This window comes from Lentibacillus saliphilus, assembly GCF_019093865.1.
In the GTDB taxonomy this organism is placed as follows: Bacteria; Bacillota; Bacilli; order Bacillales; family Amphibacillaceae; genus Lentibacillus_B; species Lentibacillus_B saliphilus.
The window spans coordinates 230,687-288,357 of the sequence record NZ_JABJXD010000001.1 but is presented as its reverse complement, the minus strand read 5'-3'; the positions used below and the strand labels follow the sequence as shown (position 1 = coordinate 288,357).

At 40.3% G+C, this 57,671-nt stretch carries 62 protein-coding genes (2 of these 62 running past the window's edge); 59 read left to right on the top strand and 3 right to left on the bottom strand.

Annotated elements, in window-relative coordinates:
• The 16 genes from HPC67_RS01525 to HPC67_RS01450 all read left to right on the top strand — a co-directional run.
• Window positions 1-143, top strand: the 3' portion of a protein-coding gene (locus tag HPC67_RS01525; protein WP_281417486.1) for a YggS family pyridoxal phosphate-dependent enzyme. 535 nt of this gene lie to the left of the window's left edge; only the last 143 of its 678 coding nucleotides appear in the window; its start codon lies beyond the left edge, outside the window; its stop codon occupies window positions 141-143.
• Between the two features lie 20 nt (window positions 144-163).
• Window positions 164-595 (top strand): cell division protein SepF, encoded by a 432-nt coding sequence (locus HPC67_RS01520; protein ID WP_217585675.1) that lies wholly within the window; start codon window positions 164-166, stop codon window positions 593-595.
• Complete coding sequence (locus HPC67_RS01515) at window positions 596-877, top strand: YggT family protein (protein ID WP_217585674.1); 282 nt, start codon at window positions 596-598, stop codon at window positions 875-877.
• An 8-nt stretch (window positions 878-885) separates the two neighbouring features.
• Window positions 886-1,659: a YlmH family RNA-binding protein gene (locus HPC67_RS01510; RefSeq protein ID WP_343327784.1), complete on the top strand. Its 774-nt coding sequence runs from the start codon at window positions 886-888 to the stop codon at window positions 1,657-1,659.
• Between the two features lie 99 nt (window positions 1,660-1,758).
• The gene (locus tag HPC67_RS01505; RefSeq protein ID WP_217585672.1) at window positions 1,759-2,277 is read left to right on the top strand and encodes a DivIVA domain-containing protein; all 519 of its coding nucleotides are present in this window, start codon (window positions 1,759-1,761) and stop codon (window positions 2,275-2,277) included.
• Between the two features lie 310 nt (window positions 2,278-2,587).
• The gene (gene lspA / locus HPC67_RS01500; protein WP_217585671.1) at window positions 2,588-3,058 is read left to right on the top strand and encodes a signal peptidase II; all 471 of its coding nucleotides are present in this window, start codon (window positions 2,588-2,590) and stop codon (window positions 3,056-3,058) included.
• Window positions 3,055-3,969, top strand: coding sequence for an RluA family pseudouridine synthase (locus HPC67_RS01495; protein ID WP_217585670.1), 915 nt, complete (start codon window positions 3,055-3,057; stop codon window positions 3,967-3,969). Before lspA ends, HPC67_RS01495 begins: the two co-directional genes overlap by 4 nt.
• Window positions 3,970-4,149: 180 nt before the next feature.
• Window positions 4,150-4,692, top strand: coding sequence for a bifunctional pyr operon transcriptional regulator/uracil phosphoribosyltransferase PyrR (gene pyrR / locus HPC67_RS01490; RefSeq protein WP_217585669.1), 543 nt, complete (start codon window positions 4,150-4,152; stop codon window positions 4,690-4,692).
• Between the two features lie 160 nt (window positions 4,693-4,852).
• Window positions 4,853-6,253: a uracil-xanthine permease family protein gene (locus tag HPC67_RS01485; RefSeq protein WP_217585668.1), complete on the top strand. Its 1,401-nt coding sequence runs from the start codon at window positions 4,853-4,855 to the stop codon at window positions 6,251-6,253.
• 2 nt (window positions 6,254-6,255) lie between these two features.
• Entirely contained in the window at window positions 6,256-7,197 is a 942-nt protein-coding gene (locus tag HPC67_RS01480; protein WP_217585667.1) for an aspartate carbamoyltransferase catalytic subunit, read from the top strand.
• The gene (locus HPC67_RS01475; protein ID WP_217585666.1) at window positions 7,136-8,431 is read left to right on the top strand and encodes a dihydroorotase; all 1,296 of its coding nucleotides are present in this window, start codon (window positions 7,136-7,138) and stop codon (window positions 8,429-8,431) included. Before HPC67_RS01480 ends, HPC67_RS01475 begins: the two co-directional genes overlap by 62 nt.
• Window positions 8,412-9,194, top strand: coding sequence for a dihydroorotate dehydrogenase electron transfer subunit (locus tag HPC67_RS01470; protein ID WP_246569572.1), 783 nt, complete (start codon window positions 8,412-8,414; stop codon window positions 9,192-9,194). The genes HPC67_RS01475 and HPC67_RS01470 overlap by 20 nt, the downstream gene beginning before the upstream one ends.
• Window positions 9,194-10,129 (top strand): dihydroorotate dehydrogenase, encoded by a 936-nt coding sequence (locus HPC67_RS01465; protein WP_217585665.1) that lies wholly within the window; start codon window positions 9,194-9,196, stop codon window positions 10,127-10,129. Before HPC67_RS01470 ends, HPC67_RS01465 begins: the two co-directional genes overlap by 1 nt.
• Window positions 10,104-10,817, top strand: a complete 714-nt coding sequence (pyrF, locus tag HPC67_RS01460; RefSeq protein WP_217585664.1) for an orotidine-5'-phosphate decarboxylase — start codon at window positions 10,104-10,106, stop codon at window positions 10,815-10,817. Before HPC67_RS01465 ends, pyrF begins: the two co-directional genes overlap by 26 nt.
• A complete protein-coding gene (pyrE, locus tag HPC67_RS01455; protein WP_217585663.1) occupies window positions 10,801-11,415 on the top strand; it encodes an orotate phosphoribosyltransferase in 615 nt (204 codons plus the stop codon). The genes pyrF and pyrE overlap by 17 nt, the downstream gene beginning before the upstream one ends.
• An 85-nt stretch (window positions 11,416-11,500) precedes the next feature.
• Window positions 11,501-12,364: a LysR family transcriptional regulator gene (locus HPC67_RS01450; RefSeq protein ID WP_217585662.1), complete on the top strand. Its 864-nt coding sequence runs from the start codon at window positions 11,501-11,503 to the stop codon at window positions 12,362-12,364.
• A 23-nt stretch (window positions 12,365-12,387) separates the two neighbouring features.
• Here HPC67_RS01450 and HPC67_RS01445 read toward each other — a convergent pair whose 3' ends face one another.
• The gene (locus HPC67_RS01445) at window positions 12,388-14,106 is read right to left on the bottom strand and encodes an Rqc2 family fibronectin-binding protein (RefSeq protein ID WP_217585661.1); all 1,719 of its coding nucleotides are present in this window, start codon (window positions 14,104-14,106) and stop codon (window positions 12,388-12,390) included.
• A gap of 139 nt (window positions 14,107-14,245) precedes the next feature.
• Between HPC67_RS01445 and HPC67_RS01440 the strand changes: the two genes are divergently transcribed.
• The 14 genes from HPC67_RS01440 to spoVM all read left to right on the top strand — a co-directional run bounded on the left by HPC67_RS01440 (window position 14,246) and on the right by spoVM (window position 29,504).
• Window positions 14,246-16,900, top strand: coding sequence for a calcium-translocating P-type ATPase, SERCA-type (locus HPC67_RS01440; protein ID WP_217585660.1), 2,655 nt, complete (start codon window positions 14,246-14,248; stop codon window positions 16,898-16,900).
• Window positions 16,901-17,237: 337 nt separating this feature from the next.
• Window positions 17,238-17,498, top strand: coding sequence for an extracellular matrix/biofilm regulator RemA (remA, locus tag HPC67_RS01435; RefSeq protein ID WP_217585659.1), 261 nt, complete (start codon window positions 17,238-17,240; stop codon window positions 17,496-17,498).
• A gap of 32 nt (window positions 17,499-17,530) precedes the next feature.
• Entirely contained in the window at window positions 17,531-18,151 is a 621-nt protein-coding gene (gene gmk, locus HPC67_RS01430; RefSeq protein ID WP_217585658.1) for a guanylate kinase, read from the top strand.
• Window positions 18,148-18,345, top strand: a complete 198-nt coding sequence (gene rpoZ, locus HPC67_RS01425; RefSeq protein WP_217585657.1) for a DNA-directed RNA polymerase subunit omega — start codon at window positions 18,148-18,150, stop codon at window positions 18,343-18,345. The genes gmk and rpoZ overlap by 4 nt, the downstream gene beginning before the upstream one ends.
• Before the next feature lie 156 nt (window positions 18,346-18,501).
• Entirely contained in the window at window positions 18,502-19,719 is a 1,218-nt protein-coding gene (gene coaBC / locus HPC67_RS01420; protein ID WP_217585656.1) for a bifunctional phosphopantothenoylcysteine decarboxylase/phosphopantothenate--cysteine ligase CoaBC, read from the top strand.
• Window positions 19,706-22,114: a primosomal protein N' gene (gene priA, locus HPC67_RS01415; RefSeq protein ID WP_217585655.1), complete on the top strand. Its 2,409-nt coding sequence runs from the start codon at window positions 19,706-19,708 to the stop codon at window positions 22,112-22,114. The genes coaBC and priA overlap by 14 nt, the downstream gene beginning before the upstream one ends.
• A gap of 14 nt (window positions 22,115-22,128) precedes the next feature.
• Entirely contained in the window at window positions 22,129-23,064 is a 936-nt protein-coding gene (fmt, locus tag HPC67_RS01410) for a methionyl-tRNA formyltransferase (RefSeq protein WP_217585654.1), read from the top strand.
• Window positions 23,065-24,408, top strand: a complete 1,344-nt coding sequence (rsmB, locus tag HPC67_RS01405) for a 16S rRNA (cytosine(967)-C(5))-methyltransferase RsmB (RefSeq protein WP_217585653.1) — start codon at window positions 23,065-23,067, stop codon at window positions 24,406-24,408. It begins immediately after the preceding gene.
• Between the two features lie 37 nt (window positions 24,409-24,445).
• Entirely contained in the window at window positions 24,446-25,201 is a 756-nt protein-coding gene (locus HPC67_RS01400; protein ID WP_217585652.1) for a Stp1/IreP family PP2C-type Ser/Thr phosphatase, read from the top strand.
• Complete coding sequence (pknB, locus tag HPC67_RS01395; RefSeq protein WP_217585651.1) at window positions 25,198-27,186, top strand: Stk1 family PASTA domain-containing Ser/Thr kinase; 1,989 nt, start codon at window positions 25,198-25,200, stop codon at window positions 27,184-27,186. Before HPC67_RS01400 ends, pknB begins: the two co-directional genes overlap by 4 nt.
• On the top strand, window positions 27,187-28,068 hold the full coding sequence (gene rsgA / locus HPC67_RS01390) for a ribosome small subunit-dependent GTPase A (protein ID WP_217585650.1): 882 nt from the start codon (window positions 27,187-27,189) through the stop codon (window positions 28,066-28,068). It abuts the gene before it with no gap.
• A 1-nt stretch (window position 28,069) separates the two neighbouring features.
• Window positions 28,070-28,732, top strand: a complete 663-nt coding sequence (rpe, locus tag HPC67_RS01385) for a ribulose-phosphate 3-epimerase (RefSeq protein ID WP_217585649.1) — start codon at window positions 28,070-28,072, stop codon at window positions 28,730-28,732.
• Between the two features lies 1 nt (window position 28,733).
• Window positions 28,734-29,390 (top strand): thiamine diphosphokinase, encoded by a 657-nt coding sequence (locus tag HPC67_RS01380; RefSeq protein ID WP_217585648.1) that lies wholly within the window; start codon window positions 28,734-28,736, stop codon window positions 29,388-29,390.
• A gap of 30 nt (window positions 29,391-29,420) precedes the next feature.
• A complete protein-coding gene (gene spoVM, locus HPC67_RS01375) occupies window positions 29,421-29,504 on the top strand; it encodes a stage V sporulation protein SpoVM (protein WP_217586220.1) in 84 nt (27 codons plus the stop codon).
• Between the two features lie 245 nt (window positions 29,505-29,749).
• Here spoVM and rpmB read toward each other — a convergent pair whose 3' ends face one another.
• Window positions 29,750-29,938 (bottom strand): 50S ribosomal protein L28, encoded by a 189-nt coding sequence (gene rpmB, locus HPC67_RS01370; RefSeq protein WP_217585647.1) that lies wholly within the window; start codon window positions 29,936-29,938, stop codon window positions 29,750-29,752.
• 216 nt (window positions 29,939-30,154) lie between these two features.
• On the opposite strand from rpmB, the gene HPC67_RS01365 reads away from it, so the two are divergent.
• The 11 genes from HPC67_RS01365 (at window position 30,155) to rnc (ending at window position 40,349) form a co-directional block, all read left to right on the top strand.
• Complete coding sequence (locus tag HPC67_RS01365; RefSeq protein WP_217585646.1) at window positions 30,155-30,517, top strand: Asp23/Gls24 family envelope stress response protein; 363 nt, start codon at window positions 30,155-30,157, stop codon at window positions 30,515-30,517.
• A 29-nt stretch (window positions 30,518-30,546) separates the two neighbouring features.
• Complete coding sequence (locus HPC67_RS01360) at window positions 30,547-32,205, top strand: DAK2 domain-containing protein (protein ID WP_217585645.1); 1,659 nt, start codon at window positions 30,547-30,549, stop codon at window positions 32,203-32,205.
• A 132-nt stretch (window positions 32,206-32,337) separates the two neighbouring features.
• Complete coding sequence (gene sdaAB, locus HPC67_RS01355; RefSeq protein WP_217585644.1) at window positions 32,338-33,000, top strand: L-serine ammonia-lyase, iron-sulfur-dependent subunit beta; 663 nt, start codon at window positions 32,338-32,340, stop codon at window positions 32,998-33,000.
• Window positions 33,001-33,016: 16 nt separating this feature from the next.
• On the top strand, window positions 33,017-33,892 hold the full coding sequence (gene sdaAA / locus HPC67_RS01350; protein ID WP_217585643.1) for an L-serine ammonia-lyase, iron-sulfur-dependent, subunit alpha: 876 nt from the start codon (window positions 33,017-33,019) through the stop codon (window positions 33,890-33,892).
• A 14-nt stretch (window positions 33,893-33,906) separates the two neighbouring features.
• Window positions 33,907-35,940, top strand: a complete 2,034-nt coding sequence (recG, locus tag HPC67_RS01345) for an ATP-dependent DNA helicase RecG (protein WP_217585642.1) — start codon at window positions 33,907-33,909, stop codon at window positions 35,938-35,940.
• Window positions 35,941-36,053: 113 nt separating this feature from the next.
• Window positions 36,054-36,647, top strand: a complete 594-nt coding sequence (fapR, locus tag HPC67_RS01340; RefSeq protein WP_217585641.1) for a transcription factor FapR — start codon at window positions 36,054-36,056, stop codon at window positions 36,645-36,647.
• Window positions 36,631-37,641: a phosphate acyltransferase PlsX gene (plsX, locus tag HPC67_RS01335; RefSeq protein ID WP_217585640.1), complete on the top strand. Its 1,011-nt coding sequence runs from the start codon at window positions 36,631-36,633 to the stop codon at window positions 37,639-37,641. The genes fapR and plsX overlap by 17 nt, the downstream gene beginning before the upstream one ends.
• A complete protein-coding gene (fabD, locus tag HPC67_RS01330) occupies window positions 37,638-38,573 on the top strand; it encodes an ACP S-malonyltransferase (RefSeq protein ID WP_217585639.1) in 936 nt (311 codons plus the stop codon). The genes plsX and fabD overlap by 4 nt, the downstream gene beginning before the upstream one ends.
• 2 nt (window positions 38,574-38,575) lie before the next feature.
• Window positions 38,576-39,316: a 3-oxoacyl-[acyl-carrier-protein] reductase gene (fabG, locus tag HPC67_RS01325; RefSeq protein ID WP_217585638.1), complete on the top strand. Its 741-nt coding sequence runs from the start codon at window positions 38,576-38,578 to the stop codon at window positions 39,314-39,316.
• Window positions 39,317-39,368: 52 nt separating this feature from the next.
• Window positions 39,369-39,602: an acyl carrier protein gene (gene acpP, locus HPC67_RS01320; protein WP_217585637.1), complete on the top strand. Its 234-nt coding sequence runs from the start codon at window positions 39,369-39,371 to the stop codon at window positions 39,600-39,602.
• Window positions 39,603-39,668: 66 nt separating this feature from the next.
• Complete coding sequence (gene rnc, locus HPC67_RS01315; RefSeq protein ID WP_217585636.1) at window positions 39,669-40,349, top strand: ribonuclease III; 681 nt, start codon at window positions 39,669-39,671, stop codon at window positions 40,347-40,349.
• 167 nt (window positions 40,350-40,516) lie between these two features.
• Here rnc and HPC67_RS01310 read toward each other — a convergent pair whose 3' ends face one another.
• Window positions 40,517-40,738: a DUF1128 domain-containing protein gene (locus HPC67_RS01310; protein ID WP_217585635.1), complete on the bottom strand. Its 222-nt coding sequence runs from the start codon at window positions 40,736-40,738 to the stop codon at window positions 40,517-40,519.
• A 159-nt stretch (window positions 40,739-40,897) separates the two neighbouring features.
• Between HPC67_RS01310 and smc the strand changes: the two genes are divergently transcribed.
• The 18 genes from smc to dprA all read left to right on the top strand — a co-directional run.
• The gene (gene smc, locus HPC67_RS01305; RefSeq protein ID WP_217585634.1) at window positions 40,898-44,464 is read left to right on the top strand and encodes a chromosome segregation protein SMC; all 3,567 of its coding nucleotides are present in this window, start codon (window positions 40,898-40,900) and stop codon (window positions 44,462-44,464) included.
• 13 nt (window positions 44,465-44,477) lie between these two features.
• Window positions 44,478-45,470 carry a signal recognition particle-docking protein FtsY gene (ftsY, locus tag HPC67_RS01300; RefSeq protein WP_217585633.1) on the top strand — a complete coding sequence of 331 codons (993 nt, stop codon included), beginning with the start codon at window positions 44,478-44,480 and terminating at the stop codon, window positions 45,468-45,470.
• Window positions 45,471-45,519: 49 nt separating this feature from the next.
• Window positions 45,520-45,837: a putative DNA-binding protein gene (locus HPC67_RS01295; protein WP_217585632.1), complete on the top strand. Its 318-nt coding sequence runs from the start codon at window positions 45,520-45,522 to the stop codon at window positions 45,835-45,837.
• Between the two features lie 13 nt (window positions 45,838-45,850).
• Complete coding sequence (gene ffh / locus HPC67_RS01290; RefSeq protein WP_217585631.1) at window positions 45,851-47,194, top strand: signal recognition particle protein; 1,344 nt, start codon at window positions 45,851-45,853, stop codon at window positions 47,192-47,194.
• Between the two features lie 80 nt (window positions 47,195-47,274).
• A complete protein-coding gene (gene rpsP, locus HPC67_RS01285) occupies window positions 47,275-47,541 on the top strand; it encodes a 30S ribosomal protein S16 (RefSeq protein WP_217585630.1) in 267 nt (88 codons plus the stop codon).
• A gap of 19 nt (window positions 47,542-47,560) precedes the next feature.
• Window positions 47,561-47,788, top strand: a complete 228-nt coding sequence (locus tag HPC67_RS01280) for a KH domain-containing protein (RefSeq protein WP_217585629.1) — start codon at window positions 47,561-47,563, stop codon at window positions 47,786-47,788.
• Between the two features lie 97 nt (window positions 47,789-47,885).
• The gene (locus HPC67_RS01275) at window positions 47,886-48,275 is read left to right on the top strand and encodes a YlqD family protein (protein WP_217585628.1); all 390 of its coding nucleotides are present in this window, start codon (window positions 47,886-47,888) and stop codon (window positions 48,273-48,275) included.
• A gap of 11 nt (window positions 48,276-48,286) precedes the next feature.
• Window positions 48,287-48,802 carry a ribosome maturation factor RimM gene (gene rimM / locus HPC67_RS01270; RefSeq protein WP_425514291.1) on the top strand — a complete coding sequence of 172 codons (516 nt, stop codon included), beginning with the start codon at window positions 48,287-48,289 and terminating at the stop codon, window positions 48,800-48,802.
• Window positions 48,802-49,545 carry a tRNA (guanosine(37)-N1)-methyltransferase TrmD gene (gene trmD, locus HPC67_RS01265; protein ID WP_217585627.1) on the top strand — a complete coding sequence of 248 codons (744 nt, stop codon included), beginning with the start codon at window positions 48,802-48,804 and terminating at the stop codon, window positions 49,543-49,545. Before rimM ends, trmD begins: the two co-directional genes overlap by 1 nt.
• 147 nt (window positions 49,546-49,692) lie before the next feature.
• Window positions 49,693-50,037, top strand: a complete 345-nt coding sequence (gene rplS, locus HPC67_RS01260) for a 50S ribosomal protein L19 (RefSeq protein ID WP_217585626.1) — start codon at window positions 49,693-49,695, stop codon at window positions 50,035-50,037.
• A 167-nt stretch (window positions 50,038-50,204) separates the two neighbouring features.
• On the top strand, window positions 50,205-50,759 hold the full coding sequence (gene lepB, locus HPC67_RS01255) for a signal peptidase I (RefSeq protein ID WP_217585625.1): 555 nt from the start codon (window positions 50,205-50,207) through the stop codon (window positions 50,757-50,759).
• Between the two features lie 6 nt (window positions 50,760-50,765).
• A complete protein-coding gene (gene ylqF, locus HPC67_RS01250) occupies window positions 50,766-51,614 on the top strand; it encodes a ribosome biogenesis GTPase YlqF (RefSeq protein ID WP_217585624.1) in 849 nt (282 codons plus the stop codon).
• Between the two features lie 71 nt (window positions 51,615-51,685).
• On the top strand, window positions 51,686-52,471 hold the full coding sequence (locus HPC67_RS01245) for a ribonuclease HII (protein WP_425514290.1): 786 nt from the start codon (window positions 51,686-51,688) through the stop codon (window positions 52,469-52,471).
• A gap of 18 nt (window positions 52,472-52,489) precedes the next feature.
• Window positions 52,490-54,259: a hypothetical protein gene (locus HPC67_RS01240; RefSeq protein ID WP_217585622.1), complete on the top strand. Its 1,770-nt coding sequence runs from the start codon at window positions 52,490-52,492 to the stop codon at window positions 54,257-54,259.
• Window positions 54,256-54,540: an EscU/YscU/HrcU family type III secretion system export apparatus switch protein gene (locus HPC67_RS01235; RefSeq protein WP_217585621.1), complete on the top strand. Its 285-nt coding sequence runs from the start codon at window positions 54,256-54,258 to the stop codon at window positions 54,538-54,540. Before HPC67_RS01240 ends, HPC67_RS01235 begins: the two co-directional genes overlap by 4 nt.
• A 162-nt stretch (window positions 54,541-54,702) precedes the next feature.
• Window positions 54,703-55,863, top strand: coding sequence for an ADP-forming succinate--CoA ligase subunit beta (gene sucC / locus HPC67_RS01230; RefSeq protein WP_217585620.1), 1,161 nt, complete (start codon window positions 54,703-54,705; stop codon window positions 55,861-55,863).
• A gap of 49 nt (window positions 55,864-55,912) precedes the next feature.
• Window positions 55,913-56,815 (top strand): succinate--CoA ligase subunit alpha, encoded by a 903-nt coding sequence (sucD, locus tag HPC67_RS01225; protein WP_217585619.1) that lies wholly within the window; start codon window positions 55,913-55,915, stop codon window positions 56,813-56,815.
• A gap of 408 nt (window positions 56,816-57,223) precedes the next feature.
• A protein-coding gene (dprA, locus tag HPC67_RS01220) for a DNA-processing protein DprA (RefSeq protein WP_217585618.1) crosses the window boundary here: on the top strand, window positions 57,224-57,671 show its start. 452 nt of this gene lie beyond the right edge of the window; only the first 448 of its 900 coding nucleotides appear in the window; it begins with the start codon at window positions 57,224-57,226; the stop codon falls past the right edge of the window.

The window sequence follows — 57,671 nt, the reverse complement described above, 5'->3', positions numbered from 1 at the left end:
TTAAAAGAACGATCGAAGCAAAACAATGGTCACATGCACCGTGTCATAATTTATCAATGGGAATGAGCAATGATTATGATATTGCAATCGAAGAAGGGGCAACGCATATTAGACTCGGTACGTGTTTGTTAGGCCCTTCGTAAAAGAAAGCAGGTGAAAGAATATGAGCTTAAAAACTAAATTTAAAAGCTTGTTTACAGTCGATGATGAATATGAATATGTTGAAGGCGACGAGGAATTAGATACATATGGCTCACAAGATGACGGAAGACCTGATAATGTCGTTAATTTAAAGAGCATGCAACAACCAACTTCGAAAGTTGTTCTGTGTGAACCTCGGACATATAGTGAGGTTCAGGAAATCGCAGATCACGTTGTTAATAGACGCGCTGTTGTGGTAAACCTTCAACGCGTTAATCACGATGAGGCGAAGCGTATTGTCGATTTTTTGAGTGGGACAGTTTATGCAGTTAATGGCGTTATTCAAAAGCTCGGTACAGAAACATTTCTTTGTACACCAAATAATATTAATGTTTCTGGCACAATCTCTCAATCTTTCCAGAATAATGACGATAATATAAAAGGATGGTCATAAATGTTTTTATTAGATACGATTTTTAGTTTATTGGACACGGCAATGGGGCTTTATAGCTTTGCCATTATCATTTATGTGTTTATGTCGTGGATTCCAGGTTCTCGCGAAACATCAATTGGTGTTTTCTTTGCGAAAATTGTTGAGCCTTACATGGAAATTTTTAGAAAGTTCATCCCACCGCTCGGTATGATTGACCTTTCACCAATCGTGGCGATTTTTGTTTTAGTTTTAGCGAGACAAGGACTCCATAATTTATCTTACATGTTTGTTGTTGTGATGTAAGGATGGATATGTACCAGCATTTTCGAAAGGATGAGCATCCTTTTATCGATCAGGTTATGTCATGGCGTACGAAGGTGGAAAAGCAATTTCAACTTAAGCTAACGGACTTTCTTGATCCAAGAGAGCAGGATATCATTAAGACGCTTGTTGGGACAGACTATGATGATCTTCAGTTGGAGCTTTATGGTGGCCATCGTTATGCTGAACAAAAGCGGGCCATTATTGCACCATTTTATGAAACGATATCGAATGAGGATTTTGAGGTTGTTTTATTACAAGCCTCTTTTCCTGAACAATTCGTGTCCCTCTCACATCGTGATGTCTTGGGCGCTTTTTTATCACTTGGACTCAAACGACATAAACTTGGTGACATTATCGTTGGCGATGGTCAGTTTCAAATGGTCGTAACAGCTGATATTAGTCCTTTTGTCACAGCGCAGCTCACGAAAGTCAAGCATGCTAAAATTCAACTTCACGAAAAGCCATTTGCAGATGTTTTACAAAAACAGCAGGATTGGATTGAGCATCATCATGTTGTCTCTTCTCTACGGCTTGATGTCGTTTTAAAGGAAATCTACAATTTATCACGATCTAAATCAGCCGATTATATTAAAAGTGGTCTCGTGAAAGTTAATTTTAAACAGGTCGATCATGTAGCCTTTTTATTGCAGGAGGGAGATATGATTTCCGTGCGTGGAAAAGGTCGAAGTAAACTAATGACTGTTAATGGCCAAACCAAAAAAGAAAAATGGAAAATAAACACAGCACTATTACAGTCATGATATGAAACAAGATGTTTTTCCCAGAAACATAATGATTTTAGTCGAATGTACGTTATAATATAATTGTATGTTTGAAAATTTGTACGAGGAGGGTTCTGAATGCCACTATCACCGTTGGATATTCATAATAAAGAGTTTGCAAGAGGGTTTAGAGGGTATGATGAGGATGAGGTTAATGAGTTTCTCGATCAAATCATAAAAGACTACGAAATCGTTATTAGAGAAAAGAAAGAGCTTCAAGAACGAGTGGATCAAATGAAAGAAAAGCTTGGTCATTTTACGAACATTGAGGAAACGCTTAACAAATCAATATTAATTGCCCAAGAAACGGCTGAAGAACTTAGAGGCAATGCTCAAAAAGAATCCAAGCTCATCATTAAAGAAGCTGAAAAGAACGCAGATCGAATTATAAACGAATCATTAAATAAATCTCGTCGAATTGAAATAGAAGTAGAAGAACTCAAAAAACAAGCAAAGGTGTTCAGGACACGTCTTAAGATGCTTGTAGAAGCACAACTAGATATGATCGATACAAATGACTGGGATCATTTATTTGGGGAAGTAATGGGTGAAGATCACGAGACGTCAGAGGAAGATACTGAATCACCTGCATATTAAAATATACATATATGCCTTGTTGGATTCCTAAGCATTCTGGTGAAGGATAAAGTCGTTGTATTTTAGAAAAACAATTGTTCTAATGCGTTGTAGTAGATCTAACATGTAAAAAACCTCTCATTCCCATCAAGGGTGAGAGGTTTTTTTGTTCATCATGTAATGGTCCGATAGGGTTGGTAATCAATTTGTGTTGTAAGTCAAAATCGTGTGTGTAAGCGAATTGAGCATTGAAAAACAACTGATAAAAGTATAATATGGATAAAGGCCCATTCGAATAAAACTGGGCAAAGATGCTAACGGAGGACAAAACATGTATTGGTATTATCTATTAGCAATCATTATGGTTGGTTTTGACCAATTGACGAAATGGATTATCGTTAAAGAGATGGAACTGTATGAACAGATTACTGTCATTGATCAATTCTTTTTTATTACATCACATCGAAATAAAGGTGCAGCTTGGGGTATACTAGAAGGACAAATGTGGTTCTTTTATATTATAACGGCGATCGTTATCGTTGCCATTGTATATTATATGCAAAAATATGGTCGTGACAGTAAGCTGTTATCCGTCGCACTGAGTTTAATTCTTGGTGGTGCGATAGGGAATTTTATTGATCGTCTCTTTCGTAAAGAGGTTGTAGACTTTTTAGATTTTATTATTTTTAACTATGATTATCCTATTTTTAATGTGGCAGATTCCTCTTTAGTTGTTGGGGTTATTCTCGTAATTATTGCTACATTTATTGACGAAAAGAAGAAAGGAAAGACACAAAATTGACTTCTTCCTATGAACATATCGTGACAGAGGCTGACGTACATATACGAATTGATAAGCTTCTTGTCAACATTCTGCCTGAACTTTCACGATCACAAATACAATCCTGGATTCAAGATGGGCATGTAACTGTTAATGAAAACAGTGTCAAGGTAAATTATAAGTGTAAAATCGGTGATGTCATAAAATGGACTGAACCGAAAGAAGATGTTTTGATCATTGAACCAGAACCAATACCGTTAAACATCGTATATGAGGATGATGACTTACTTGTTGTCAATAAGCCGCGTGGTATGGTTGTACATCCTTCTGCAGGACATATGAGTGGGACTTTGCTCCATGCGCTTCTTCACCATACATCAAAGCTGTCCACAATAAATGGTGAGCATCGCCAAGGCATCGTTCATCGAATTGATAAAGATACGAGTGGCTTGCTCCTTGTTGCTAAAAATGATGAAACTCATATGGGCTTGGCTCAGCAGTTAGCAGACAAAACAGTCAATAGACGTTATGAAGCGATTGTACATGGTATCATCGATCATGAAACAGGCTTAATTGATGCCCCAATTGCCCGTGATCCGAAGAACCGACAAAATATGGCCGTTGTAGATGATGGTAAACATGCAATAACGCATTTTCATGTGCTGGAACGTTTTAATACGTTTACACATATTGAAGCCCGGCTTGAAACAGGTCGAACACATCAAATTAGAGTTCATATGAAATATATCGGGCACCCTGTTGCGGGTGATCCAAAATATGGTCCACGTAAAACATTGCAAATTGGTGGACAAGCACTTCACGCTAAGATTATTGGCTTTACACACCCTAAAACAGGGGAGTGGCTACAGTTTGAAGCTGATGTTCCCGAATACTTTAAAGAATTACTGGAGAAACTGCCGAATATGTATTGACATATGTGACGACGTTTGGCATAATAAGTGCAATCAAATAAAGCTCCTTTAATTAAGTCCAGAGAGGCTCATAAGGAACGGATGTCATGACGATGATATAATCCCAACCCTTTTATGCCTTTATGGCGAAAAGGGTTTTTATGTTCTACGAATGTGCGACTTTAAAAGTGGGGTGAAAGCTTGCGTAAAAAAACAGAGATTCTTGATGAACCTGCTATTAATAGGGCGTTAACTCGGATGGCACATGAAATCTTAGAAAAAAATGAAGGTGGCGAGTCAATTGTGCTCGTCGGTGTCAAGACGAGAGGGGCTCCATTAGCCCGCAGATTGCAAAACAAGATTAAACAGATTGAAGGCATCGACGTGCCAATTGGTGAACTCGATATTACGCTTTACCGCGATGACCTAGAAAAGGTTGTTGAAAGTGGCGAACCGGAGCTTAAGGAGACACAAGTACCTGTCGACATTACGGACAAGCGCGTCATATTAATTGATGACGTCCTTTACACAGGCCGTACAGTTCGAGCTGCAATGGACGCTGTTATGGATTTGGGCCGACCAGCATGGATTCAGTTAGGTGTCTTGATTGACCGGGGGCACCGTGAGCTTCCCATTCGAGCAGATTATGTCGGTAAAAACATTCCGACCTCTGACAAGGAAGTGATCGTCGTTCACTTAAATGAAATCGACGATCGAGAACATGTCTCTATATATGAAAAATAAAATATCATAAAGACTTTTAATTAAATCCAGAGAGGTTTAAAAAGTCGTTCGAGCAAGCGCACAAGCATGATCTATGCCTGTTGCGTCTACCTCTTTGCGACTTTTTGCAAAGAGGTTTTTTGTTTGGCGGCAAACACTAATTGACTAAGGGGAAATCGATATGAAACAAACACAGATGGTTATGGATGTCCGTGACATCCCAAATATTAGACAATGGATTTTGCTTAGCATTCAACATTTGTTTGCTATGTTTGGCTCGACAATACTCGTTCCTTATTTGACGGGCTTATCACCAGCAGTTGCGCTCGTATCAAGTGGAACTGGGACACTCGCTTATCTTCTCATTACAAAAGGGAGAATTCCAGCATACCTCGGTTCTAGCTTTGCATTTATTGCACCGATTCAAAGTGCAATGCTCGCAACTGGACCAGGAGGTGTCATGGTTGGAAGCTTTCTAGCTGGTCTTGTATATGGTTTTGTTGCGTTATTCATTCGCTTCCTAGGGCTCAAATGGTTAATGCGCGTATTACCTCCGATTGTAGTAGGACCTGTTATCATGGTCATCGGTCTTGGGCTCGCAACGACAGCTGTTGACATGGCGATGTACATTCCAGGCTTAGATGAACACGTATATAGCAGTACACATTTTAGTGTTGCGCTTGTGACGTTGGCAATTGCGGTTATTGCAACGATCTTCTTTAAAGGTTTTTTTGGACTCATCCCAATTTTAATTGGCATCATTGGTGGTTATGTGTATGGTCTCATGCGAGGAATTGTGGACACATCAGGAATCGTTGCACAATGGCATAATCTCACATCAGCAGACTCAGTCGGGAGCTTTTTTGGAGCATTGTTCCAAATGCCAGACTTCATTATTCCGTTTGTTGATTACTCACCATTCGATGTTTTTAATACAGGCATTGTCATTTTAATGGTGCCTGTTGCACTTGTGACGATTGCCGAACATATTGGTGATCAGATGGTTTTATCTAAAATTGCCGGTCGCAACTTCCTAGAGAAACCAGGTCTACACCGTTCCATTCTAGGAGACGGGGTTGCAACGATCGTTGCATCTATGCTAGGAGGACCACCGAATACAACGTATGGTGAAAATATTGGTGTTCTATCCATTACGAGAGTGTTTAGTGTATTTGTTGTTGGAGGCGCAGCTGTTATCGCAATTATGTTTGGATTCGTCGGTATTTTTACGGAGCTCATTAGCTCTATTCCAACTGCTGTAATGGGCGGTGTATCTATCCTGTTATTTGGTATTATCGCATCAAACGGATTACGGATGCTCGTTGACAACCAAGTGGATTTAAACGATAACCGGAACCTGATTATTGCATCTGTTATCCTCATCATCGGAATTGGAGGTGCCTTTATTAACATTAAAATTCAAGATACGAGCATCATGGTTGAAGGTATGGCTTTAGCTGCCATCATTGGTGTTATGTTGAATCTGCTGCTGCCTGGTAAGGAAAGTGGTTATGGTAATGGCTTGATGTTTGGTCAAAGTGATTCGGATTGTGAGAACAATCCAATGGGGGAGCGTGAATAACAATGAAGCATTTTATGTCTGTGGAACAATTGTCAATGGTAGATATTCAGTCAATTTTGGAGAAATCGCATGATTTGAGACAAACAACATGCCATATAAACCAACGAGTATTTGCTGCGAATTTATTTTTCGAGCCAAGTACACGGACAAAAATGAGCTTTGTCGTTGCTCAGAAAAAATTAGGAATGGACGTGCTCGATTTTAATGAAGGCCATTCAAGCGCACAAAAAGGTGAATCACTTTATGACACAATGAAAACTTTTGAAGCAATCGGAACCAATCTTCTTGTTGTTCGCCATCCTGATAGTGCATGGTTCAATGCATTTACTCATAATATGTCAATTCCGATTATTAATGGGGGTGCTGGGAAATCCGAGCACCCAACACAGTCGATGCTCGATCTGGATACGATTTACCAAGAATTTGGTCGCTTCGATAATTTAGATGTCGCGATCATTGGTGACATTAAACATAGTCGTGTCGCACGAAGTAATGCAAAAGTGCTTGATAAGCTAGGTGCTCATGTATATTTATGTGCGCCTCCAGGGTTAGCTGACGACACTTTAGATTTTCCTTATATTCCGATCGATGAAGCGGTAGAAAATTGTGACGTCGTGATGCTGTTGCGTATCCAGCATGAACGACATCATGAGTTAAGTCATACAAATCAGTACCTAGAGCAATATGGTTTAACAAAGAGCCGTGAACAAAAGATGAAGCCTCATGCAATTATTATGCATCCAGCACCTGTTAATCGAGGTGTGGAGATCGACTCAGACTTAATTGAATGTCGACGATCAAGAATTTTTCAGCAAATGTCTAACGGGGTGCCAATCAGAATGGCCATTATGATAAAACTATTACAGGAATGGGGAATGATCTATGACAATACGATTGAAAAACGCCAGCATTTTATCGGCGGACAACGACTTGGTGCAGTCTGATTTATGGATTAAAGACGGTGAAATTATAGATATAAGCACGCAGAAAACTGCCTCAGTTGATCAAACGATAGATTGTCATGGGAAATTATTATTACCAGGCCTGATAGATGTCCATGTCCATTTGAGAGAACCAGGTGGTGAGCATAAGGAGACGATTGAAACCGGAACTCGAGCTGCTGCTAGAGGTGGCTTTACGACAATATGTGCCATGCCGAATACTCAGCCTGTACCAGACCATGTTGAACACGTTAAAAACTTACAAGCGTCTATTGATCAAAATGCAATTGTACGTGTATTTCCATATTGCGCCATAACGAAAGATCTTAAAGGTGAACAACTAACAGATATGACGGCATTAAAAGAGCAGGGCGCATTCGCCTTTACAGATGACGGTGTTGGCATTCAGACTTCTGATATGATGCTACAAGCGATGAAAAATGCAGCTGCACTCGACATGCCAATCGTTGCCCACTGTGAGGACAACTCGATTGTTTATGGCGGAGTTGTCCATGATGGGGAAGTAGCCCAACGACTCCAGCTGCCAGGCTTACCAGCTTTAAGTGAAGCTGTACAAATTGCACGAGATGTTCTTTTAGCTGAAAAAACAGGCTGTCACTATCATGTGTGCCATGTAAGTTCTAAAGAATCGGTTAGAGTGATTCGTGACGCTAAAAAAGCTGGAATCCATGTAACAGCTGAAGTCACGCCACATCATCTATTGCTTAATGAAACAGACATTCAAACGGATGATCCCAATTTTAAAATGAATCCGCCATTAAGAAGTCAAGCTGATCAAGCCGCACTCCTTGAAGGACTTCGTGATGGCACAATTGACTTTATTGCAACTGACCATGCGCCACACGCTGCAAATGAAAAAGAACGTGGATTTATAAAAGCGCCATTTGGAATCGTTGGTTTAGAAACAGCATTTCCATTGCTGTATACGCATCTTGTGAAAAGGAACTTATTAACATTAAGAGAGTTAGTGGATGCCATGACGATTAAGCCTGCACACGTGTTTCAATTGCCGTACGGTAAAATTGAAAAAAATAGTGTTGCTGACCTGGTGTTAATTGATCTTGACGATACATATGACATCGATAGAGACGAATTTGCATCTCTTGCAAAGAACACCCCATTCCAGAAATGGGCGGTATTTGGCCGGACGTTGTGGACGATGGTTGGAGGAGAAATTGTATATGAGGGGATACATCATGGTACAACAACAAAATGATTCATCTCATAAGCTGGTACAAAATAAAATGCTCCAGGTTTGTTCTGTTCGATCAATTGCTATGGATACGTTCGAAATGATCCTTTCACACCCTTCTGTAAAAGACGTGCATCCTGGCCAGTTTTTAAATCTTGTGATAGATGGTCATATGCTGCCAAGACCGATTTCTATTGCAGATGTTGATATTGAAAAAGGTACGCTAACGATTTTATTTAAAGTCATTGGAGCTGGGACGCGAAAACTATCTTATTGTCCTTCTGGTTCTTTAATTGAAGCATTTGGTCCCATTGGAAATGGATTTACGCTTGATGCGCGCCCAAACGCACACATATTACTTATAGGTGGAGGAATTGGTGTACCACCGCTCTATTATTTAGGAAAAACATTAAAGGCCGAGGGGCATACAATTACGTCAATCCTCGGTTTTCAATCAAAGGACTATGTATTTTATGAAGCGGAATTTTCTGAGTTGGGTCGAACGATTGTTGTAACCGATGATGGCTCTCAAGGACAGAAAGGTTATGTTACAAGTGTACTAGATGATATTCCTGCTTTTGATCGTTATTATTCATGCGGCCCAACTGCTATGCTACGTTCGGTATCTGATGCATTAGCTGAAACTGAAGGCTATTTGTCACTTGAAGAACGAATGGCCTGTGGTGTAGGCGCTTGTATGGCATGCATTATTTCTAGTCAAGATGGTCGTTATAAAAAAATATGTTCAGACGGACCAGTTTTTTCGGCTAAGGAGGTCATTCTATAATGGATCGATTAGCAGTAGAACTACCTGGCCTACATCTTAAAAATCCTGTCATGCCTGCTTCAGGTTGTTTCGGTTTTGGTAGAGAATATAGTCAATTTTATGATCTGTCTATTTTAGGAGGCATCATGATCAAATCAGCAACGGGCAGTGAACGGATCGGAAATCCAACACCGCGTGTGGCAGAGACGCCGATGGGGATGCTTAACGCGATTGGACTGCAAAATCCTGGTGTTGAGGAGATTATTGCAAACGAGTTACCTTTTCTTGCTAACTATGATACAGAAATCATTGCCAATGTCGCAGGGGGAACGATAGATGAGTATGAAGCCGTAGCTCGGGCGTTTAATGAAACAGACGTTGTATCAGCACTAGAATTAAACATTTCCTGTCCGAATGTTAAAGAAGGTGGCATCCAATTCGGGACAGATCCCTTTATGGCTGCCAAGGTGACTGAAATTGTTAAAAAAGCCAGTAATAAACCCGTTTATGTCAAGCTTTCTCCGAATGTAACAGATATCGTTCAAATGGCAACAGCTGTAGAAGCTGCTGGTGCTGATGGTTTGTCAATGATTAATACACTTACAGGGATGCACATTAATTTAGAGACAAGACGACCGCTATTAGCCAATCAAATCGGTGGTTTATCAGGTCCTGCCATTAAGCCTGTAGCAATAAAAATGATCTATGAAGTGAGTCAGCATGTAGCTATTCCGATTATCGGAATGGGAGGCATTATGACGGCTGACGATGTACTTGAATTTCTTCTAGCAGGTGCAAGTGCGGTAGCTGTTGGTACAGCAAACTTTGCGAATCCTGTCGTTTGCCCGGAAATTATAGTTGATTTACCTAATGTTTTGGATCGCTATCACTTTACAACAGTTCGAGAGGCGATTGGAAAGGGGCTTCCTAATGGAAAACATTTACTTAGCACTTGATTTCGCAAGCTGGAGAGAGGCGTCAGCATTTCTTGATACAAACCAAATGAATAACATTCCTGTTAAGGTCGGTATGGAGCTTTTTTATCGCGAAGGGCCATCTGTCGTAAATCATTTAAAAGATAGAGGTCATCCGGTTTTTTTGGACTTAAAACTCCACGATATTCCAACAACCGTTAAAAAAGCTATGAAAAACATTGCTCAGCTAGGAGTAGATTTAGTGACAATTCACGCCTCAGGTGGTAGTGACATGATAAAGCAAGCAAAAGAAGGGCTCATTCTCGGCTCGGACATGACATCTATTCCTAAATTAATTGCCGTAACAGTGCTCACATCGATAGACGAGGACATGATGAAAGACGAATTCGCGATCGATCAATCTATTGAGCAACGCGTCAATACTTTGGCGACATTAGCCTATGGGAATGGGGCAGATGGGGTCGTTTGCTCTGTAAACGAAGCAAAGGTCATTAAATCGTCTGTCACATCTGAATTGCTTACAGTGACTCCGGGGATTAGGTTGATTGAGAATGACAATGATGATCAAGTTAGAGTCGCAACACCAGGGGACGCTCGTGCAAACGGTGCTGATATCTTAGTCGTAGGGCGTACAATTACACAAGCCCAAGATCCCCGTGCAGCTTATGAACGTGTAATGGAGGAATGGTCAAATGGAAAAACATATTGAGATTGCAAAAGAATTACTTAACATACAAGCCGTACAAATTAACCCCGAACACTATTTTACGTGGACATCTGGTATTAAGTCCCCAATTTATTGCGATAATCGTCTAATTATGGCTTATCCCGAACTCAGACAAAAAGTTGTCGATGCTTGGATAGATCAAATACGTCAGATGGATATCGGACCTGATGTTATAGCAGGATGTGCGACAGCCGGCATACCTCACGCAGCATGGCTTGCGGATAAATTGAATTTGCCAATGGTTTATGTGAGGTCTGAAGCGAAAAAGCATGGGAAAGGCAATCAAATCGAAGGTCTTATCTCAGAAGGACAGCGTGTTATCCTCATAGAGGACTTGATATCGACGGGGAAATCGTCAATCAATGCGGCGAAAGCACTTGAGCATGCTGGTGCAAACGTGATTGGCGTTCAAGCAATCTTTAGTTATGGTTTACAATCAGCTCAAGACAATTTTTCTAAAGCGCCTCTTACGTATCAATCAATTACGGGATTCAATGCGTTAGTTGATCTTTTAGAAAAAGAAGGTCAAATAGATACAAAGCAAAAAGAGGCATTGATGGACTGGCAACGCACATTATAACGTGTAAACACGGGCAACAGAATAACCTGGATATATATGGTATACTAGATTAAGTATGGAAACATGATATAAAAAGGGTGCCTTCATGAAGATTGATGATTATTATTTACTACTAAAATTAAATGAAGTTGGGACGATAAGGGGAACAGCTAAAGCCATTCTTATTTCCCAACCAGCGGTAACGCAGAGGCTTAAATGGATTGAAGCTTATTTTGATGAAATGATTTTCATTCGCACTCAGAAAAAGCTTCAGCCTACACCAGCAGGAGAACTGATTTTACAGCATGCCAAGGAAGTTGTTCAGCGTGAGCAAATGCTTGAAGCAAAGCTGTCGCAATCACGTGAAAAGATTCAAGGTACGCTGTCAATTGCATGTTCGTCACTTGTGAGTCAACGGTTCCTCCCTGCGATTTTGGGAGAATTTACGGTGCAGTACCCTAAAGTAACAATTGATCTTGTTACTGGAATTAGTGAGGATATCAAACGAAATTATAGAGACTATCATGTTTGTATGATTCGCGGTGAGCCTTTAAAAGAAACGACATGTCAACATTTATTTGCAGATAAGCTTTATATTTTTGATACTGAACCGTTTCCTGACGAAGGTATAAAAGAACGACCACTCATATCCTTTAACAGTGATGACAGCATGCATGATCTTGTTGATGATTGGTTATACCGTTACGGACATAACATCAAACCACAACGGATGATTACAGTCGATCAAATAGAAACATGTAAGCAACTCATGAAGCAGGGGATCGGTATGGCTGTACTCCCGGAAAGTGTCTCTGCCGACATGATGGATGACTACCCACATATGCCGCTTATGCTTAACGGTGAAAATGTCACTCGAGATACGTGGGTATGCTACCACGAAGGCGTCGTGCAGCTGCCACAGGTCGATGCGTTTATTTCTGCACTACATAACCATGTATTTTCGCATTAATACTTAAGGAGCTAACCGATTGGTTAGCTCCTTAAGTATTTTTGACGCATGCTTTTAACGACTTCTTCACTTGGGGTCACGAAAAGTGTCTTTTGTTGATCATAGGTTACAAAGCCAGGCTTAGCACCGCTTGGCTTTTTCACGTGTTTAATCGCAGTATAGTCAACAGGAACGGAAGATGATTGTCGCGATTTACTGTAATATGCAGCAAGTATGGCAGCTTCTTCAAGTGTTTGAGTACTCGGTGTGCTTGATTTGATAATCACATGTGAGCCCGGTATGTCTTTCGTGTGAAGCCAAATATCATTACGATGGGCGACCTTTGTCGTTGCATAGTCATTTTGTTTATTGTTTTTGCCGACAAGTATGAGTGTTCCATCAGACGCGAGGTATTGGTCTAGCTTTGGTTTAGTCGGTTTGTTTTTTTGCTTGCCTCGTTTTTGCTTTTTTAAATAGCCTTCTTCTCTTAGTTCCTCTCTAATTTCTTCAATATCATTTTCGCCGGCAGACTCAATTTGCTGGAGAAGTTGATCAAGATAAGCCAATTCATCATTTGTTTTTTGAATTTCTTTCTCAACCATAATTTTTGACGTTTTGAGTTTTTGATACCGTTTAAAAAATTTTTGTGCGTTTTCACTTGGTGTTTTCACAGGGTCTAGTTGAATGTCAATTTGGGTTTGGTCAGGATCATAGTAATCTGTTACAGTTATCGATTGATCTCCTTGTTGGACGAGATGCATATGTGCTGTGAGCAATTCCCCCATTTTTTGATAATGATCAGCTTTTTCAGCCTTTTGAAGCGTTTGAGCGTGAATTTTAAGCTTGCGTTCATTTTTGTTGAATTCATTTTTAATAAAGCGATAAAGATCTTTTGCTTTCTGTTTCACACGATCACGTTCAGCTTTACCTGAGTAAAAGGCATCGAGCATTTGACTAACCGTAGAGAAGACATGTCTTGGCTCTCCTGTATATGTCATAGTGATAACGTGAAAGTCAGTTTTATTTTGTTCGTATATCGCAGGCTTATAGTCACGATCTTTTATAGTATTAAACAAGTGATCAAGTGCTTCTTGGTATGCCTTTTGTCCTCCTAGGCCAGCTTGAGTTACGACCTCCTTGGCAATAAAAGGTGAAAACCCGGAAATATGATGAACGATTTGTTGATCCATACGACCAGCATTAAAGTCCAACTGTTTGATACATGTTTCCCCATCTGCTTCAAGTGGATTCAACTTGTTCTGCTGTGGTGGTAAAACATACTGATGTCCAGGTTGGATGGTCCGAAAGCGGTTTTGTGACATTGGTACATGTTTAAGACTATCGATGATATGTTCATGATCGCGGTCAACAAGCATGACGTTACTATGCTTCCCCATGAGCTCAATCATAAGTATTTTATAGGCGTCATCACCAATTTCATTACGTGCTTTAAGCGTGATTGTTAAGACGCGTTCTATTTCATGCTGATTAACCGATTCGATCGTCGCGCCTAATAGGTGTTTTCGGAGCAGCATACAAAACATCGGTGGTTCTGTTGGGTTTGTGTATTGATCCTTCGTTAAATGAATTCTTGCGTAAGAAGGGTGTATTGATATGAGCAACGTGTGGTTGGCACCTTTTGCTCTAATCGTAAATACAAGTTCAGTTGCTGTCGGCTGATAAATTTTATTGATTTTTCCCTGTGTTATTGTATCTTGCAATTCTTCAGTGACAGCTTTAGTAACGATTCCATCAAATGGCATATTCTTTCACCTCTGTACGTCATTATAGCATTTTTCTGGACAAGTCTGCATATGATTCTTTGAGAGCAATTCAAAATACCAATGTCAAACAGCGTTTAATCTCATAATTATTATGTCATGACATGTGGAGGAATGCAGAGTGAAGTGGTACCAACTTGATATTGAACAAATTGAGCAAAAGCTGCAGGTGATATCTAATAGAGGATTAAGTCAGAAGCAAAGCGATCGTCGTCTTGAACAAGCTGGCCCTAATATGTTGATATCAAAAAAACAGACATCAAGGCTGTTACTTTTCCTTAAACAGTTTCAAGATTTTATGGTGTTGGTCCTTTTAGCAGCTACACTGATCGCAGGATTGTTAGGTGAGTTTATTGATGCGATAGCTATTATGGTTATTGTATTAATTAATGGATTTATGGGCTATTTTCAAGAACAGAAGGCTGAGAAATCTCTGGAAAAGCTAAAGGAGCTTTCAGCGCCAATGTCATACGTTTTAAGAGATGGACAATGGAAGCATATATCATCTCAACAACTCGTACCAGGCGACGTTGTAAAGGTCTCTTCGGGTGATCGAATTCCCGCAGATATAAGGATTATTCAGTCAAAGGGTTTGGAAACCGAGGAATCTGCTCTTACAGGAGAATCATTACCGGTTGTAAAGCATGCATCAGCACTAAAACAGGACAACCTAGACCCACAAGATCAAGTCAACATGGGTTTTATGGGAACGATGGTTACGAGAGGATCTGGAAAAGGAATTGTCATTGGAACAGGGATGAATACCGTTATGGGTCAAATAGCTTCCCTTATGGCAAAAACTAAAAAAATGATTACGCCTCTTGAACACAAACTTGCAGAATTAGGTAAAATTTTAATCGTTGTTGCCCTGTTGCTAACAGCTATGGTTGTCGTGGTCGGAATTTATCAAGGTCAACCAGCTTATAATATGTTTTTAGCAGGTGTATCACTAGCAGTTGCGGCGATTCCTGAGGGTTTGCCAGCTATTGTAACAGTCGCTTTATCGTTAGGTGTTCAACGCATGATCAAGAAAAAGGCCATCGTCCGCAAACTTTCTGCAGTTGAAACATTAGGCTGTGCCTCTGTGATCTGTTCTGATAAAACAGGTACAATGACAGAGAACAAAATGACGGTAAAAGAGATCTATGTGAATGGCCGTTCGATACAGGTAACAGGAGACGGCTATGATATCGATGGTGCTTTTTATATGAATGACCAGAAAATAGACAGGGACGATTCGCAGCTGGAAACGATGCTTTTGTACGGCATGCTGTGTAATAATGCGTCTTTACGCGTAGAAAAAGGTCAATACAAATTAGAAGGAGACCCAACGGATGGTGCCTTGCTCGTCGCAGCACGTAAAATAGGGCTGATGCAAGCATTAGAGCAACAGTACACAGTTCTTCATGAGATTCCCTTTGATTCAGATCGTAAACGAATGAGCGTTATCGTTGAGGACGAGAATCAGATGCGTTTTATGATTACAAAAGGCGCTTCGGAGGTTATCTTACCGCGAACTTCCTTTTTCATTGGTGAAAATGGACGACAGCTTATGAAGCCTAATGATCAAAAAGTCATTGAACAGTCTGTTGATCGGATGGGGGAAAAAGCACTTCGAACGATCGCAATTGCGATAAAGCCACTTTCTAGTGATGAATCACTAGATCATCCATTTTTGGAAAAAGATCTTACATTTATTGGCCTTTATGGCTTAATGGATCCACCAAGAAAAGAGGTTAAACGAGCGGTCAAAGCATGTCAAGAGGCAGGTATTAAGACGGTCATGATTACGGGTGATCATGAAAAGACAGCCCGTGCGATTGCAGAGCAGATCAATATGTTACCTCGTGATGGTGTTGTTTTGACCGGTGCCCAGCTGAACCACATGTCCGTTTCTGATTTGGAGTCTATGATTGATAACGTATATGTGTTTGCCCGGGTGACGCCAGAGCATAAACTAAAAATTGTTGAGGCGTTTCAGGCGAGAGGGCATATTGTCGCAATGACAGGAGATGGTGTCAACGATGCGCCCGCAATTAAAGCAAGTGATATTGGAATTAGTATGGGACAAAGCGGAACGGATGTAACGAAGGAAGCGTCATCCCTTATACTGATGGATGATAATTTCGCAACGATAAAAGCAGCGATACATGAAGGACGCAATATTTATGAGAATATACGTAAATTCATTCGGTATTTACTAGCCTCTAACGTTGGAGAAATTCTTGTAATGCTTTTTGCAATGATGATGGCGCTCCCTTTACCACTCGTTCCAGTACAAATCTTATGGGTTAATTTGGTCACGGATGGCTTGCCGGCGATGGCACTCGGTTTAGATAAACCAGAGGATGATGTCATGAAGCGCGGGCCGCGTCATCCGCGAGAAGGTATTTTTGCTAGGGGGTTGGGGTTTAAAATTGTGAGTCGTGGTTTTTTGATCGGAATTGTGACATTGATCGCCTTTATATCAATTTACCAAAATGACTCTAGCAATCTCGTACATGCACAGACAGCTGCCTTTGCAACGCTTGTTATGGCACAGCTTATTCACGTATTTGATTGTCGCAGTGAGCATTCTATATTTGCTCGAAACCCGATTGGGAATCCATATTTAGTATTGGCCGTATTGTCATCGGTATTACTTTTAATGATCGTTATTTACTGGCCACCACTACAGCCGATTTTTAGTACGACGCATCTAAGCGTAATGGACTGGATGTTAATTGGTCCACTCAGTGCATTACCGACACTTTTATTCGGTTTCACAAAAAAATAACTGGATCGTCCACCAGATCAATAATGACAACTGCGTCATAAGTGATCTGGTGTTTTTTTCGCTATAACAAACGCCTTATTTTATAAAAGTTTGTAGTTTTACCGATAATATTGCTATAATATAGAGATCATCTAGAAATGTCGAGGAAATGAATACTTTATGCATCACCGTTGACGTCCGCTCTAACCCGTCATTCGTTCTGCTAAACCTAATAGAACAGAGCTCATAAATTACGTGAATGGTTGTGCTTTGTCGTTTGGTTTATTTATAATGAATTTAATACATGACTTGGGACTGATCAACGTAGCGCGTATTATTTATTAAGGGGGCCATTTAGATGGGATTAAGTTTAATTAATATAGGGTTTGGAAATGTTGTGTCAGCAGAACGCATTATTTCTATTGTATCGCCTGAGTCTGCACCTATCAAACGCATTATATCCGTCGCAAGAGACACTAATAAATTAGTGGATGCCACGTATGGAAGACGGACAAGAGCGGTTATCATTACAGATAGTGATCACGTCGTTTTATCAGCAGTACAACCAGAAACGGTTGGACAGCGTGTTATTACGAGTGATGATTCTCAGGAAGAATAAATGGTACATATATTTGACGAGGAGGAAAGGCATTGATCGATCAGAGAGGCATATTATTCGTTCTCTCCGGCCCATCAGGTGTTGGGAAAGGTACGGTTAGAAAAGAATTATTTAGTCGAGACACGAATTTAAAATATTCAATTTCGATGACAACAAGACCAATGCGTCCGGGTGAAGAAGAGGGAAAAGATTATTTTTATAAATCAAAAGATGAGTTTGAACAACTTATTGAGCAAAATGCACTACTAGAATATGCGCAATATGTTGATAATTATTATGGAACACCTCGAAAGTATGTAGAACAGATGTTGGCTAATGGCCATGATGTTTTTTTAGAGATTGAAGTGCAAGGCGCACTTCAAGTTAAAGAAAACTTCCCAGAAGGTGTGTTTATATTTCTGTTCCCTCCAAGCTTAGCAGCATTGAAGGATCGAATTGTAAACCGTGGAACAGAGGCTGAAGATCTCGTTCTAAATCGACTTAAAGAAGCAAAAAAAGAAATCGATATGATGGATGCTTATGATTATGTCGTTGTTAATGATCAAGTTGATCAAGCTGCGACTAAAATTCAGGCGATCATTCAAGGTGAACATTGCAGACGCGCGCGTATTGCAAATCAATATAAAAAAATACTGGAGGATGACACATTATGATGTTAGAACCATCAATAGATGTTTTACAAGAAAAAATTAAATCTAAGTACACACTGGTGACGTTGTCTGCAAAACGAGCACGGCAGCTTCTTGAAACAGAAAACATTTTGATTGAAAAACCAAAGTCACATAAATTTGTTGGTGTTGCTTTAGAAGAGGTCAAAGCTGGTAAAATTTACATTAAACAAGATTAAATTAAAAAGACAAACCCCTCGGACAACAGACGAGGGGTTTCTTATTTTAGCTTGTTCAGCAAGTAATGGATTTTGATGGCGGTATGTACGTTCGTAATATGATATATTGAGAATAGACATAAAATGCGATTAGGAGTAGAAAGGGAGTTTGGTTATATGATACGGGATAAAAACATCATGGTAGGGGTAACGGGCGGTATCGCAGCTTACAAAGCCTGTTCACTCGTTAGCAGTTTAATTCAACAAGGTGCACATGTGAAAGTCGTAATGACAGAGCACGCGACTCAATTCGTCACCCCTTTGACGTTCCAAGCATTATCGCGTCAGCCGGTTTACATCGATACATTTGATGAAAAAGATCCCGAAAAAATTGCTCATATCGATGTTGCCGATTGGGCCGATATCGTGATTCTAGCTCCTGCAACAGCGAATATTATCGCTAAATTGGCAAACGGATTGGCAGATGACATGCTCACAACAACACTTCTTGCTACCCAAGCGGATGTGTACATTGCACCAGCGATGAATGTTCATATGTATGCCCATCCATCTGTTGTAGACAATATGAAAACGCTTGTTGAAAGAGGCTGTTATTTTATTGAACCTGGTGCCGGATACCTTGCTTGTGGTTATGTTGGTAAAGGGCGTCTGGAAGAGCCTGATCGGATCATTGAAGCCATTGAGCATCACCAAAAGCAACAGTCTCTGTTGTCTGGCAAAATTGTATTGGTTAGTGCAGGTCCAACACGAGAAGCCATTGATCCAGTGAGGTTTTTCTCCAATCGATCATCAGGCAAAATGGGGTTCGCTTTAGCTGAGGCTGCAGCCGAGATGGGGGCAAAAGTCATTTTAGTAAGTGGTCCGGTGACATTGAAGGCCGCTCATCCTAATATTGAGCGGATCAATGTTACAACAGCAGCGGAAATGTATGAAGCGATGCATGTACATTATGCCTCTGCAGACATTGTTATTAAAGCAGCCGCAGTTGCTGATTACCGACCTAAACAGACATTTGAACAAAAACTCAAAAAACAGCCTGGTGATTGGACGATTACATTAGAGCGTACACAAGATATTTTAGCTTCACTTGGTGAGCAAAAGAAAGGGCAATTCCTCGTTGGTTTTGCTGCGGAAACGTCAAATGTTATACAAAATGGTTTAGCTAAATTGAAACGTAAAAATTTAGACGCCATCGTTATTAATGACGTGACAAAAGCCGGAGCGGGATTTGCTGGAGATACGAATAAAGCTGTTTATGTCAATCGCTCAAACAGTCAAATTGATATGCCCTTGAGCACCAAAAAAAATATGGCACAAGACATTATGACGTTCATTGCAAAAGATATGAAGGGTGACTTAAATGACGGTCGTTAAGGTCATCGTGGATGTGCCAGCAAATGCCATTAATCAGACATTTGATTATTCTGTTCCAGAGCATTTACAAGACGTCGTTAAGCCAGGCATGCGCGTGATCGTTCCATTTGGTCCACGTAAAATCAGCGGTTTTATCGTTAAGGTAACGAATGAATCAGAGTTTGATAACTTAAAGCCAATACAAGAAGTGCTCGATTTAACCCCCGTATTAACGACAGAATTGATTAGTCTTGGTAAGTGGTTAGCAGAACAAACCTTAAGTCTGTATATAACAGTTTTTCAAGCGATGCTACCACAAGTATTTAAAGCGACCTATAATAAAGAGTTGGTTAAGCTGACCGATAGCCATCTCCCTCCAAGTATCGCAAGCGTATTCGCTGAACGCTCTGTTATTCCATTTGAGGAAATAGAGCAAACACAGCTATCCTATCGTGACATTCAAAAATGTATACAGGAAGGGTATCTCTACGTCAATTATGTCGTTAAATCTCGGGTGACCAAGAAATATAAAACAATCGTTAAACCATTAAAGCCGTCTCATCTTCTGGAGGAAGCAGGTCTTGATTTAGCTGCTTCTGCTCGTAAACAGCGAGACGTACTCAATCATTTCATTCAAAATCCTGAGCCAATTGAACAAAAGGTATTAATTGAACAACTGAAAACGACGATTAGTCCGCTAAAGGCTCTTGTTGATAAAGGGTTGATTACCATTTATCGTCAGGAGGTTTATCGTAATCCGGTCAACGATGATCAGTATTCGAGGACTTTTCCACTGATATTGACAGATGAACAAAGAAAGGCAATTGAACCCATTCAAACTGACATTGCTGAGCATAAGCATGCTGTTCATCTCGTGCATGGTGTGACTGGAAGCGGCAAAACAGAAATATATTTACAGGCAATTCAAGATGTGGTCGATAATGGAAAAGAAGCGATCGTCTTGGTGCCAGAAATTTCTTTAACACCTCAAATGGTTAAACGCTTTAAAGGGCGATTCGGTAAAAATGTAGCTGTTTTGCACAGCGCTTTATCTGTTGGTGAAAAATACGATGAGTGGCGCCGCATTCATCAAAAGGAAGTACAAGTCGTTGTAGGGGCAAGGTCAGCTGTCTTTGCACCGTTTGAGCGGCTTGGAATAATCATTATCGATGAGGAACATGAAACAACGTATAAACAAGAGGAGCAGCCAAGATACCATGCACGAGATGTCGCGATTTATCGGGGACAATACCATCAGTGCCCTGTCATTCTTGGAAGTGCTACACCGTCTTTAGAATCGTATGCTAGAGCACAAAAAGAACGCTATAAACTGGCCGTGTTAAAAAAACGAACGAATGAGCAATCAATGCCTCAAGTTACGACCGTCGATATGCGTCAAGAACTGCATGCTGGAAATCGGACGATGTTTTCTCGAATGTTATTAGACAATATACATAGCCGTCTAGACAAAAATGAACAAATTGTTTTGCTTTTGAACAGACGGGGCTACTCCACATTTGTGATGTGTCGCGATTGTGGCCATGTGAATGAATGTCCGCATTGTGATATTGCACTGACGTTTCATAAACATACAAATCGGTTAAAATGTCATTATTGCGGGTATGAAGAAGCGGTACCAGTTACGTGTCCAAGTTGTGATAGTGATATGATCCGGTATTTTGGAACGGGTACGCAAAAGGTTGAGGAAGAACTTGTTAAATTACTACCAGAAGCACGCATCATTCGTATGGATGTGGACACGACGCGACGCAAAGGTGCGCATGAACGATTACTTGAACGCTTTGCTCGTAAAGAAGCTGATATATTACTCGGTACTCAAATGATTGCAAAAGGACTCGATTTTGAAAATGTTACCCTTGTTGGCGTTTTAACAGCTGATGCAATGCTTAACTTGCCTGATTTTCGTGCGTCCGAAAAGACGTTTCAATTGTTAACACAAGTCAGTGGTCGAGCTGGACGCCATGAACTGCCTGGTGAAGTGATTATCCAGACTTACACACCCGAACACTACAGCATTGAATTAGCGAGCACGTATCAATTTGAAGCATTTTATAACCGTGAAATGGCAATACGTAAAACATTTCAATATCCGCCATTTGTGTTTTTAGCTTTACTGACGGTATCCCACCCTGATCAGATAAAGGTCATTCAAACGACGCAACAAATTGTAGCATTGTTGGCAAAATACACACGAGAAGAAACAGTTATTCTCGGACCAACACCATCACCGATAACACGAATCAAAAATAGATTCCGCTATCAATGCATGATAAAATATAAACATGAACCAAACTTAAAAACATTGATTCGAAAAGTGATTCAACAATTTGAACGCGAAACGACTAATGGAGAATTAATGATTACAGTTGACATGCAGCCTTATCAGCTGATGTAGGAGGACGATATACATTGAAGAGAATCGTATTTATGGGAACACCTGATTTTTCGGTTCCTATTTTAAAAACGTTATTACAAACAGATTATGAAATTGTTCTCGTTGTGACACAGCCCGATCGCCCGAAAGGCAGAAAAAAGGTGCTCACCCCACCTCCTGTAAAAGTGGCTGCAGAAGAAGCAGGTCTCCCTGTTTACCAACCAGAGAAGCTTAAAACGGACTATCAGTATATTTTAGACTTTGAGCCAGATTTAATCATTACCGCCGCTTATGGCCAACTGTTACCTAGTGAGCTGTTGAAAGGACCACGATATGGGTGTATTAACGTTCATGCCTCACTACTACCAGAATTAAGAGGCGGCGCTCCAATTCACTATGCTATTTTACAAGGAAAACAAGAAACAGGCGTCACCATCATGTATATGGTTGATAAATTGGATGCAGGAGACATGCTTGCACAAGATAAGGTTACCATTGAAGAGGCTGATCACGTAGGCACGCTACATGACAAATTGTCCGCTTTAGGTGCTCAGTTATTGATAGAGACGCTTCCTAGTATTTTTGCTGGTACAGTCAATCCCGTAAAACAATCTGAAGCACAAGCGACCTTTGCGCCTAACATTCAACGGGGCGAAGAACAAATTGATTGGACAAAAGATCACACATCTATATACAATCATATTCGCGGTCTTTGCCCATGGCCAGTTGCCTATACAGTATTAAACGGGCACACGCTCAAGGTGTGGTGGGGAGAAAAGGATACAAAGTCATATTCTGGTCAACCAGGAGAAATTGTTGACGTCAATGAAGAATCGCTTACCATTTTATGTGGTGATGGAAAGGGCATACGGCTAACAGAAGTACAACCAGCAGGTAAAAAACGTATGTCAGCAGGTGATTTTTTACGTGGTACGACGGAATTGACCACAGGGATGAAAATAGGTGATTAAATGAATAAACCACATCAACTAAGAATGGCAATATTAGACGTCCTCATCAAAATTGAACAAAAGAGCGGCTATAGTCACCTAGTGATTAGTCACGAAATTAATCAGCAACACATCAGTAAGAAAGATGAAGGACTGTTCACTGAAATTGTGTACGGCACGATGCAACGAAAAATGACAATTGACTTTTACCTCGATGCTTTTTTAAAACGAAACCAAAAGCTACAGCCATGGGTGAAAATGCTTCTCAGGATGTCTGTTTATCAAATGGTCTACTTAGACAAAGTACCTGATCATGCAATTATCCATGAAGCCGTTGAAATCGCAAAACAGAGAGGGCATAAAGGCATTGCCTCTCTTATCAATGGCGTATTGCGCAACATTCAGCGCAAAGGTGTTCCAGATTTAGCGTCTATTACCCCTGAAGCAAAGCAGTTGGCGATCGCGACAAGTCATCCGGAATGGCTCGTTAATCGCTGGATTTCCATGTATGGTTTTGATGTAACAGCGCAAATGTGTCACGCTAACCTGCATCATATCCCGGTATCTATCCGTATCCAGCCTTTAAAAACATCACGTAAGGCTATGATTGCTCAGCTAGAGGCAGAAGGGTTTGAAGTGAGGCCATCAAAGCTTTCATCACAAGGGATTATAATAGATAAAGGCAATATTCTTAAGTCCAACGTTCTTTCTGAAGGTCTCGCAACGATCCAAGATCAAAGTTCTATGCTAGTAGGTGAATTGCTAGACGTTCGTGAAGGAATGAATGTTCTAGATGCGTGTAGCGCACCAGGCGGAAAAGCGACGCATATCGCTGAAAAAATGAATAATCAAGGACAAATTCGAGCATATGATCTTCATAAGAAGAAACTCAATTTAATTCAAGACAAAGCGAAAACCTTAGGGCTGTCGATCATCAATACTGAACAAGGTGATGCTAGAAATGTTCATCTACCTGCCGAGTCCTTTGATCGTATCCTCGTTGATGCGCCATGTTCAGGGTTAGGTGTAATTCGTGGAAAACCAGATATTAAATACAACAAAAATGAAGCGGATATCAAAAAGTTGTCACAGATACAGCTCGATATTCTCACTCATATTGCCCCAACACTGAAAAAAGGTGGACGAATGATCTATAGTACGTGTACAGTTGATTTAGAAGAAAATGAACATGTCATTCAAACATTTTTAGAGCATCACCCAGAATACGCTGTTGATCAGACTTTTTGGGCGGAACTTCCCGATCCGATAAAAGACTCGGTAGATCAATCGGATTATGGCTTGCAGCTTTTTCCACACACGTTTGAGACAGATGGGTTCTTTCTTGTACGTCTGATGAAGAAGTAGATTAGACAATTGATGTCGCTGTTAGAGGGGTGAAAAGATGAAGACACTATTTTTGACTGATAAAGGTAAAGTCCGACACCACAATGAAGATTCAGGTGGCATATATGAGAATCAAACTGGACAATCCATAGCAGTTGTTGCGGATGGTATGGGTGGACACCAAGCAGGTGATGTCGCTAGCAATATGGCGACATCATTTCTTCAAAAAAAATGGGAAAACATTGAACATGTTCAAACGCCTGATGAAATTGAAACGTGGTTACGACAAATCGTTCAGGAAATGAACAGATCTATCTATGATCAAGCAACACGCCATAAGGACTATAGTGGTATGGGAACAACGATCGTAATTGCGGTTTGTACGTATGAGTTTGTTACGCTTGCTCATATTGGTGATAGTAGGTGTTACTTAATGAATGCTAATGGGTTTACCCAAATGACTGAGGATCATTCTTTAGTCAATGAGCTCGTTCGCTCTGGGCAGCTTTCAAAAGAACAAGCACATGACCATCCAAGGAAAAATGTCGTCTTGAAGGCTCTCGGAACAGAATATGATGTGAATGCTGATGTTAAGACGATTAATTGGGATAAAGGTGATATGCTTCTTTTGTGCTCAGATGGCTTAACAGATAAAGTGTCTGAGCCAGAATTGCAATCATTTTTAAATGACGCTGTTGACATTACGACAACAGGAAAGCAACTTATTCAGTTGGCTAATGACCGAGGTGGCGAGGATAATATTTCGCTCGCCATTGTTTTGAATGGAAACGTGGGAGAAGGTGAAGCATCATGATGAAGGGTCAATTACTTAATGAACGCTATCGTATCAAAGAAACGATCGGCGGGGGTGGTATGGCGAATGTGTATTTGGCACATGACACGATTTTAGATCGTGATGTTGCCATCAAGGTGCTGAGATTTGAATTTGCTAATGATGATGAATTCATTGCTAGATTTGATCGAGAGGCACAATCTGCAACAAGTTTATCACATCCTAATATCGTCAACATATATGATGTCGGTGAAGAGGATCATATTTTATATATGGTTATGGAATATGTTGACGGTATGACATTGAAGGAATACATACAGCAAAATGGGCCGCTTGAGGTGGAAGAAGCGCTCGATATTATGAAACAGATCTCATCGGCTATTGCGCATGCTCATGCCAACAATATTGTTCATCGTGATATTAAACCTCAAAACATATTAATAGATCGTTTTGGTCAAGTAAAAGTAACGGATTTTGGGATTGCGATTGCGTTAAGTGCAACAGCACTCACACAAACGAATTCAATATTAGGTTCTGTACATTACTTATCGCCGGAACAAGCGCGTGGGGGTATGGCAACTAAAAAGTCGGACATCTATTCACTCGGTATTGTCTTGTTTGAGTTATTGGTCGGTCGGTTACCATTTTCTGGTCAAACCCCTGTTGCCATTGCACTCAAACACTTGCAAAGTGATACACCCTCAGTCCGGAAGTTTAACCTAGCTGTCCCACAAAGTGTTGAAAATATCGTATTACAAGCTACAGCTAAAGATCCTTTTCATCGTTATGGAAACATGTATGAAATGGAACAAGCACTTGAACGCGCATTGCATCCGTCAAACCAAGAAGTGGATCGCTTTACGCCGCCCGTAGAAGCGGGTGAAGAAACGAAGGCCATTCCAATCATTCGTGACGATCAATTCAAGCTTAATAAGAATGACGATACGATTGTTCATACAGATGATACGACACAAATGAATAGCAAAGAAAAGAAACAATCGCTAGAACAACAACCAAAGAAGAAACGAAGAAAATGGGTGTGGATTAGTGCGATAATTGTATCTCTTGCCGTCATCATCACTGCAATCATTATGGTTCCAACATTTTTGCAACCAGAAGAAATAGAAATTCCAGATGTTGTCGGTTTGACATATGAAGATGCATTAGATGCTCTGGAAGAGCTTCAGCTTCAAGGTGTTGAAGAACTCATGTATTCAGAAGAAGTGGACGAAGGGTATGTCATTAAAACAAGTCCCAAACCTGGACAAAAGGTTGAACAAAATGAAGAAGTCACCCTTTTTGTGAGTCAGGGCAAGGAAACTGTAACGTTTGACGATTATACGGGAGAAAATTTTAATCAGGTCAAACGAATATTAAATAATAAGGGCTATGAAGACATCATTGCCATTGAAAAGCATTCAGATATACCTGAAGGTCATATTATTGCGCATATACAGCCAGCTCCTGGAGATGAAGTGATACCGGAGAACATACGGGTTATATTTGATGTTAGTATTGGACCGGAAACAATATCATTGATTAATCTCAAAAACATGACGGAAGATGAGGTTAAAAGGTATTTAAATGAGCATGATCTTCAAATGAATAAATTGACCGAGCATTCCGATACAGTGCCTGAAGGTGAAGTTATTCGACACGATCCATCTCCTTCCGCTGAGTTAAATAAAGGTGATACAGTTGATGTTTATTTTTCTAGTGGACCTGAAGAAAAGCCGATATCGACCGTTTCAGAAACATTTGTCGTCCAATATATTCTAAACCAGGATGATGGTGAAACAGACACACTTCCGCAACAGCAAGTCACCATTTATATTGACGATATGAATCGGGATATTTCTCATGTCGCACGCCAAGAGCTCATCTCAGAGGATAAAGAATTCACCATTGACTTAACGATTGCGCCTGGTGAGGTTGCTTCGTATAAGGTGGTCCGTGATGATGAGGTTGTTATTGAAAAGACCGTTCAATATAAGGAAGGTGGATAAATGCTTGAAGGAAGAATTTTAAAGGCTTTGAGCGGCTTTTATTACGTTAAAAATGGGACAATTTTATATCAATGCAGGGGGAGAGGCGTGTTCCGGAATCAGGCAATAAAGCCATTGGTTGGAGATCTCGTTCAATTTGAACCGAGAGAAAACAATGAAGGCTATATTACACATATTCAAGAACGACAGAACGAGCTCGTTCGTCCGCCCGTTGCGAATATTGATCAAGCTATTATTATGAGCTCAGCCGTTGATCCGTCTTTTAGTCCGCTGTTGCTTGACCGCTTTTTATTGTTAATGGAAGCCAAACGTATTGATGCAATCATCGTCATATCAAAAATGGATTTAAGTCATTCGAACATAGACCTTGACATTAAAGCATATCGTGAGGCTTATGAACAGATTGGTTACCCCGTCATTCCTTTGTCCATTCAAGACCAAACGGACATACAAAAGTTAGGACATTATTTGACTAATAAAGTGAGTGTCATTGCCGGACAATCAGGTGTTGGAAAATCGACGTTAATTAATGAACTGAATCAAACTCTAAATTTAGAGACAGGTGATATATCAAAGAGTCTTGGACGTGGAAAGCATACAACTCGACACGTTGAACTACTTGATGTTTATGATGGGTTAATTGCTGATACACCTGGATTCAGCTCTATCGATTTTTCTGAAATTGACTTAGATGAATTAAGTGATTGTTTTCCGGAAATGCGTCATTTAAATCATCAATGTAAATTTCGTGGTTGCACACATCGCCAAGAACCTGGTTGTGCTGTGAAGGTAGCTGTCGATGAAGGTACCGTCCCTGCATTCCGGTATAAGCATTATCTTAATTTTTATGATGAAATTCAATCCAGAAAGCCGAGGTATTGATATGGTTAAAATAGCACCATCCATTTTATCCGCTGATTTTGCAAGATTAGGAGAAGAAATTAAAGAGGTTGAAGCAGGAGGGGCAGAACTGATTCACGTTGATGTTATGGATGGCCATTTTGTGCCGAATATAACAATTGGCCCACTTATTGTTGATGCCATCCGTCCTGTTACATCACTTCCATTAGACGTTCATCTTATGATTGAACAGCCTGACACGTACATTCCAGCTTTTGCAGATGCGGGTGCTTCTATTATTACGGTCCATCAAGAAGCATGTCCACATCTGCACAGAACGATTCAATTAATCAAAAGTAAAGGTGTGAAAGCAGGTGTTGTTCTTAATCCAGCAACCCCTGCGGAAATGATCAAAGATATACTCCCAGAAGTTGATATGGTCTTAGTTATGACCGTTAACCCGGGGTTTGGTGGTCAGGCTTTTATTCATAGCGCGATTACAAAAATAGAGCAGATTGCGAAATGGCGCAAGGAAAAAGGTTTAACATTTGATATTGAAGTTGACGGGGGCGTGACATCCGAAACAGCGAAGCTATGTACCGATGCAGGCGCTAATATTCTCGTAGCTGGAAGTGCGGTATTTAACAAGAAAGACAGAAAAGCTGCTATCGAACAAATCATCGGATCAACACGAACGGATATGTAACATGGATCGAACTGTAGCGATCGTTGGTAATGGTCCAAGCGATCTGATTCCTGATTTGCAATTAATACCAGAGGCTGCCGATATTGATGTATGGATTGGCGCTGATCGTGGTGCTTTGACAATTTTGCAAAATAATTTGCCTCTACATTATGCGGTAGGGGATTTTGATTCTGTATCTGCTGCTGAAAAAGATCGGATCAAACAAGCTGCTAAAACGTTTCAAATATATCCAGAAGAAAAAGATTGGACAGATTTAGAACTTGCGGTCCAAATCGCTCACGATCTTCAGCCAGCCCATCTATATTTATTCGGTTTGAGTGGTGGAAGATTTGATCATACACTGATAAATCTTCAATTGCTTGTGAAGCTTTTGGAACACAACATTTCTGCTGTGATGGTCGACAAGCAGAGTCAGGTTATGGCAACTCGTCCAGGGTTACATACGGTCAATGATGAACCGTGTTACCCACATGTGTCTTTCATACCACACACAGAATGGGTAACAGGGTTAACGCTAGATGGTTTTTATTATCCACTAAAGAACGCTGACATTTCATGGGGCTCCACGCTCTGTATTTCTAATAAGCTTGTTAGAAATAGTGGTACTTTTTCCTTTAAAAGCGGCATACTATTGATAGTAAAGAGCCGTGATCTTTAAGCAACAGTTGTCCAAGAGGAGGGGGAACTCATGAAATTTTATACAATTAAGCTCCCAAGGTTTGTTGGTGGATTTGTCCAAATGGTAATAGGTGTATTTAAGAAAGAAAAGTAATACGTCATTAAGCTTTTGTCATCAATTGTTGGCAAAAGCTCATTTTTTTGACACATTTTATTGGGTGTAGATCAATAAAAAGATGGATTTGAGTTTAATACGGGTTTTGAGCATCGTAATGATGATCAAACATACTGTATGCACATAAAGATTGTGTCTCATAATATAAGTACCGCCTAAACGCTTACTAACGAAAAAAAGCACCCTTTTGATGGATGCTTTTTTCGTTCATGAATTATCGTATATTATACCCGCTCTACTTTACCTGATTTAAGAGCGCGTGCCGATACATACACACGTTTTGGTTTGCCGTTTACCATAATACGGACTTTTTGTACGTTTGCTTTCCAACTGCGTTTGTTTGCGTTCATGGCATGGGAGCGCTGGTTTCCAGTACGGGTTTTACGCCCTGTAACAACACATTTTCTGGCCATGGTCATCCCTCCTACTTTTTACATGTATCATATTCACCTTAATTAATTTATCATATGGCTGTCTATAATGCAATATAAAGAAAAACTTCTTGACAGACGAACTAAAATCATACATTGTATATAAGGGATGAAAGTTGTCGATTCACTTTAAAAAAATGTCTGCATATAGTAAAATACCTTATGAAGATTAGGAGCAGGTATTAAAGGAGGATAATAATGTCCATTGAACTGAATACAAATGATGGTCAAGTGACAATTACAAATGAAGTCATTGCGACGATTGCCGGTGGCGCAGCGGTTGAATGTTACGGAATTGTTGGCATGGCCTCCAAAAGTCAAATTAAAGATGGTATTGCGGAAATACTGAGAAAAGAAAATTTTGCCCGTGGTGTTGTCGTTAGGCAGGAGGATCACCACCTGCATATTGACATGTACATCATTGTCAGTTACGGTACAAAAATCTCAGAAGTCGCACATAACGTACAATCACAAGTAAAATATACACTTAATCAATCGTTGGGATTATCAATCGATTCCGTAAACATCTATATACAAGGTGTACGGGTCGCTAAAGATTAATGGATCCCTTTAGTGAAGGAGGAAAAAATGTGACATTACGAACACTTGATGGTGCAATGTTTGCACAAATGGTGCTCTCTGGTGCTCATCATCTAAGCAATAACGCTGATAAAATAGATGCCCTTAATGTGTTTCCTGTACCCGATGGTGATACAGGGACAAATATGAATTTATCAATGACTTCAGGTGCTAATGAAACAAAGCAAAATGCGAGCGAAAGCATTTCAGATGTTGGCTCAGCTTTTGCTAAGGGATTGCTTATGGGGGCAAGAGGAAATTCAGGCGTTATTTTATCGCAAATTTTTCGTGGTTTTTCGAAAGGACTCGGCAATAACAAGGCGATTACAACAAAGGAATTCGCTAGCGCACTTGATAATGGTGTAAAAACGGCATACAAAGCCGTTATGAAACCAGTAGAGGGTACGATATTAACTGTTGCTAAAGATGCTGCTAATCATGCCCTTAGCGTTGCAGAGACAGAGGAAGACATCATTAACCTCATGGATCGTACGCTTGCTGAAGCAAAAGCATCTCTTAAGCGGACACCTGATCTTTTACCTGTTTTAAAAGAAGTTGGTGTTGTCGATTCAGGTGGCCAGGGCTTAGTGACGATTTATGAAGGTTTTGTGACTGCGCTAAAAGGTGAAGCATTACCTGAATCCTCATCAGACGTAACGATGGATGATATGATAAGTGCTGAACACCACAAATCAGCTCAAGATTTTATGAATACAGAAGATATTGAATTTGGCTATTGCACGGAGTTTATGGTTAAGTTTGAAGCAGATAAGCTGAATGAGACCCCGTTTGACGAACAAGCTTTCCGTGAGCAGCTCAGTGAGCATGGTGATTCGCTTCTAGTCGTTTCAGATGATGATGTTGTCAAAGTACATATTCATGCCGAATATCCAGGTACAGTGATGACACTCGGTCAAAAATACGGTAGTTTAATCAACATGAAAATTGAAAATATGCGTGAACAGCATACAGCGATTGTCGGTAATAAGAAAAAAGCCGTCAAACAAAAGAAATCAGATTATGCGATTGTGACTGTTGGTATGGGATCTGGTATTAAGTCCCTGTTTGAGAGTCTTGGTGCATCTGTTGTTATTGAAGGTGGCCAAACGATGAATCCAAGTACACAGGACATCGCAGACGCTATTGATCAGGCACACGCTCATAAAGTGATCGTCTTGCCGAATAATAAAAATATTGTAATGGCGGCTGAACAAGCTGGAGAGCTTGTGGACGCAGAGGTCGCAGTCGTTCCAACAACATCAATCCCACAAGGTATTGGTGCAATGCTTGCATTCCACCCTGAGGCAGATCTTCAGTCTAATCGGAACGATATGCTAGATGCAGCGGGAGCGGTTAAAACTGGTCAAGTTACGTACGCAGTCAGAGATACACAGATTGATGGTATGACAATCGAAAAAGATCATTTCATGGGTATTGCTGATGGCAAGATTAAAGCGACGAACAAAAGCAAGTTTGATACGGTTAAAGCGCTTCTAGATGATATAATTACCGATGAAGATGAAATATTAACGATCCTTCAAGGGGAGGATACGTCTGATTCAGAAATGGACGAGCTCGTGTCCTATGTTGAAGAAACATTTGACGACATTGAAGTTGAACGTCACAAAGGCGATCAACCAATTTATTCCTATATTTTCTCGGTTGAATAATTTTTCAAAAAAGCGATGGCACTTTACCATCGCTTTTCTATGCTCAATTTTTCCCGTACAATGTATACGTACGCGTTGAATGTTTGGTATAATACAGCCAACGCAAGCAGTATAACTTAGGTGGTGATACGAATGAAATTTAATTCTGTTTTCGATATCATTGGTCCGGTCATGATCGGTCCTTCAAGTTCACATACAGCTGGTGCTGCAAGAATTGGGCGAGCTGCTCGGCATTTATTTGGTCAGGAACCAGAATGGGCAAAAGTCCATTTATATGAATCCTTTGCCAAAACGTATCGAGGTCACGGCACAGACTACGCGATTGCAGGTGGTTTGCTTGATTTTGAAACCGACGATCCGAGGATGAGTCAAGCACTTGATATAGCGAAAGAAAAAGGGCTTTCAATTGAGTTCATAGAAGAAGCGGGAAAAGCACCACATCCGAACACAACTCGTATTATTATTGGTAAAGGTGATAAACAACAGGAGCTTGTAGGGATTTCAATCGGTGGTGGAAAGATAGAGGTAAAAGAATTAAATGGATTTGAACTCCGTCTTTCTGGTCATCATCCTGCTATTTTAATTATGCACAACGATCGTTTTGGTGCGATTGCTTCCGTTACGCAAATATTGGCAAAGTACGAAATTAATATCGGTCATATGGAAGTGAATCGAAAAGACGTGGGAAAACACGCGCTCATGGTCATAGAGACTGATCAAAATGCCGATTCAGATGTACTTGAGGCGTTAAAGGCATCTGAGCATATTATAAATATCGCAAACATTTCAAACTGATTGGGGGGAAGTGCACATGTTCCGAACAGTGAAAGAGTTAGTAGAATTAGCAGAACAGAACAACATATCTATTTCTGAGGTTATGATTTGTCAAGAAATGGATGTTAAAAATAAAACGCGTGACGACGTCATGAAAGAAATGGATAAAAACCTTGTCGTTATGGAAAAAGCAATTGAAGAGAGTTTGGCAGGAGTCACATCTGTTACGGGGCTAACTGGTGGCGATGCGGTGCGTATTCAAAATTATATGTCGACACACACACCGTTATCAGGTCCGCTGTTACTCGATGCAGTCAGTAAAGCAATGGGTACAAATGAAGTGAATGCTGCAATGGGCACGATTTGCGCAACCCCAACAGCAGGAAGTGCAGGATGTGTACCAGGGACATTGTTTGCAGTGAAGCATCAATTAAATCCGACACGGGAACAAATGATTAGATATTTGTTTACAGCCGGTGCTTTTGGTTTTGTCGTTGCTAATAATGCATGTATTTCAGGAGCTGCAGGAGGCTGTCAAGCTGAGGTAGGGTCAGCTGGTGCGATGGCAGCAGCTGCGATTGTTGAAATGGCAGGTGGCACACCACAACAATCTGCCGAAGCTTTTGCGATTACGTTAAAAAACATGCTTGGACTCGTTTGTGATCCAGTCGCAGGTCTTGTAGAAGTTCCTTGTGTTAAACGAAATGCAGCTGGCGCATCCCTCGCAATTGTATCTGCGGATATGGCGCTTGCGGGTGTTGAGAGTGCGATACCATGTGACGAAGTCATTGGTGCGATGTACCGAATTGGAAAGCAAATGCATCCGAGTTTGCGTGAAACAGGAGAAGGTGGTCTTGCTGATACACCAACTGGACGCCTTCTTAAGGATAAAATTTTTGGAGCGATTGGATAAGAAGGGGATCTGTTATGTTGAATGATTCCGTACGTCAGATTAAAGGTGTTGGCGAAAAGCTCGCTGACGCCTTACACGTGCTAAGTATTGAAACGATTGAAGATCTGATATTCTATTTTCCCTATCGGTATGACGTATTCGAGGTCAAACCGATCGGTGAATTGATTCATGATGATAAGGTAACAATTGAAGGGACCATTTTATATGATCCTGTATTAACGTTTTTTGGTCGTAAAAAATCTCGCCTTGTTTTCACTTTAAACGTAGAGGGTATTTCGGTGAAGGCGGTATTATTTAATCGGGCTTTTGCCAAAAAACAACTGCAGGCGGGCGATACTGTAACATTAACTGGTAAGTGGGATGCTCATCGCTTACAAATTACTGTTAGCACTTATAAAAAGGGTCGGTATGAGCATGATGCAGCGATCTCTCCAGTCTATTCTATTAAAGGCGATATCACGAGTAGAACATTAAAAAAAACACTCACATATGCACTGGACCATTTTTCAAATGATATTGTAGAAATACTACCAGAGTCTTACTTACATGCATACAAGCTGCCAGAGAGAAAGTCAGCTGTTCGAACGATGCATGCTCCTGAATCGAGGTATAAGCTCAAACATGCTCGCAGACGATTTGTGTATGAAGAGTTTTTATTATTCCAACTCAAGATGCAGTACGTTAAAAAAATGCATCGTGAAGCTACTCCTGGCATATCACATCAATATCAAGAAACTGCGTTACATAATTTTATCGAATCCTTCTCTTTCAGCTTGACGCGAGCACAGGATCGAGCTTTAAAAGAGATTCTGGAAGATATGCGGTCACCATACAGTATGAATCGCTTGCTGCAGGGTGACGTTGGATCCGGTAAAACAGCTGTTGCAGCGATTGCGCTTTATGCAGCAGTTACAGGCGGCAAACAGTGTGCGCTAATGGTCCCAACAGAAATTTTAGCAGAACAACACTTCTTGTCTTTAACGGACTTGTTTGGTGAACGTGCAAAGATAGCATTATTGACAGGCTCTATTAAAGGAAAAAAACGCCAATTGATTCGTTCGTCTATTGAAAGCCATGACGTTGATATTGTTATTGGAACGCATGCACTTATCCAAGACGACGTATTTTTTCATGATTTAGGACTTGTGATTGTCGATGAACAGCATCGCTTCGGTGTGAAACAACGACGTACCTTGCGTGATAAGGGCTGGCAGCCAGACGTGCTGTTTATGACGGCAACCCCGATTCCGAGGACACTTGCCATTTCTGCTTTCGGTGACATGGATGTATCAATCATAGATGAAATGCCAGCAGGACGAAAAGAGGTTGAAACGTACTGGGTGACAGATCAACATTTCCCTCGTGTTCTTGAATTCATTGGTAAACATATTGTAAGAGGGGAACAAGCTTATGTCGTTTGTCCGTTGATTGAAGAATCCGATCAGTTAGATATTCAAAATGCGGTTGATGTTTACGAACAGCTGTCGGAATTTTATCCAGAACCTATTCAAGTAGGATTGTTACATGGTCGTCTCCATACAGAAGAAAAAGAACGTATTATGAAGGCGTTTAGCACGAACAACATTCAAATTCTCGTCTCGACAACTGTTATCGAAGTTGGTGTTAATGTTCCTAATGCGACAGTTATGGTTATTTATGATGCTGAACGATTTGGTTTGTCACAGCTGCATCAGCTCCGTGGTCGAGTAGGGCGTGGACAAGGACAAAGCCATTGTATTCTGATTGCTGATCCTAAAGGTGAAGTGGGTAAAGAACGGATGCGAATTATGACCGAGACGACCGACGGCTTTGTATTGGCTGAAGAAGATTTAAAACTAAGGGGACCAGGTGATTTTTTTGGTACGAAACAAAGCGGTATGCCCGAATTTAAAGTAGCTGATATGGTTCATGACTATCGAGCGCTTGAAACAGCACGTGTTGATGCTGTTGAAATTGTCCATAATGGACTGCTCGAATCAGATCCTGCTTATAGCAAATTGGCAGCTTATATTGAGTCGGAGCTCGCTGTCACGAAAAAAATGGACTAACTGCATCTTGTGTAATTAAGCTTGATATTATATACTACTATTAGTATCTAGTCATAAATATATTTTAAATAATGAGCGTATTTAACGAATGATACTGGACGGATGGTGCCATCATGAAACTAAGTAAATCTAAACGACAACAACAGTTAGCAGAGACAATTGAACAGACACCGTTTATTACCGATGAGGATCTCGCCAAAAAATTTCGGGTCAGCATTCAGACAATACGGTTAGATCGAATGGAACTGTCAATACCTGAGCTTAGAGAGCGTATTAAATCTGTGGCAACAAACCATTGGAATGAAACGGTTAAAGCCCTTCCTTTAGAAGAGGTAATTGGTGAAATTGTCGATTTGGAATTAGATGAACGTGCGATTTCAATTCTAGAAATTAAAGGTGAGCACGTGTTTTCACGAAACAAAATTGCTAGGGGACATCATTTATTTGCGCAAGCGAATTCTCTAGCTGTAGCTGTTATCAATGACGAATTGGCTTTAACGGCAAAGTCCGAATTGAAATTTATGCGTCAAGTTTTTGAAGGTGAGCGCGTTGTCGCTAAAGCAATTGTAGATGGTAAAACGGTTAAAGGACATACAATCGTCCGTGTAGACAGCTATGTTGCCCAGGAAATCGTATTTTCCGGGGTGTTTACTATGTTCCGGTCAAACGAACAAAAAGGAGAGTCATCCAATGAGACTGGCAATTGATGCAATGGGTGGTGACCATGCACCAAATCAAATCGTACTTGGTGCGCTGGATGCCATCAACAAAATAGAAGGTTTACATATTACCCTTGTTGGGGATGAAAATAAAATCAGCCCTTTATTACCAGAATCTGTAGCAAATATAGACATCATTCATACAGAAGAAGTGATTACGGGAGAGGATGAACCGGTTCGAGCTGTGAGACGAAAGAAAAATGCATCTATTGTCCTCATGGCTAAAGAGGTTAAAGAAAAGCGTGCAGATGCGTGTGTGTCTGCTGGTAATACTGGCGCCTTAATGAGCACGGGTCTATTCGTCGTAGGACGTATTCCGGGAATTGCGCGTCCGGCTCTTAGTCCTACATTACCAACAATTGATGGTAATGGGTTTTTGCTCTTAGATGTCGGTGCCAATGTAGACGCAAAAGCAGATCACTTGGTGCAATATGCCATTATGGGATCTATTTATGCGGAAAAAGTCCGAGGCATCAAGCAGCCTTCAGTAGGATTGTTGAATATTGGGACTGAAGAGGGAAAAGGTAACAGTGTTATAAAAAAAGCATACGCACTTTTAGAGGAAGCTCCAATCCATTTTATCGGAAATGTGGAGGCGCGTGACATACTATCTGGTGCCGCGGATGTTGTTGTAACTGACGGATTTAGCGGTAATATTGCGCTGAAAACACTTGAAGGCACAGCCATGACAATGTTTTCTATGCTGAAAGATACATTTATGTCATCTATGAAAACAAAAGTGGCAGCTGCTTTAGTGAAAAATGATCTTAGAGGTTTAAAAAATAAACTCGACTACTCCGAATATGGCGGTGCCGGATTATTTGGTCTATCAGCACCTGTCATTAAAGCGCATGGATCATCTGATAGGAGAGCGGTTTTTAACGCGATCAAACAAGCGTGTCACATGGTTGATCATAACGTAACGGATACAATAAAAACGACGATTGAATCGTTGGAGTTAAATAAGGAGGATGATGGATGAAGCGCGTTGCCTTTATGTTCCCTGGTCAGGGTTCACAAAAAGTAGGAATGGGACAAGCATTCTATGATCAATTCGCCAATGTACAGGATATGTACGCACAAGCAGATGATTTACTTGGCTATAAACTGTCGGATTTAATGTTTAATGGTCCACAAGAATTATTGACAGAGACTGAACACGCACAACCGGCACTTTTACTATCAAGTGTTGCTGCACACACGATGCTCATTAAAGAGGGTGTTCAACCGGTTATGGCAGTTGGTCATAGCTTGGGGGAATATAGTGCTCTTGTTGCGGCTGGTGCGATACCGCTTGATGAGGCGCTACCATTAGTTAAAGCACGTGGCCAACTCATGGAGGCGGCATATCCAGACGGGCAAGGCGCGATGTCAGCTGTACTTGGCTTGTCTGAAGATCAAGTGAAAGCGGTGCTTGATGAGTTGACAGATGAGGTCGTGGATATGGCGAACTTAAATTGTCCTGGCCAAATTGTGATTTCTGGAACAAAAAAAGGGATCGATCAAGCTACTGACCGGTTAAAAGAAATAGGGGCTAAACGGGTCATGGCTCTTAATGTGAGCGGACCATTTCATTCTAGGCTTATGAAGAAGGCGAATTCCGCCCTTTCTGATCAATTAAACGCGTTAACAATTAGAGATGCAAGCATCCCAGTTTATGCGAATGTTACGGCTGAGCCAACAACTGAAAAAGAAGCCATCAAAGATTTATTAATCAAACAGCTTTATTCACCTGTTCGATTTGAACAGTCGATAAATCATATGATTGAACAAGGTGTTGATGCTTTTGTTGAAGTGGGGAATGGAAAGGTGCTAAGTGGACTGATTAAAAAAATTGATCGTAGCATTCCAACTTATGCGATCCAGGATCCAGAATCGTTAGAACAATTTTTAGCTTGGTACAAGGGGGAGTAAGCATGCTAAAAGGTCAAAACGCACTCGTGACAGGTGGATCACGTGGTATTGGACGTGCGATTGCATTGGAATTAGCACGTCAAGGGGTCAATGTTGCAGTGAATTACGCAGGAAATGAAGCGAAAGCACAAGCTGTTGTTGAAGAAATTAAGGCAATGGGCGCTTCTGCCTTTAAAATAAAGGCTGATGTCACAGATGAAGCGTCTGTGAAGAATATGGTCAAAGAAGTCATTCAACAATTTGGTCGTTTAGACATTCTTGTGAATAACGCAGGCATTACGAAAGACAATATTATTATGCGTATGTCTGAAGAAGACTTTGATCACGTGGTTAACACGAATTTAAAAGGTGTCTTTTTATGCACTAAAGCTGTTACACGACAGATGATGAAGCAGAGAAGCGGAAGAATTGTCAATGTTGCTTCGATTGTTGGTGTAAGTGGAAATCCTGGACAAGCTAATTACGTTGCAGCAAAGGCAGGCGTTATTGGATTGACAAAAACAACTGCAAAAGAACTTGCGTCACGAAACATTCTTGTTAATGCAGTTGCACCAGGCTTTATCTCTACAGATATGACAGATGCTTTATCTGAAGAACAAAGAGACAATATGATGTCACTAATACCTTTGAACAAACTGGGACGACCAGAAGATGTGGCAAATGTTGTGCGTTTTCTAGTCTCGCCTGATGCCGATTATGTAACAGGGCAGACAATCCATATTGATGGCGGCATGGTCATGTAGGCTTGTAAAGCATCAATATGGCTAACTTAGTATCTTGAAGGGAGGTGACAACATGGCAGACGTATTTGATCGCGTAAAAGATATTATCGTTGACCAGCTCGACGTTGAAGCGTCAAAAGTTACAATGGAAGCTTCTTTTAAGGATGATCTTGATGCAGATTCATTGGACGTAGTAGAACTCGTTATGGAATTAGAAGATGAATTTGATATGGAAATTGCTGATGAAGAAGCAGAAAAAATCAATACCGTTGGTGACGCTGTAAATTACATAAACAGCCAATCCTAACATTGGGGAAAGCCCTCGCCAGAAGCGGGGCTTTCTGTATATGATCAGCAAGGAGGTGACAGTATTGTGAACATTGAAAAGCTACAACAAGCAATTAATATTCAGTTTAATGATGCCAGCTTAATTAAGCAGGCATTTACACATTCATCATATGTGAATGAGCATCGCGATGTCCGGTATGCAGATAACGAAAGGCTTGAATTTTTAGGTGATGCGGTTCTTGAACTTGGTGTAAGTCAATATTTATATCGAGAAAATGAATCTATGGAAGAAGGTCATTTAACTAAATTACGCGCCGCAATTGTATGTGAGGCATCATTAGTAAAATTTGCCCGCGAACTGCATTTTGGAGACTATATTTTATTAGGTAAAGGTGAAGAACAGTCAGGAGGTCGAGACAGACCAGCCTTGTTGGCTGATGCATTTGAAGCCTTTTTGGGCGCCTTATATTTAGACCGTGGATTTAATGTTGCACTCCAATTTCTTGAGCATTACGTTTTCCCTAAGATCGACAAAGGTGCTTTTTCGCATGTGATGGATTACAAAAGTCAACTACAAGAATTTGTGCAGCAAGAAAAACATCAAGTTGTGACGTATGATATCGTAAAAGAAATCGGACCTTCTCATGATCGCGAGTTTGTTACGGAAGTTAAGGTTAATAATAAGCTCGTTGGGACAGGGACTGGACGCTCAAAAAAAGAAGCTGAACAAAGAGCTGCAAAGCAGGCTTTAGACGCATTGCGTTAGGGTGGTGAATAGAGGCTTTGACACGTTCTGGAAATGGACTGACGCTTCTTGATTGCGAACAACGTGCTAACATGTTCACTGAAATACACCCGCGTGTTCAAAAGTGATCTCAAACGGAAACGGCTGGTCACATCAATTTGCAGCCAGCCGTTTTTATCAAAATACTATTATTTTCGTACGTGCCTCAACTCATTGACGAATGCCTCTGTTTCAGAAGTACTCAATTGTCCTTTTCGTTTCACAATGTCATACATCATTTTCAAATCATCATATTTGGACAAATCATAGTCCTGATAATCCATAAGAGAACGATTCACAACACCGAGCCGCTTTGTTAAATCCTCTAAGATATACTTGAGATTTTGTTCGTTCGGACGCTCAAGATTCATAAACCCCCACCTCGCTTTTAAAAGATTACAACAGTATAGCCCAGCCATACTTCTTTTGTTGTTCTATTTATGATAAAATAAATGCGTTAAAATACCAAATGTTAATTAAGATGAACGATTAAACTCATATCGTTTGACCACGCAGCTAGGAGAATGTATATGTATTTAAAACGACTGGAAAGTGCAGGATTCAAATCTTTTGCAGAACGCATCAATGTGGAGTTTGTCCCTGGGGTAACGGCGGTAGTCGGACCTAACGGCAGTGGCAAAAGCAATATTACTGATGCGATTCGATGGGTACTCGGTGAGCAGTCGGCCAAATCGCTGCGTGGCTCCAAAATGCAGGATATCATTTTTCAAGGTAGTGATACACGTAAACCGTTAAATGTTGCAGACGTCACGCTCGTTTTAGATAACGAAGACCACACGTTACCGCTTGATTATAATGAGGTTAGTATTACACGCCGTGTCTATCGTTCGGGAGAAAGTGAATTTTACATAAACAAGCAATCGTGTCGCTTAAAAGATATTGTTGATTTATTTATGGATTCAGGTCTTGGACGTGAAGCCTTTTCGATTATTAGTCAAGGGAAAGTTGAAGAAATTTTAAGCTCTAAGGCAGAAGACCGTCGTGTCATATTTGAAGAGGCTGCCGGTGTCTTAAAATATAAACAACGGAAAAGACAAGCTGAATTTAAATTAAATGAAACACAAGATAATTTAAATCGTGTTGAAGATATTATTCATGAGATTGAACAGCAAGTTGACCCATTACAAGAGCAGGCAGAAAAGGCGCAAACGTTCCTCACATATAAAAAAGACCTTGATGAAAAAGAAATATCACTTTTAATTACTGAAATTGATCATTTTCATGAAGAATGGCAAGCATTACTCAAGGAACTTGAACAACATAAAGATAAAGAAGTTGCATTGAGTACATCCATACAAAAAAGAGAAGCAGAACTCGAACAGGAACAGACTGCGCTTAAGCAGCTTGACGAAGCCATTGAAGATATGCAAAATCAACTGATTTCTGTTACACAATCACTTGAACAATATGAAGGAAAAAAACAAGTGTTACAGGAACGACTTAAACATTTTTCAGAAAACAAAACAAAATTGGAAGCGCAAAAAGCGGCCGCTTTAAAACGGATATCTGAAATAAAAGATCAGTTGCAAGCAGCAAATGCTGAAATTCAACGACTTGAAACAGAAAAACGAGAAACAAATGAGCGAGTGAAAGAGCTTAAAGCATTATTATCTTCTCGAGAAGAGCAAATTAATGATGAAATAGAAGATGCTAAAGCTGAGTATATTGAATACTTAAATGAACAAGCTGTCATCCGCAATGAACAGCAGTCCATTGCTGAACAAAAGGAACAATTGCTTCACAAAAAAGATCATAATGATGAAAAATATCATGACCTAATTTTAAAAAGTGAAGAATTAGAAAAACAGGTTGAACTTGCAGAAGCACGCCATGCGGAGCGAGAAAACGACTATAATACAAAAAATAGTCATCTGCAGAAATTAAAAGCTGATGTGAAACAATACAGAGAGCAATTCCAACAGGCACAAGCGACATTGTATAAAGGATTTCGTACGCTAGAAAAGCTTAAATCGCAAAAAGAAATGCTAGAAAGTATGAAGGAAGACTTTCAAGGTTTTTTTCATGGTGTAAAATCCGTTTTAAAAGCCCGTGACGAACATCATCTATCGAATATTAATGGTGCCGTGATCGAATTGATTGATGTGCCAGAACAATATGTTACAGCAATTGAAACTGTACTCGGTGCCCAGGCACAGCATGTTGTCGTTAAAGATGATCAAGCAGCTCGAACGGCCATTAACTGGTTAAAGAAAACGAATAATGGACGAGCAACATTTTTACCGTTGTCATCGATTCAACCCCGATATATAGCTGAAAATATGATTAATGATATCCGGTCACATAAAGGCTATATCGGTATTGCAGCAGAACTCATTCAAGTTTCCCCGGTATACCAAAAAGCAGTTGATCACTTAATGGGTCATGTTATTATTGCCGAGACATTGCAAGATGCGAATGACCTCGCTCGAAAAGTGATGCGCAAATATAGAATTGTCACCTTAGATGGAGATGTCGTTAATCCAGGCGGCTCGATGTCTGGGGGGGCGAAAAAGCAATCAAACCATTCCCTATTTACGAGAGACAAGGAATTGACGACCATTGCTAAAAAACTTGAAGATTATGAAGTGCGGGCAAAGGCTTTTCAACAAACTGTTAGTCAAAAAGAGGCAAACGTACAGCAAACAGAAGCCGCCATTCGTGACCTTGAGCAAGAACTGTCAGAAAAACAGTCAGAACTTCTAGAATTGCAAAGCGCCTATCGAGAGTTAATTATGAAGCGTGATGCATCGAAGCAAAGCATCACCCATTTTAATCAAGATCAAAAACAATTTGGTGATGATATTAACCAAATGGACGAGAAAGCGGCTACATTGTCAGATAACTTAAGCACAATACAAGCTAAGCTTGTCAATATCCAAGAGCATATTGATACTTTAAATGCACGCAAGAACGATATTGAACACAATCGAGAAAGGCGCCAACAAGAGCTGCATACGGCACAAGTTCAGCTTGCAGAACAAGCGGCTCATATTGACAACCAATACGATAAGACTGACGCGCTGAAGTCTCAGTTACGAGATCTAGAAGAAGAGTACGAAACATTTTCACAGGAACTAGATGAACTTCTAAGTTTAAAAGACTCTGAAGTAACGGAATCCGACATTGATTCGTCAATTGCTTCCATTCAGAATGATAAACAAAGCATTACAGAAAACATTAAGCAACAACGTGATGAGCGGCTTCGTCGGACGCAATTGTTGCAAGACGAAGAAAGAGAACTAAAGGAAGCGAACAAAGCGCATCAGTCTTTGCTTCATACACTTCAGCAAACGGAGGTACAAGTCAATCGTCATGATGTAGAGCTTGAAACACGACTGAAACAACTTGAAACAGATCATACGATGACGTACGAAAAAGCAAAACAAACATATCCTAAGTCTGCTAATGTGGACGAAGCAAAAAAAGAGGTCCAAGCATTAAAGCAATCTATTGATCACTTAGGCTTTGTTAATCTAGGTGCAATTGAAGAGTATGAACGCGTCTCAGAGCGGTATACATTTTTATCAACACAGCGTGATGATCTGCTTGAAGCGAAAGGAACATTGTATCAAGTGATTGATGAAATGGATGAAGAGATGATGCGCCGTTTTGATACGACATTCAATCAGATTAAAGCGCAATTTTCGATCGTTTTTACGGAATTATTCGGTGGTGGCCATGCTGAACTCAAGCTAACGACACCGGATGACTTGTTAGACACAGGTGTCGACATTATTGCCCAGCCTCCAGGAAAGAAATTGCAACATCTCGGGTTACTTTCTGGGGGAGAACGGGCGCTTACTGCCATCGCATTACTTTTTTCTATTTTAAGGGTTCGACCAGTTCCGTTTTGTGTGCTTGATGAAGTTGAAGCTGCGCTGGATGAGGCAAATGTTGTTCGTTTCGCAAGGTATATTAAACAATTTAGTGCTGATACACAATTTATCGTCATTACACACCGCAAAGGAACGATGGAGGAAGCAGATGTTTTATATGGTGTTACGATGCAAGAATCGGGTGTATCAAGACTTGTTTCAGTTCGATTAGAAGATACAGCAGAACTTGTAACGTCTTAAGGAGGAAGATCAGATGAGTTTTATCCAAAAGCTGAAAAATAAATTTCAACAACCTGAACAGGAAGAAGTTACAACAAAATATAAAGACGGTATGAAAAAAACGAGTCAGACGCTTTCAGGCAAACTGAACAATCTATTGGCGCGGTATCGTAAAGTAGACGAGGATTTTTTTGAAGAACTAGAAGAACTTCTTATTACAGCAGACGTCGGTGTGATGACCGTCATGGATCTGATTGATGAATTAAAGCTTGAGGTTAAGCGGCGTAACATAAAGGATTCTAATGCTGTAAAAGATGTTATTTCTGAAAAACTTGTTGATATTTATTATGGTGAAGATGAACCAGAGATTGCAACTTTAAATTCAGCCCCAGATCAGCTTTCTGTTATTCTCGTTGTGGGTGTGAATGGAGCGGGAAAAACGACGTCAATTGGAAAACTGGCACATCAGCTTAAGCAAGAAGGTAAACGTGTTGTACTTGCTGCTGGTGATACGTTTCGTGCTGGAGCCATTGAACAACTGGAAATTTGGGGTGAACGTGCTGAAGTAGATGTCATTAAGCAAACAGCAGGTAGTGACCCTGCCGCTGTTATCTTTGATGGTATTCAGGCAGCAAAATCAAGAAAAGCCGATGTGTTGATATGTGACACTGCTGGGAGATTACAAAATAAAGTCAATTTGATGAATGAGTTAGCCAAAGTAAAACGTGTTATTGAACGGGAAATCCCTGGAGCGCCCCACGAAACATTACTCGTACTGGATGCGACGACAGGTCAAAATGCATTGAGCCAAGCAAAAACATTTTCTGAAGCTACAAACGTCTCGGGTATCGTATTAACGAAGCTCGACGGTACAGCAAAAGGTGGTATCGTTTTGGCGATCAGGCATGAACTAGACATTCCTGTAAAATATGTTGGACTTGGAGAGCAGATTGAAGATCTCCAACCATTCGATGCACATGCATTTGTTTATGGTTTATTTGCTGATATGCTTGAAGAAGATGTTTAATCATGTTATTCTTTTGTAAAGGATTTTCACTTAACAAGGGGTGGATGACGTGCTAGAAAAGACGACACGAATAAATTATTTACTTGATTTCTACCAATCATTACTCACACCCAAACAACGTAATTATATGGAAATGTATTATTTAGAGGATTACTCTTTAGGTGAAATATCCGAGCTTTTGAACGTATCTAGGCAAGCGGTATATGATAATATTAGACGAACAGAAGCAATGCTTGAAACATATGAACAAAAGCTCTGTCTCTACGCCAAATTCCAAGAACGATTGAAATTATTTGAGCAGCTTGAGGAATACGTGGACAGTGGTGACGCCTTTGAACTGATTCAAAAACTAAAAGAAATTGATTAGGGGGATACCTTCCATGGCATTTGAAGGACTTTCCGACCGACTGCAAAGTACAATAAAAAAAATAACTGGAAAAGGTAAAGTAAGTGAGCAGGACGTTAAGGAAATGACACGCGAGGTCCGGCTTGCTCTTCTTGAAGCCGACGTTAATTTTAAAGTTGTTAAAAGCTTGATTAATCGAATAAAGGAACGAGCTGTTGGAACTGAAGTGATGGACAGTCTGACACCAGGCCAACAGGTTATTAAAATTGTAAAAGATGAATTGTCAGAGCTCATGGGCGGAGATCAAAGTAAAATTGCTGTCGCTGATCGCCCACCAACAGTCATCATGATGGTTGGTTTGCAAGGTGCAGGTAAAACGACGACGACCGGAAAGCTAGCTAATCACCTACGGAAAAAACATAACCGCACACCTATGCTCGTTGCGTGTGATGTTTATCGCCCAGCTGCGATCAACCAATTGCAAACTTTGGGTGAACAACTAAGTATGCCTGTTTTTTCCAAGGGAACAGATGCCAATCCGGTTGATATCGCAAAGGAAGCTGTAGAACAAGCAAAAAAAGACCATCAAGATTATGTCCTTGTTGATACAGCTGGTCGTCTTCATGTTGACGATACGTTAATGAATGAATTACAAGAGATGAAGGCAGCCATTCAACCGGATGAGGTCTTTCTCGTTGTCGACGCCATGACCGGTCAAGATGCCGTTAATGTTGCTGATCATTTTAACGATCAGCTTGATATTACTGGTGTGGTATTGACAAAACTTGACGGTGATACACGCGGTGGTGCCGCATTATCAATTAAATCTGTCACAGGTAAACCGATCAAATTTGCCGGTATGGGTGAAAAATTAGATGAATTAGAACCATTTCATCCGGAACGCATGGCTTCTCGTATTCTCGGTATGGGTGATGTTCTCACGTTAATTGAAAAAGCACAGACGAATGTCGATGAAAAACAAGCAAAAGCATTAGAAGAAAAAATGCGGACAGCGACGTTTACCTTCGATGATTTCCTTGAACAGATGGGTCAGGTCAAAAAAATGGGTCCACTTGATGAATTGTTCGACATGATTCCGGGCGCCGGTAAAATGAAAGGGCTCAAAAATGCCCAAATTGATGAGAAACAATTGGCACACGTAGAAGCCATCGTTCAGTCAATGACAAAGAAAGAAAGGCAAGAGCCAGGCATTATTAATGCTGGCCGTAAAAAGAGAATTGCTAAAGGGTCTGGAACAACCGTTGCCCAAGTGAATCGTTTGCTTAAACAATTTAGTGAAATGAAGAAAATGATGAAGCAAATGACAGGAATGCAAAAAGGTAAAAAAGGAAAAGGAATGAAGTTTCCGTTCATGTAATGTAAAAACACTTTACAGACTTGAAAATATCTGTTAGAATCTAAACTTGTGAAAAACAATTAAATGGAGGTGCAATAATAATGGCAGTTAAAATTCGTCTTAAGCGTATGGGTTCAAAAAGAAATCCATTTTATCGTATTGTTGTAGCTGATTCCCGTTCACCACGTGATGGTCGCTATATTGAACAAATTGGCACATATAATCCAGTTGTAAATCCTGTTGAAGTTAAAATCGACAATGAAAAAGCAGTGGATTGGATGTCAAAAGGTGCAAAGCCAAGCGATACAGTTCGCAACCTATTTTCAAAGCAAGGCATCATGAAACAATTCCACGATCAAAAAAACTAATTAGAGTGGTGTGATATCCATGAAGGCCCTAATTGAGTCCATTGTAATGTCTCTGGTTGACCACCCAGAGAGCGTTGTTGTAACAGAACAAGAAGAAGATGCAAAAGTTGTCTATCATCTCACCGTTCATGAAAGCGACGTTGGGAAAGTCATCGGAAAGAATGGACGAATTGCTAAAGCGATTCGTACGGTTGTTTATGCAGCGAAAACGAATAGGGACAAGCGTATTTATTTGGATATTATGTAAAGAAAGGGAAAGGGGGAAACCGCCTTTCCCTTTTGCTCATTACACAGCTCTATGATGATGGTGTGTAACGATTAGATTGGTGAAGAAGGGTGATCATATGAAGCTCATAAAAAAAGTCTTAATCAAACATGTTATTACAGAAGACAGTCGAGCAAAATTACGTGATGATTTTAATGCCCATAAAATGCGACTTGAACAAGAATGTCAACAGCTTTTATTTGAACAGAGAAAAATGGAGAGTAAAAAGCATCTTCAAAAACAAGAAATTACTGCCCGTTTCCAACAGGAAATCAAAAATCGAAAAGAAAAGATTAAGTTGGTTGATTTTAAAATTGATCAATTAGAGGAACTTAAAACGGGGACGGAAATAACAGAGGGAGAAGTTGACGCGCTTGTTGAAGTAGAAGAAGGCATGCTTTGGAGCAAACGGATGCAAGAATCGAAAATTGTAATTAAGGACGATGTTGTGATTCGAATTGACGAATAGTAGGTGACATAATGATGGAAAATATGTATAACGTAGGGAAGATTGTTAATACACAAGGGATTAAGGGGGACGTTAAAGTTGTTCGTATAACAGACTTTGAAGATCGCTTTAACGTCGGTAATACTGTTTACGCTGTTATGAATGATGGTACGCATGTTGGACTCGAAATAGATAGACATCGCATTCATAAAGGCTTTGATATCCTTCATTTCTCAGGGTACGATAACATTAATGATGTTGAGCATTTTAAAGGTGTACAACTTACGATAAAAGAAACCCAACTGACGGAGCTTGAGGATGGGGAGTATTATTATCATGATATTATTGGGTGTGATGTATGGACAACCGAACAAGAAAAACTTGGAACGGTCAAAGAAATTTTATCACCTGGTGCAAATGACGTCTGGGTCGTTAAACGCGAGAAAGGAAAGGATGTCCTTATTCCTTATATTGCAGATGTTGTTAAAGTGGTTGACGTACCTAATAAACGTATTTCAATTGACGTAATGGAAGGAATGCTAGATTAATGCACATTGATATATTGACGCTTTTTCCTGACATGTTTCCGGGTGTGATGAATCATTCGATATTAAAAAATGCCCAGGACAAACAAAAGTTAACGTACAACCTCGTTAATTTTAGAGAATATACGACGAATAAGCATAACAAGGTAGATGATTACCCGTATGGTGGAGGGGCTGGGATGGTGTTGACACCACAACCAGTTTTTGATGCCGTCGATGCTATAACAAAGGAGCATTCAAGTACTCCACGTATCATTTTAATGTGTCCTCAGGGCGAACCCTATACACAGCAAAAAGCTGAAGAGCTAGCGGAAGAAGATCACCTCATTTTTATTTGCGGCCATTACGAGGGATATGATGAACGTATTAGGACCCATCTTGTAACAGATGAATTGTCCATTGGTGATTATATATTAACCGGTGGTGAATTAGGTGCGATGGTTGTGATCGACAGTGTTGCTCGTTTACTTCCTGATGTATTAGGGAATGAAGCATCAGCACCAGAAGATTCTTTTTCAACAGGACTTCTTGAGCATCCTCATTATACGAGGCCAGCAGATTTTCGCGGAATGAAAGTGCCCGATGTTCTAATGTCAGGTCATCATGAGAATATTGCAGCTTGGCGTAAAGAGCAATCTTTGCTCCGAACGTATGAACGGCGACCAGAACTATTAGACCACTATGAGCTGACGGAACAAGATCAGAATCACTTAAAGAAATTAAGACAAAAAAATAGTCATCAATAAAGAGATTGCGCACTAAATATATAGTTGAATGTTGAATCTCTTTATGATATATTAAATGATGTGCTTAAGCGAATGTGCTTAAGACGTATAAACGATGTTCCGCTGTTCAATAGAATAAGAACATTGGTTTGGAAGGAGTGAAACAGGATGCAGAAGTTAATTGAAGAAATTACCCAGGAACAACTGCGTACAGACCATCCTGAGTTTCGCGCGGGTGATACTGTAAAAGTTCACGTGAAAGTTGTCGAAGGCTCACGCGAACGTATTCAGGTGTTTGAAGGCGTTGTAATTAAGCGTCAAAACGGTGGAATCAGTGAAACATTTACTGTAAGAAAATTATCTTACGGTGTAGGTGTAGAACGTACATTCCCAGTTCATTCACCAAGAATCGAAAAAATCGAAGTATCACGTCGCGGTATTGTTCGTCGTGCTAAGCTCTACTACTTACGTAACTTGCGCGGTAAAGCAGCTCGTATTAAAGAACGCCGTTAGTCGTTTCAATAACGTTAACAAGCGTGATAAAAGCAAGCAATTCATCAGAAAAGGAGCCAGGCTAAATGCAGGAGCTCCTTTTTTGTTTAACCAAATGTGTAGGTGTATTAAATGTTGTATGAAGCGGATTATATATCATACATAATAGCTGATTCGGAGGAACGTGTATGGATGAATTAAAAAACGATTGGCTTGAATGGATAAAAGCGCTTTTGATTGCTGTCGTACTTGCCTTTGTAATAAAAACGTTTTTTTTCACCCCTATCATCGTAGACGGTCCTTCAATGGAGCCTACTTTACATGACCGGGATCAAATGATTGTTAATAAATTTTCATACAGAGTCAACGATCCAAAGCGATTTGATATTGTTGTCTTTCACGCTTCAGAGCAAAAGGATTTTATTAAACGCATAATCGGTCTACCAGGTGAACATGTTGCTGTTAAGAACAATGTCCTTTATATAAATGGTAACCGAGTAGAAGAACCATTCATAGATCAAGGACAGGGTGAAAACTTTCCGATCTTAGAAAACAACTTCACATTGGAAGAAATCCCAGGTGAGCACGACGTCATACCTGACGATCATTTTTTAGTTTTAGGCGATAATCGAAGCAACTCAACAGATAGTCGAATGTTAGGTGTGATTTCAAGAGATCAAATTGTCGGCAAAACGAATTTAATATATTGGCCGTTTGACCGGCTACGGATATTAGGAGAGTAGATAAATATGCCAATTCAGTGGTATCCAGGGCACATGGCGAAAGCTAAAAGAGAAGTAGAAGAAAAATTAAAGCTCGTTGACTTCGTGATTGAGCTTGTTGATGCACGTGTACCCTTGTCATCACAAAATCCGATGTTGCAGCACGTTTTACAACAAAAAACAAAAATGATTATATTAATGAAAAAAGATTTAGCCGATGCACGTGAAACCGACCGCTGGATCAATCATTTCACAAACGAAGGGCATCACGTTATTGCAGTTAATGTCAATGACAAACAAGATATTAAACACGTCATACAATTGGCGAAAAAAGTGAGTCAAGATAAAGTAGACAAGCTCATAAAAAAAGGTATTCAGCCTAGGGCAATGCGTGCGATGATTGTTGGAATTCCAAACGTTGGTAAATCGACATTAATTAATCGCCTTGCAAATAAAAAAATCGCAAAAACAGGAGATCGACCTGGCATTACTCAGAAACAAGCGTGGATTAAAGTGAAAAAAGATTTCGAACTGCTCGATACGCCTGGTATTTTATGGCCTAAGTTTGAAGACCAAACTGTCGGTTATCGGCTAGCAGCTATCGGAACAATTAAAGATCAACTGCTGGTGCTTCAGGATATTGCTGCATTTGTCATACAGCATATGCAAAAACATTATCCAGAAATTGTTCAGGAACGCTATGACATCAATCATGATGAAACAGATATGTGGGTACTATTCAATCAAATTGGACGCCAGAGAGGCGCATTAGAAAGTGGCGGACAGGTGAATTTTGATAAGGTTGCTGACATTGTACTTCGTGATTTGCGAGCAGGCCGACTCGGTCGAATTACATTAGAGTCTGTACCTAGATAAAAGGCATCCGAGGCTGGGTGTCTTTTTTATTTCAATTAAAAGGATCATGATCCGATAAAAAAGAAAGTAAGGTGACAATATTGAAACAGAAAACAATTGCTGAGATTAAACAACTACTGGAACAATCTCACATCGACCAAACCATCATTCAAGAACTGAAGAGCGATCAACGAGTAGGTGTTCAGAAGTTGGTGCAGAGTTATGAAAAAAAACAGTTTAAACACGAGCAACTATGCAAACAATTCGAGGACATGTGTGTTTATGAAAAGGCCTCCTTTGATCGTGGATGCCAATATGTCGCTGGAGTTGATGAAGCAGGGAGAGGTCCTCTGGCTGGTCCCGTAGTTGCAGCGGCTGTTATTTTACCAAAGGATTTTAGATTGATCGGATTAAATGATTCAAAGCAGTTAAAGGCTGCGACGAGGCGTGAATTTTATGATACGATCAAACAAGAAGCCATAAGCTACGGCATTGCAGCAGTTGATAATGATACAATTGACAAGATTAATATATATGAAGCAACTAAATTGGCGATGACTCGGGCAATAGAACAACTTGACCCAGAGCCAGATCATATTCTAATAGACGCTGTGCCGTTAAACAATCTCACAGCTTCATCTGAATCGTTGATTAAAGGGGATTGTAAAAGCGTTAGTATCGCAGCCGCTAGTATTTTAGCAAAAGTGACTAGAGATCAAATGATGTCTAACATACATAAAGAATATCCAGATTATCAATTCGCTGCAAATCAGGGATATGGCACAAAGCATCACTTAAATACGCTTCACTCAAAAGGTGTTACACCATATCACCGGAAATCATTTGCGCCTGTTGACGCAATATATGCTGGAAAATAACTAAAGGATGATGAATACATGAATATTCAGCGTCTCCCTGATCAAAGAATTGAAAAAACAGTATCAGTAAAGCAGCAATTACACGCGGGAAAAATTGTCCAAGGTAAGGTTGTTCAACTATATCCTGGAAATCGAGCCACCGTTCAAATTGGCTCACAACAATTACACGCCCAGCTCAAAGCTGCCTTAACACGGGGTGAGCGTTACCATTTTCAGGTTGAGCAAACTGACGGAACGCTTCTTTTGCGTGTGATGGGAAAATCTCTTGGACGTCATGTCTATTCGAATATCCTATCTCTCTTAAATGAACTTGGTCTAGATGTTTCAAAACAAAGAGTGCGCTTTGTAGCGTCCCTTGTTAACGAGCAAATCCCATTTACTAAACATGAGCTCCTATCTGCTTTTAAGGTGATTGAAGCAGCGAGCAACCAACACCAGCTATACCCAACATTAAAATATATGATGCTTGCACGATTACCACTAAAGCAATCTGTCTTAGAAGCTGTTCACGCCAAACAAACATCTGGATTTGCCAAAGAAATTCAGGCATTGGGTCAAACATTAGGACAATTTAAAGAACATAACGTCTTGCAGCAGGCCCTGCTTGAACGTCTCTCATGGCTGATGAACAAAGATGTACATACACCTAATGGGATCGTGCGCCAAATCATGATTGAACAGTCAGAGGGGAATCAACATATCTTTCGACAGTTACAAGCTGCAGGAGTTGTAGATTCGAGTGTGTCTTTTAGTAAATGGCAGACAGCATGGAAACAATACATGACATTAAATCGAATTGAGTTACCGCTTTTACAGAATGTCATCACACAAGCTCAAAAACCTTTCTTGTTTAATGAAACAGAAGCTGCTCAGACATTAAATCGTTTACAAATAGAAACAAATGCAGCGACAAATGTACGTCATTTGTTTGAGCAGTTGAATCTATCATTAAAACAGGCTGTATTAAACGAGGTCCCTTTGGCAAATGGTGCATTTAAACAATTACAATCCGATGTCAACCGTCTAATGCCATTTTTAACCGAAAAACAGCAGCACTACATTCAGCAGCATACGAACAATAATATAGCTTCGTTACAAACATTGCACCGTTACTTGGACAATACCCTACATGCACCAGTGCAACACAACAATACATCTTTACCTTTGCAACAGCAGTTTTTGTCGCACCTTTATACGATTTTGGGTACGGTCGGATTATCTCATGAGTATGGTATACTTTCAGACCCTACAGACGCTGAAGCATCTGTTAAGTCTCTTCTCATTCAGCTTGTCCATCATCAGGACAAAGTCATCGGAGACCGTTTTTTACCACTGCTTCATTTCATTAATGGTCTTCAAATTGATACTGTACAAGAAACACCGTATATGCTTCAAGCGACATTACAATTACCTGGAGAAAAAATTGGACTAAGCGAAGATGCCTATATGCAATTCTCGGGTAGGAAACGAAAGAATGGTACGATAGACCCGGATGATTGTACCATACTGTTTCAATTAAATCTTGCCAATTTACAAGAAACGTTAATTGATATGCATATACAAAAGCGCACAGTTGCACTAACGATCTGGAGTACAGAAATGATCCCTGCCAATTTAATAGATCCATTAAAGCCTGCACTAAAAAACGGACTAGCTGGTTTGGATTACCAGTTAACGGGTATAACGTTTAAACAGCTTAATGATGATAAAAAACGAGCCAACTCAAATCAAGATCTTCGTGAAAATCATTTGTCACCAATGTATGAAGGGGTTGATATCAAGATATGACGCCCAACAACCGTAAAAAAGCGATTGCTATGAAATATGATGATAATCAAGAATACGTACCAAAGATAACGGCGAAGGGAACAGGACGTACAGCTGAAAATATATTGAAAAAAGCAGCAGAGCATAACATACCGATACAAGAAGATGCTTCATTAGCTGAGTTATTATCAGAATTGAACATTAATGAAAAGATCCCTGAAGAATTGTATCAAGCTGTAGCCGAAGTGTTTGCTTTTATTTATAGAATTGATGAACAGAGAAGTGAGACAATCCAAAAGTAACATCATTGATCTTGATATGTTTTTCACAAACTAATTGAATTAGAAAAACCTTGCTATATCAACATCTAGCACTATATTAAAATCAATATTCTCTTATTCTTGTGAAATGACATCTTTTTATATACAATGGACATGCAGTGAATTTTGTTAGGAGGAAAAGGTATGAACATTCATGAATATCAAGGCAAAGAAATATTACGCAATTATGGTGTAAGCGTTCCCAATGGTCATGTAGCTTTCAGTGTGGATGAAGCGGTAGAAGCTGCCAAAAAACTTGGTACCGACATAACCGTTGTTAAAGCACAAATTCATGCTGGAGGACGCGGTAAAGCAGGCGGGGTTAAAGTAGCCAAGAACTTGGATGACGTACGTACATATGCCGAAGAGATTTTAGGCAAGACGCTAGTGACCCACCAAACTGGGCCAGAAGGTAAAGAAGTGAAGCGTCTCTTAATTGAAGAAGGCTGCGATATACAAAATGAATACTATATTGGACTCGTATTGGACCGTGCAACAGGTCGTGTTGTTATGATGGGGTCCGAAGAGGGCGGTACAGAGATTGAAGAAGTTGCCGCACAAACCCCTGAGAAGATATTTAGAGAAGAGATTGATCCAGTTGTTGGCTTATTACCATTCCAAGCTCGACGACTTGCATTTAATATTAATATACCAGATGAACTGCTATCAAAAGCGGTTAAATTTATGCTTGGCCTCTATCAGGCATACCTTGAAAAGGATTGCTCCATCGCCGAAATTAATCCGCTCGTTACGACAGGGGACGGTGAAGTGATGGCACTTGACGCGAAATTAAACTTTGATGACAACGCGTTGTATCGCCAAAAAGATGTGATGGCTATGCGGGATCTTGAAGAGGAAGATGAAAAAGAAATTGAAGCTTCTAAATATGATTTAAGCTATATTTCTCTCGACGGGAATATTGGTTGTATGGTGAATGGTGCAGGACTTGCTATGTCAACGATGGACATTATAAAGCACTATGGCGGCGAACCAGCGAATTTCTTGGATGTTGGGGGCGGTGCTACGGCGGAAAAAGTGACCGAAGCCTTTAAAATTATCTTATCAGATGAACACGTTAAAGGGATTTTTGTAAATATTTTTGGTGGCATAATGAAGTGTGATGTCATTGCTGAAGGTGTTGTAGAAGCGACGAAGCAAGTAGGCTTACAGATTCCACTTGTTGTTCGTCTTGAAGGAACGAATGTTGATCTTGGTAAGCAAATCCTTAAAGAATCCGGGTTAAATATTACATCTGCAGATTCTATGGCAGATGGTGCTCAAAAAATTGTTTCGATGGTGAAGTAGATTAACGATAGACTTAATTGCTAGATTGACTAGAAAGGGCGGACAAAAAATGAGTATTTACGTGAATAAGGATACTAAAGTAATAGTCCAGGGCATTACAGGTGGAACAGCACGTTTTCATACGAAACAGATGCTTGAATACGGCACGAAAATCGTCGCCGGTGTAACTCCAAAAAAGGGTGGAACTGAAGTAGATGGGGTGCCAGTCTTTAATACGGTAAAAGAGGCTGTAGAACAAACCGAAGCAACGGCTTCAGTTGTTTATGTACCTGCACCATTCGCAGCCGATGCCATTATCGAAGCTGTTGATGCGGATCTTGACCTCGTAATTTGTATTACTGAGCATATACCAGTCATCGATATGGTCAAAGTGAAACGCTATATGGAAGGTAAACGGACACGCCTCATTGGTCCAAACTGTCCAGGTGTTATTACAGCAGATGAATCAAAAATTGGAATTATGCCAGGCTATATACACAAAAAAGGGCATATAGGTGTCGTATCACGTTCGGGTACACTGACTTATGAAGCTGTTCACCAATTAACAGAGGCAGGTTATGGTCAAACGACTGCTGTTGGAATTGGTGGTGATCCGGTAAATGGCACAGACTTTATTGATGTTTTAAAAGCATTCAATGAGGATCCTGAAACAAAAGCTGTTATCATGATTGGTGAAATCGGTGGTACAGCTGAAGAAGAAGCTGCCGAATGGGTTAAAGCCCATATGAATAAACCAGTAGTTGGATTTATTGGTGGTGCTACGGCTCCTCCTGGAAAACGGATGGGTCATGCAGGTGCGATTATTTCTGGCGGAAAGGGGACTGCTGAAGAAAAAATTCGCGTCATGACTGAATGTGGCATTAAAGTAGCAGAAACCCCTGCAGTTATGGGAGAAACGATGATTGAAGTGCTAAAGTCACATCAATTAGACGAAGTGTGTAAAACCCACTAATATCATTTTACATGACGGGCTGGTTGTAACTTAAAGTTTAATTCAAAAGAGTAACAATGCTCTACATTAGCTCCGGAAAAATACGCAGACTCCAGCGGGAGGAAAGGCATAGGTGAGACCCCTCAGTGCGTGGGGAAGGAAGGCTAAGACCGCGACGATAATCGCCACGCCTTCATGACCAACATCGTGTTGGCCCGAGGCTTACCGAGGGGATGGTCGACTAAGTTCGGCGCGTCCTGCGCCAACATCGAACGAGTAACCTCCTGTTCCCCCGCGGAAAGCGAAGTATATTTCCGGAGCGATGATATTATCCGAATTTTGATTTGGTTAAACTTCTTTTATTCAAGCCACATCTCTCAATACATGTTGTCTTGTCATGAATGATTTTAAGAAAAAGGAAGTGACTGAATGGAACTGATACGCAAACGTTTGCTGCATATAAGCAGATGTCGCGGCATTAACCGTCGTGTGATTCGTTCGTTTCTCCGATATGACCCTTCATTAAAAACCATCTACAACTTATCTTCTACAGACATCTCTCAATTATTTAAAGTTAAAGCTGATCAAGCCTACCACTTTACAACGGATCTTAAAAGTACGACACTCGTCAATCGTATTAAAGCTGATTTGGCACATGTTGACATCATAACAATTATTGATCCACATTATCCTCATGTATTAAAAACAATAAAAGATGCCCCTCTTGTTTTATATACGCTCGGTGATCAAGGATTACTTCATCAAAAACCAGCACTAAGCGTCATCGGTACAAGACAGCCATCATCAGAAGCAGAATCCAAAGTGAAACGCATCGTTAGTCCGCTCGTTAACGAAAAGTGGGTAATTGTCAGTGGTA

Coding starts and splice junctions, on each gene's coding strand:
- HPC67_RS01520 (WP_217585675.1), top strand. CDS start 164: ATGAGCTTAAAAACTAAATTTAAAAGCTTGTTTACAGTCGATGATGAA.
- HPC67_RS01515 (WP_217585674.1), top strand. CDS start 596: ATGTTTTTATTAGATACGATTTTTAGTTTATTGGACACGGCAATGGGG.
- HPC67_RS01510 (WP_343327784.1), top strand. CDS start 886: ATGTACCAGCATTTTCGAAAGGATGAGCATCCTTTTATCGATCAGGTT.
- HPC67_RS01505 (WP_217585672.1), top strand. CDS start 1,759: ATGCCACTATCACCGTTGGATATTCATAATAAAGAGTTTGCAAGAGGG.
- lspA (WP_217585671.1), top strand. CDS start 2,588: ATGTATTGGTATTATCTATTAGCAATCATTATGGTTGGTTTTGACCAA.
- HPC67_RS01485 (WP_217585668.1), top strand. CDS start 4,853: ATGAAACAAACACAGATGGTTATGGATGTCCGTGACATCCCAAATATT.
- HPC67_RS01480 (WP_217585667.1), top strand. CDS start 6,256: ATGAAGCATTTTATGTCTGTGGAACAATTGTCAATGGTAGATATTCAG.
- HPC67_RS01475 (WP_217585666.1), top strand. CDS start 7,136: ATGACAATACGATTGAAAAACGCCAGCATTTTATCGGCGGACAACGAC.
- HPC67_RS01470 (WP_246569572.1), top strand. CDS start 8,412: ATGGTACAACAACAAAATGATTCATCTCATAAGCTGGTACAAAATAAA.
- HPC67_RS01465 (WP_217585665.1), top strand. CDS start 9,194: ATGGATCGATTAGCAGTAGAACTACCTGGCCTACATCTTAAAAATCCT.
- pyrF (WP_217585664.1), top strand. CDS start 10,104: ATGGAAAACATTTACTTAGCACTTGATTTCGCAAGCTGGAGAGAGGCG.
- pyrE (WP_217585663.1), top strand. CDS start 10,801: ATGGAAAAACATATTGAGATTGCAAAAGAATTACTTAACATACAAGCC.
- HPC67_RS01450 (WP_217585662.1), top strand. CDS start 11,501: ATGAAGATTGATGATTATTATTTACTACTAAAATTAAATGAAGTTGGG.
- HPC67_RS01445 (WP_217585661.1), bottom strand. CDS start 14,106: ATGCCATTTGATGGAATCGTTACTAAAGCTGTCACTGAAGAATTGCAA.
- remA (WP_217585659.1), top strand. CDS start 17,238: ATGGGATTAAGTTTAATTAATATAGGGTTTGGAAATGTTGTGTCAGCA.
- rpoZ (WP_217585657.1), top strand. CDS start 18,148: ATGATGTTAGAACCATCAATAGATGTTTTACAAGAAAAAATTAAATCT.
- coaBC (WP_217585656.1), top strand. CDS start 18,502: ATGATACGGGATAAAAACATCATGGTAGGGGTAACGGGCGGTATCGCA.
- priA (WP_217585655.1), top strand. CDS start 19,706: ATGACGGTCGTTAAGGTCATCGTGGATGTGCCAGCAAATGCCATTAAT.
- rsmB (WP_217585653.1), top strand. CDS start 23,065: ATGAATAAACCACATCAACTAAGAATGGCAATATTAGACGTCCTCATC.
- HPC67_RS01400 (WP_217585652.1), top strand. CDS start 24,446: ATGAAGACACTATTTTTGACTGATAAAGGTAAAGTCCGACACCACAAT.
- pknB (WP_217585651.1), top strand. CDS start 25,198: ATGATGAAGGGTCAATTACTTAATGAACGCTATCGTATCAAAGAAACG.
- rsgA (WP_217585650.1), top strand. CDS start 27,187: ATGCTTGAAGGAAGAATTTTAAAGGCTTTGAGCGGCTTTTATTACGTT.
- rpe (WP_217585649.1), top strand. CDS start 28,070: ATGGTTAAAATAGCACCATCCATTTTATCCGCTGATTTTGCAAGATTA.
- HPC67_RS01380 (WP_217585648.1), top strand. CDS start 28,734: ATGGATCGAACTGTAGCGATCGTTGGTAATGGTCCAAGCGATCTGATT.
- spoVM (WP_217586220.1), top strand. CDS start 29,421: ATGAAATTTTATACAATTAAGCTCCCAAGGTTTGTTGGTGGATTTGTC.
- rpmB (WP_217585647.1), bottom strand. CDS start 29,938: ATGGCCAGAAAATGTGTTGTTACAGGGCGTAAAACCCGTACTGGAAAC.
- HPC67_RS01365 (WP_217585646.1), top strand. CDS start 30,155: ATGTCCATTGAACTGAATACAAATGATGGTCAAGTGACAATTACAAAT.
- sdaAB (WP_217585644.1), top strand. CDS start 32,338: ATGAAATTTAATTCTGTTTTCGATATCATTGGTCCGGTCATGATCGGT.
- sdaAA (WP_217585643.1), top strand. CDS start 33,017: ATGTTCCGAACAGTGAAAGAGTTAGTAGAATTAGCAGAACAGAACAAC.
- recG (WP_217585642.1), top strand. CDS start 33,907: ATGTTGAATGATTCCGTACGTCAGATTAAAGGTGTTGGCGAAAAGCTC.
- fapR (WP_217585641.1), top strand. CDS start 36,054: ATGAAACTAAGTAAATCTAAACGACAACAACAGTTAGCAGAGACAATT.
- plsX (WP_217585640.1), top strand. CDS start 36,631: ATGAGACTGGCAATTGATGCAATGGGTGGTGACCATGCACCAAATCAA.
- fabD (WP_217585639.1), top strand. CDS start 37,638: ATGAAGCGCGTTGCCTTTATGTTCCCTGGTCAGGGTTCACAAAAAGTA.
- fabG (WP_217585638.1), top strand. CDS start 38,576: ATGCTAAAAGGTCAAAACGCACTCGTGACAGGTGGATCACGTGGTATT.
- acpP (WP_217585637.1), top strand. CDS start 39,369: ATGGCAGACGTATTTGATCGCGTAAAAGATATTATCGTTGACCAGCTC.
- HPC67_RS01310 (WP_217585635.1), bottom strand. CDS start 40,738: ATGAATCTTGAGCGTCCGAACGAACAAAATCTCAAGTATATCTTAGAG.
- smc (WP_217585634.1), top strand. CDS start 40,898: ATGTATTTAAAACGACTGGAAAGTGCAGGATTCAAATCTTTTGCAGAA.
- ftsY (WP_217585633.1), top strand. CDS start 44,478: ATGAGTTTTATCCAAAAGCTGAAAAATAAATTTCAACAACCTGAACAG.
- ffh (WP_217585631.1), top strand. CDS start 45,851: ATGGCATTTGAAGGACTTTCCGACCGACTGCAAAGTACAATAAAAAAA.
- rpsP (WP_217585630.1), top strand. CDS start 47,275: ATGGCAGTTAAAATTCGTCTTAAGCGTATGGGTTCAAAAAGAAATCCA.
- HPC67_RS01280 (WP_217585629.1), top strand. CDS start 47,561: ATGAAGGCCCTAATTGAGTCCATTGTAATGTCTCTGGTTGACCACCCA.
- HPC67_RS01275 (WP_217585628.1), top strand. CDS start 47,886: ATGAAGCTCATAAAAAAAGTCTTAATCAAACATGTTATTACAGAAGAC.
- rimM (WP_425514291.1), top strand. CDS start 48,287: ATGATGGAAAATATGTATAACGTAGGGAAGATTGTTAATACACAAGGG.
- trmD (WP_217585627.1), top strand. CDS start 48,802: ATGCACATTGATATATTGACGCTTTTTCCTGACATGTTTCCGGGTGTG.
- rplS (WP_217585626.1), top strand. CDS start 49,693: ATGCAGAAGTTAATTGAAGAAATTACCCAGGAACAACTGCGTACAGAC.
- lepB (WP_217585625.1), top strand. CDS start 50,205: ATGGATGAATTAAAAAACGATTGGCTTGAATGGATAAAAGCGCTTTTG.
- ylqF (WP_217585624.1), top strand. CDS start 50,766: ATGCCAATTCAGTGGTATCCAGGGCACATGGCGAAAGCTAAAAGAGAA.
- HPC67_RS01240 (WP_217585622.1), top strand. CDS start 52,490: ATGAATATTCAGCGTCTCCCTGATCAAAGAATTGAAAAAACAGTATCA.
- HPC67_RS01235 (WP_217585621.1), top strand. CDS start 54,256: ATGACGCCCAACAACCGTAAAAAAGCGATTGCTATGAAATATGATGAT.
- sucC (WP_217585620.1), top strand. CDS start 54,703: ATGAACATTCATGAATATCAAGGCAAAGAAATATTACGCAATTATGGT.
- sucD (WP_217585619.1), top strand. CDS start 55,913: ATGAGTATTTACGTGAATAAGGATACTAAAGTAATAGTCCAGGGCATT.